The organism is Pseudomonas entomophila, assembly GCF_029478665.1.
Lineage (GTDB): Bacteria > Pseudomonadota > Gammaproteobacteria > Pseudomonadales > Pseudomonadaceae > Aquipseudomonas > Aquipseudomonas entomophila_F.
Window position 1 is genome coordinate 1 of sequence record NZ_JARPQB010000007.1, and the last position, 53,228, is coordinate 53,228.

Genomic DNA, 53,228 nt, shown 5'->3' on the forward strand with positions numbered 1-53,228 from the left:
CTGGCGGCGGTGCCTACGACATTACTTTTCGTACACTGCCTAGGAGTGAGTAAGGGAGAGCTTGCTGATGATGCAGATCGATCCATCACTGGCGGGAGTGGTGTCCGAGTAGTCGACCTGGTTGTAGATGCCCCCGTGGAAATTCAGGCGGGAAGAGCGCCAGGAGCTATCCAGCAACAACCTGCCGGATGATCTGGCCCGGCCGTTACATTCAGCAGTCACCGTCAAGGCGCCCGAGGCAAGGACGCGAATGGTGACCCTAAACTTCGCGCCAAGCGGGACGGACTCGAGCAGGGTGGTGTTAACCGGTTCTCCTTGATTGAACGTCTTGCGGAACCCCATGGTGATGTCGCCCTCGTTCCAGAAGACCTTCACCGGCGGGCTGTCGTCGTCCTCTACATGCAGCTGCGAGACGACAACCTTCTGTGCAGAGTTGACCTTGGTCAGCGTCATTTCTTGCAGGTTGATGTGCTCGGCAGCGCTCGCCAGCGACCAGTACACCGGCTCTTTCCATTCGCATCTTGTGCGGTGCGTGCTCTTGCTCGAGGCTCCCTTGGTGGGCGCCGTGAAGCGAACGGAACCATCGGGCAAGGCCGTGACGATTTTCGGGAACTGCGCGATCGCCTCTGCACCGCTCAGCTCAAGGGCGACAGGGTTGGTCGAGGATGTGGCCACGGGGGTCGTGATCGTTAATCTGCTGATGTTTACGGTCATGGTGTTTCTCCATGTTGGTTTCCCTGATACCCCTCGCGAGAAGGGTATCTAGGAAACCTGCCGCGACCCGCTACTGGCGTCAGTTGCGCGGCAATCTTCTGGTTGTTCCTCCAGCCGCGGGCCTTTCGGCTTGTTCTCCCGCTGGATAACTGAACTCGGCGCTTTACGCTGCACGCCCGGGGCAGTTGCCACCCCTCTGGACTGTTGAGGCCTGTCCATCGCTGCCTTTGAATCTGGGCCGGTGTCGATCCGGCAGGGCGTGTCGCTAAAGAGCGGTGAGGCTTGAGGGCTTCCCGAGGGGCTGTGCAGCGCCTCGGTGAAGTGAAATTTAGCCGCAAGCTAAAAGCCGTCAATAGCTCGGGGCTAAATTATTTTCGCTTGGCGACAAACAGCCGGCTGAGCCGTTTTGACAGCGGCTTCGCCTTTACGCTTCGTTTAGCACTGAGCTATGATTCTAACGCACCTGTACGGATATACAGTAATGGAGGTAGGAAATGGCAGCAGTACTCGAAGACACCTCAATGGCCGCGCGCCCCGAACTGATAGGCCTGGAGCGCCTTGGTTTGCGGGTGTCTGCGATGATCAACTCGCCGCTGGCGCAGTTGGGGAGGAGGGTGCTGATCCACCGACTGGACACAGATTGTGATCAGGACTGGGAGGCAATCATGGAACTGCTGGCCGAGACTGACGGCCTGGATATAACCTTCTGCGATGATGGATCGGTGATCCTGCAGTGGGAAAAGCCGGAAGTTGAAATGCGTCAGGCGCCGGAGCAGGACGAGGAGGGGGGAGGGCTGGGCGAGGAGCCACCTTTCTGACTGGCATGAAAAAGCCCGCGTAGAGCGGGCTTTTGATCTCCGATACCTGCAGCTTTGTGAGCTAATCCTTTTCGCGCCTCTTGACGTAGTGTCCTTCGAGCCAGAACTCAAATTTCACCTCTGTTTCTTTGGCTCGCGATTTGGACTTGGTTGGATTCGGCGCAGAAAGCGACTCTCGCGTCTCATAGGCGCGTTTATCGTTTCTGATCGGTCGCATCAGTGGTCTCCAAGAAATTTCTTGATTTTTGCGGATGTGAGCTTCCCGCATGCATCTGCAATCTTAGACCATCGGCCTTCACCTTTTCTCTTTTGTCCGACGGCCGTACCATCCTCACCGACCTCAAGCAGGAACTCGTGGGTACTGGTTACTTTGGTCCACCGCCGCCTTCCATCAACGACCTCGTATCTCCAATCTATAAGATTGTCGTCAATTTTCGAAAGGTCATTGGATACCTCCAAGACCGATTGATATCTCGTCGCTAGATCCACTTGAAGGCATTTTGCAATGATTTTTCCGAGTCGCGATGGAATATGTTCTAGTGTTATCCTCGCGGGGAAAGTTCCATCGCAAACTGCCACCCCAAGCTCCTCTAGAGAGGTGAAGGTGCTTAGCTGGTCATGGAAATTTTCATCGCCGACTACTAGCCGGTAAAGCGTTAGGCCGAGCTGGTATATGTCATACTGGGATGTGAACTCTTTAACCGTAAACCATTCGGGAGCCATGTGCTTGATATACATGCCTAGCGGAGTGGCAAGGTCATCTTCGCTAATTAGCCTCGCAAGTCCAAAATCAGACACTAAAGCTTCATTTCGATCCGACAACAATATGTTGTCAGGTTTTATATCGAAATGAATAAGTCCTTTGGAGTGGACGTTGTGGAGGCCAGCAGCAATCTGGATGCTGTATCTGATAATTTCTCTTATGCTGAGGTTGTTTTTTTCGGCATGGGATTTCAGTGAGCCATTTTTGTAGAATGGCAGAGCTAGATAAATATTGTCTTCGCAAGCACACGCATATTGAATCTGCACTACATGTGGGTGAGCTGCTCGATAAAGTGAGCGCGACTCATTAAAGAACTCATCTGCATTTGCAGAGTTCGTCTTAGGAATGACCTTGATCACAAGCTCGGCATCAAGGTTTTCGTCGTGAGCTAAGAATGCTTGGGAGTTTTTTCCTTCTTGGCCAATTTCCTTAATGAACCGAAAGCTGACCTCAGCTTTGTTGTAAAGGCTATACATTGCTGGCCCCCATGGCGCACAGCGCCGCCTCGCGCTCTTCCTTAGACAAGTCATCCCATCCTTCAAAACCTTCGAGGCTCTTGCTGCCATCCACTAAAAGCTTGAAGTCCGTTCTTGGGATTCCAGCTTTAGCCGAGATATTAGAGATCTGGCCTACGTAATAGGATTGTATATCGCTACTGGCGAATGCTTCCTGTATCACACCTTCAATTTGTACACGAGAAATCGTGATCGACTGCGCTGTGGCTTCAAGTGTCCGAATGCCAGCGTGTGTTACTTTGTATTCACGCAGAATATCTAGAATGTGAAGCCTTATGTGCTTGAGTTGCTCTGGCGCGGCGAGCGCTTTTGGAACAACAATGGAGGATATATTTTTTACATTATTTTCTTTGGGGTCAAAAATGCAAAATGTCACTTCTGATGGTGATGCCCTGACTCCTAAATTCATCCCTGATACTCCTATGTGTGAGTCGCATTAAAAATTTCTGTACTTCAATTACTTCAAGTTGTTGCGGCAGATTCAAACTAGGTTGGCGTTCCAAACAAGCAGCACCCGCGCCTGAATGTAGGTCTCCTCTCGCCTGATCATCCGGTCCTTGTGCTTGCTGTTGTCCGAGATCATTTCAAAGTGATCCTCGTCGGCGATCTGCAGGCGTTTGATGTAGATGTGATCGCCCCAAGAGAACAGGTAGATCCCATCGCCGACGAACTCGCGGATGCTTACGTCTACGATCAGAGGGTCCCGATGCTTGATCGTGGGCTCCATCGACTGGCCCCAGCCGGTGACCAGCTTCAGGTGGAAGTGCTCGTTGAACTCCACGCCGAGCTCGCGCAGGTGCCGCGGACTGACGCGCACGTCTTGGAGCATTTCCGGGTAGTCCTGTACAGCCTGGCCGCCGCCCATTGCCGCTCGGATGTCGTAGTGGGCGATCCACACTTCATCACCCACTAGGCCCGGGCGGGAGAAGTCGGCGGTGATGACGTTGGTGGCTGCCGGCTCCTCGGCCGCTGCCAGCAACCGCTGCCGCGTCTCTTCCGGGATTCCCTTACCGCTCTTCGCCAGCATCTGCTTGACCAGGTCGGCGGCCGATTTCCCGCCGGCATCTGAGCCCGGAAATGCTGCGGGTTGCTCATCATTCGAAGGGATTGAGTCGAACCATCCGCGGGGCAGGCCTTCGATGCCCTCGATCCGCCGGGCAACATCGTCGCCCAGGTTCTTCGCGGTCTTGTCCGAAAGGATTTGGCTCAGGTGCGCAGGCGCCATCCCCCAGCGCTCGGCGCAGGCCCCCTTTCTTTGCCGGCCAATCAGCTTGACCAGGTTGTGCTTGCGAATCTCGTAGATATCCATGACGCGAAGAATGCCAGTGTTTAGCTGACTGCTAAATGTGCGCAAGGCTAAATTCTCCTTGCTCAAAAATTAGCCGTAAGCTAAATTTCACTCTATGTGTAAGGAGAACCCTCATGAATGATCACCTCCGTGAATGGTTGGGCAGGGCCACGAACGAGCGTCGGCAGCAGGTCGCAGCCGACGCAAAGACCACTGTCGGCCACCTGTGGCAGCTCGCAGGTGGTCACCGGAAGGCCTCTACCGAGCTTGCTGAACGACTGCAGGACGCTTCGAACGGTGAAATCACCATCGCTGGCTTGCGACCTGACCTCATCCCATTTGCCCGAAAGGCGCTGAAAGGAGCTGCGTAGGTGCAGTCCACATTTTCCCCAAAGGGGCATCTGGCCACCACGGAAACAGCGAAGAGGTTTTACGAATGGACGAGTTTCTGAGAGCCACGCAAAGCGCGGTTCTAGACGGGGAGGCCAAAGTCTTGGCTTCGAAAATGGGCGTGCCACACGTAAGTCTCCTTCAGCGCGCCAACCCAGACAACGATGCTCATCGGCTCACGATCGAGCACCTGTTCGGGATTCTGCTTCATACCGGTGACATGCGGCCGCTGGCGGCTCTCGCCAGTGAGTTTGGCTTTGACCTGGTGCCGAAGGTCGCCCCGGAGCCCCAGGGGCTCACTGCATCGTTGATCAACGTCGGTAAAGAGGTCGCGGATTTGACGATCGCCGTGCACAACGCTCTTGAAGACAAACACGTCAGCGCTTTTGAAAAGGGCCAGATCAAGGTCGAGATCGAGCACGTCAGGCAGAGCCTGGATGTGATGGCGTCTTCGGTAAGGGCGGCGTAATTCCGCGAATGCGCGGGTACCGAATAAGTGCCCTTTGGGTTCGCACTATGAAGTACGACCCCAGGAACAAAAAAACCGCCTGGCGGGGCGGTTTCTTCAACTACAGCTTCGAGGAAGATTATGCATATCTCATCTCCCCATGTACAGGCCATGTCCAGGGCCGCGAGGGTGGCGTGATGCAATTCACCGTATCCATCAACCAGGTGAAGGCGTTGGAGTGGGGGCTTAATTCCCAGCAAGCCCTGCTCTTTGCCTTCGTCTATGCGGCGCCAAGCTGGGCGGTCCCAGTCAAGACTGAGGGCGGTATCTATTTTGCCCTGAGCAAGGCCAAGATCATTGAGGAACTGCCGCTGCTGACCGATAAAGCGGACACCGCCTATCGTATGTTGAAGGCGCTGGCAGAAGCCGGACTGATCGATCTGTCGAGCACTTCTAACATCACGTTGTTCCGCCTGACCAAGAAGGCCCAGGAGTGGAACAAGAAAGAAGATGGGTCGGAAAAATATCCGACCCCACCAAAGAGCCAAGGTCGGAAAAAAATCCGATCTACCTCGGAAAAAAATCCGAACAAGGTCGGAAAAATCTCCGAGCCAGGGTCGGAAAAAAATCCGACAAATCAAGATACCAGTAATCACGATACCAATCAGGATACCAGTCACAGTTCGCAGGGCGGTTCGGACAAGCCGAATCCACCTGCCGGGAATGTGGTGGCACTGATCGCTGTTAGCGGCGACGAGCCACGCTGCGAAATCCCCGCTGACATGCCGGGGCCGAAGGACACCTCCTGCAAGACCTACAAGGCCTGGGCTAACTACGCGATGGCCTACCGCAAACGCTACAACGCCTGGCCGGTTTGGAACGCCAAGGCCGGTGGCCAGTTGGGTCAGCTGATCGACCGCCTCGGTATTGACGTTGCTCATCATGTCGCGGCGTTCTTCCTGAAGATCAACGACGCCAAGCTCATCAACGGCTGCCACAACCTGGGCGACCTGCTGGCCAAGTGTGAGGCCTACCACACCCAGTGGGTGACCAACCGCCAGATGAACGCAACGACTGCCCGTCAGCAGGAGCACACCCAGGCGAACTTCAGCGCTGCCGAGCAAGCCCTGGAAGCGCTGCGAGCGAAGAGGGCTGCAACCCATGCTGACTGAAGACCAGCAAGACCAACTGCTGCTGTCCCTGTTCGCCACCGCCGAGGTAATGGGCCAGCAGCTCACCCAGGGCGCCGCGCTGCTGATGGTCGAAGACCTGCGCGAGCACAGCGAGGCCGCTTTGTCAGACGCGCTGCGCGCTTGTCGCCGTGAAGGTGGTCGCCTGACCGTAGCCGCGATCCTCAAGCACGCCCAGGCCGCTGATGGGCACCCAGGCAAGGACGAAGCCTGGGCAATCGCGCTGTCGGCCAGCGACGAAAGCGAAACGGTGGTGATGACCGCCGAGATACGCCAGGCCATGGCCGCCTCCAATCCGATCCTGGAGATCGGCGACAAGGTTGGCGCCCGCATGGCCTTCATGAGTGCCTATGAGCGGCTAGTCGTCGCAGCTCGGGCCGAAGCTCTGCCCGCCAAGTGGGAAGTCTCGCTGGGCTACGACCAAACCAGGCGCGCCACGGCCATTGAGTCGGCTGTGCGTTCCAAACTGATCACCCACGAGGCCGGGGCCAAGTACTTGGCCAGCCTGCGCTTCGAACCAATCACCGAAGACGGTCAGGCCGTAGCCGGCCTGCTTACCGGAGAAGTGCGCGCCAAGGCCAGCCCGAAGGTCCGCGAGAAGCTGGCGGAGGTGCGTTGCATTCTGACGGCCTCGAAGGCCAAGAAGGATCGTGAGCGGGAGAAGGACGCGCAGCGCCGCCGGGTCGACACATACCTCCGCAAGCGGCAGACCCGCGTCGCCATTGCGCAGCTGAAGGAGAAGCACTGATGGACACCAACAAGATGCGCGAGCAGACCGAGAAACAGTTCGATGCCTTCTTCGTCGAATACGAGAGAAAGCGCGAAGCCAATGGCTGGATGCCGCTCGAGACCTATGTCCTGGCGCACATGCGTGCTGCATGGATCGCCTCCCGTGAAGCCGTGGTTGTGGAACTGCCAGAGCCTGATCTGCCGGAAGCCAATCTCGATGAACCCGTAGATCGGGAGTCGGAAGAGTTCCGGTATTTGGAGGCTCGGCATGGCGCCCAGTGCCAGACCTATCGAAAGTGCCGGGCAGCGATCGAGGCCCAGGGCCTGAAGGTGGCGGGATGAGCAATAGGTCTGAAAAAGAAGGTGATCGGCCTCTCACCCGCACTGACACACCTCCGCAAGGTTTATGCGGGCTTGAGGCCGGTGCGCGAGATTTTATAAATCCGAAAAGTGTTGATCAAGGGGTCTGCATGGCTGAGTTAACTGTTCGCTTGGAAGGAGGCCGGCCATGACCACCGACAAGCAAAAGCTCCAGCCCCTGCTGTGGTCGGTAGTAGGCGCATTCGCCCAGGGTGACCACGACCTGCAGAGGCGCATGGATGCCCTGGACGAGTTCCTGGGCGAGGTAACGGTGGAGCAGGTGGCCCTGGACCTGCTTGAGGAAAACCGGCGATTGGCAGCTCGGCTGCGTGCCGCAGAGGCGCGGCAGCAGGAGGTGGCAGCATGACCGAGAAGGTCAGCGTCAACTGCCATGCCAAGTTGTCCGAGGCGGTGACCATGCTCACCAGCATGTTCCGCGAGAAAAAGTTCGTCGTGGTTAGTCTGCGTCCAGGCAAGGACCGCACCCTGGACCAGAACGCTCTGTGGTTCGCGTTCTACAAGCGCATCGCCGAGATGACCCAGATCGGCGACGTCTCCGACGCCCGCAAGTACTGCAAGCTGCACCACGGCGTGCAGATCCTGCTGAACGAGGATCAGGACTTCCAGCAGGCCTGGTACCGGGTCATGCGCCACCTGTCATACGAGGAGAAGCTGGACATGATGGGCGACTGCAAGCTGTTCGGCCCGGATGGCATGCCGGTGACAAGTCTGTTCAATCGTGCCCAAGGCATTACTTACACCGAGCGAGTGGTAGCGGACTTCTCGACCCGGGGCGTGGTGTTCAGCGACCTGCTGGGGGAGGAGGCCGCGTGAAGCCAGTTCTCAAGGAAGTGAAACTCAAGAAGTGCAAGGCCTGCGAGGAGCGATTCAGGCCCTCGATGACAACTCAGAAAGTGTGCAGCGTCGCTTGTGCGCTGGCCATGTCGAAGGATTCGAAGCTGCAGAAGGTGGCGGCCAAAGCCATCACCCAGCAAAGCCGTAAGGACACCCAGGCACGCCGGGAGAAGCTGAAGACCCGCCGCGAGCACATGGCCGAGGCGCAAACCGCGTTCAACGCCTACATCCGCGAGCGCGACGCCGGCCTGCCGTGCATCAGCTGCGACTCGTTGCCGAGCGACCACGACCTCATCACGGGCAGCCGCTGGGACGCTGGGCATTACCGGTCGGTGGGCGCCTGCCCGGAACTCCGGTTCGAGCCGCTCAACGTCCATCGGCAGTGCGTGAAGTGCAACCGGAGCCTGTCGGGCAACGCGGTCGAGTACCGCATCCGGCTGGTGAGGCGTATCGGCGCCGACCAGGTGGAATTCCTCGAAGGGCCTCATAAGCCCCAGCGCCTCACCATCGAAGACCTGCAGGCCATCAAGGCGCTATACAGGCAGAAACTCAAAGACCTACGGAGGGCAGCAGCATGAACTACCACAACGTCATTTCCGCGGTGGTGCGTGCACTCGCCGCCGAGACAATCAACAGCGCCGGGGGCTGCGACTTCGAGCCCAAGGTCCAGATCGCCAAGCAGAAGGGCGAGATCTCCGGCAAGGATGCCGCGCTGCTGGCCGACTGCATTGTCCACAAGCTGCTGCATGCCCAGCTCAGCCCGAGGCACTGGAGCGCCTTGGTGGCCAAGTACAGCACACACCGGGGACGGAAGATCGATTCCATCGGGCGCCTGGTGGCGGTGGTGGAGAGCCCGGCGCCCCGTCGGTTCACCCAGCAGGCAGTGCTGACCTGGGCCGTGCCGCAGCAGTGCAAGGGCATCCAGCGCAAGGTGACCCAGGCAAAGACACCGGACCCGCGCGAGAACGACAGGGAAGGGCAGTGGGACTGGCGCAACAAGGCCGCTGCCGAATCTGTCGCCCGTGCGAACCGGCATGCCCGAGCTGTAGCAGAGACGAAGCCGGGCGAGATGATCGTCCTGGCGGAATCGAACTACGACATGACCACCTGGGATTCGCAGGGCCTCACCGAGCGCACCTACCAGCGCTGGAGTAAGTCGATCCGCGACAACTTGGAGTCGATGGTGGACGAGGCGTTGGTCGAGGCGCAGCACATGCTGGAAGCGGTTGGCGTGCTGTCCGGCGAGGCAGCCTGAATTAGGTCCTCAAAAGGGCTTGCAATATCATGTCGCCATGTCGTAAATTTGCTACATCCTGTCATTCCTGCGCGTGTTGAGGGGTGGCATAAATAACCCGACTATTGCGTCGGGTTTTTTTTGAGTTGTCGCGTACATCAAGGACGTGTTAATGCGGGTTGTACCTTTCCTCCCTCTTTTCGCTTTAGTACTTGCCGGTTGTTCTGGGATACCCTCAGTACCATATGAGGAGCCCGCTCAATCAGAGGGTGTGGCGCGTCTTCGCGTGATCACTAACTCCGACTTCTATGGAGACAGCATCACTGATAATTGTGCGCCTGCTACTCGCCATAAGATGGCTGAGGCCGGACGTTTTACGCGGAGCGGAGACGTCAATATCAACTACCCTCAGTACCCGGTGGCGTCGACGAGCCTTGGTATGCATAAAAGAGTCGCTCCTGCTCTAATAGAATACATCCCCACGACTCGGATGGCCGAAGGCGTCTATAAAGAGGTCGTATCCGAATACCGCATTAGGACGGATGTTCCATTTCAAATCGCAACCCTTGGCGCGACCGTAGGTACCTATGGCAGCACCTACGGGGTTTGCAATGCCCAGGCACTTGTTTACCAGTTTGAGCCGGGGAAAGACTACGAAGCGGTGGTCGGTGTAGGCACAGCAGATGGGCAGGCTCTTGTTTGTATCACTGCGGTTCACGAGCTGAAGCCCATAGGTGGAAGCTCAGTCATTTTTCCTAAGAGACTAACCCCCTCTGAGCCTCCGAAGGTAGCCTGCAAAAACTAGGAAGCGCAACTCTGTAGCGTTTTCTTGGCATTTAAACTAAACGCGCACCTATTCAGGGCCTCGACATAGTTCGAGGCCTTGTCGTTTCTGGCCCCGCAGACCAGATCCACCAGGTCATTCGCGACGAGCTCAAACCTGGCGGCATGCTCCATCGCGGCTGATGCCTGCCGCGCCTGCCAAGAGCGGGGGTTGCAGTAAGCTAATGAAGCCATCAACCGCCTGGAGCATCCTGGCATTCACCAGTTACGCCCTGCGCCGAGACATCAGCGCCGATGTCTTTCTTCACTCCGTCTTCATTATCCAAGGTTTAAAAGGTCACGATGTAAATACTGGTTGCATATACAGTGCTGGAGTGAGACAATCTATTTACTCCATCGTCAGACCCAAACAGTGCGCGCAATGCGCTTGGTGGGTTTTTCTAGAGAAGGCCTTTGAGTCTCGAGTGATCGCAGTTAGGCGCTAATCCTGCCTAATGAAACTTTCAATCATTTTCTAAGGTGAATCTATGACAGTTCGCACGCTGGGTAAGCAATTCAAGTATCAAACCGTAAGTGGCCGGGCACAAGAGGTGCATACCGTTATTGCGCCAGAAGAAAATCTGCATGGTCTAGTTATTAGGTCTTTGCATAATCCTAGCTTGGATTACATTTACGTTTATAGTCCGGTCAAACCACTGGATCGCAAAGATGTTACTTGCGTGAGGTTTCCGCGAGATTGCGTTATTTACAACGACTACTTTGTACCGGCTGGAAATGGTGTCTATTTCCTAGCTCCGTATGAGTACACTAACAATATGAGTATTTCGTGGGACTTCCTCAGCGCAGATGGGGCGGTAGCATAAGTAGTCGTTCCGTTGCTTTGGCTCGTTTAGCGCGAGCATGAGCTCGAATGTTTACACCCATTCCTTAGATAGGCTCGCCATTTGGCGGGCCTTTTTCATTTTAGCTCCCTACAACGGGAGGAACCGAGATGCCAAGCATGCACGAGAAGGACCCTGGCCTATGGGCCGCCGTGCTCACATGGGTGCTGGCTCACCAGCCCCAGTTGTATGCCGCTGGCTTGTCGGTCGCGATCGCTGCCCTTCGGGTGGTGTATGGCGGCGGCAGTAGGCGGCAAATGTTCTTGGAGGGCGCGCTCTGCGGCCTCATTACCCTGGCTCTGGTGCCGCTACTCGAATGGATGGGCTTGCCACAGGGCATGGCAACTTTCGCCGGCGGTGCCGTCGGCTTCATGGGCGTGGAGAAGCTTCGCGGCTACTCCGACCTGTTCCTGTCTCGCAAGGCTCAGGGGTGACTCGATGATCATACGAGCCCTCAGTGCGAGAGCGAGCTGACGACGTCGCACGCCAGATCAACGAGGCGAAGGCATAGCGCCGCGCCACATTTTCGAGAAGCGCCGTTTCGTGGCGCGGAGAACCGCATGACCACCATCGCTTACAAGGACGGCGTGATCTCCTACGACTCAAGAACTGTTCGCGGCACCGTAGTCATGGAAGATGACTGCGAAAAGCTACAGGTGGTCAAAGGCGTCGGCTTTATCTGCACTGGTGCAACCTGTGACTTCGATGCGCTGATTGCTGCCTACTTCGGCGAACCTGCAACGGTACCGGTTGAGGCATCAGGCTATGCAATCACCGACGGTGAGCTATGGCTGGTTGGCCACGATGACAAAACCGGCATCTGGAAATCCAAGATCGACTCGAGTCGGGTCGATGCAATTGGAAGTGGATCGCCATTCGCTCTGGCGGCAATGGACATGGGCGCAAGTGCGTACCAGGCCGTCGAAATGGCCGCCAGGCGAGATACGAATACAGGCGGCAAGATCAGGACGGTTCGGGTAAGCCGCGAGGTAGGGTAGGTGTGCCGCAGTTGAGCGCGGCACGGCAAGACAGAGTTTTAATCCTGTCGGCGGACGTAGATATTTTTGTTTTGTGGAGTCTTGCGTTTCGTGTGCACCACCGTACCGACGAAGCCTTCGCGTACATTTTTGCTGAAGCTGCGGCCTACGGATTTTCGTGTTGCTGGTGTTACTCGCAACCACTCAGCAGGCTCGGCTAGGTCTCGGGTAGTGAACTCGACGTTGACTGGCTTTTTCTTCGCTCGTTCGACGATCGCAGCGAGCAAAGCATCCCCCATTGCAGCGTCCTCGGCATCAGCGGAGAGAGAGGTGGCTCCAAGCGAGAGCAGAGCCAAAGCGACTTCCTCAAATTTATGCCCGGAATGTTGAGCTCTGTTGCTAATGGTGGAAAAAAGCTCTTCTGGGATATCGATGATCACTTGGGTCATTTCGGCGGCCTCAGATATGAGTGGAATAAGAACAATTAGAATCATAAAAGAACATTGTTCTTTTTGTCAAAGAATTCGTTGGGTGTTCGATGAAAAGACCGATGCCTCCGGCTGGCCTGCTCGAATCCATGTGGCTCACGCTGCAACCGGCCACGGGCGTGTGGGATTGGGTACAGAGCGAGATCCTTGCCGACATCGGCAGCATCCATAACCCCGAGCATGCCCACCTAATCGACGCCAACGTCGGCGTGCTGTGGGCATCGAGTGGATTCGCCAAGCAGGGGCGGGTGGTTCTCGGTCAGGCCGAGCAGCTGATGTTCCGCGCTGGCGGATGGCAGAAGGCTCGCCAAGAGCAGCAAATGCGGGAGTGGTTCGGCGACGAGCCTGAGTTCCTCATCACGTTGGCGGCCGACTACTGCGCCCATTGCTCCGACGCTGAGTTCTGCGCATTGGTCGAACACGAACTCTTCCACATCGCCCACAAGCTCGATAAGTACGGCGCGCCTGCCTTCACCCAGGACGGAATGCCCAAGCTGGAGATGCGTGGACACGACGTCGAAGAGTTCGTCGGTGTGGTGAGGCGCTACGGTGCCAGTGAAGACGTTCAGCAGCTGATCGACGCTGCAAGCCGGCCGCCCGAGGTGGCCAAGATCAACATTTCGAGGGCCTGCGGAACCTGTCTGCTCAAGTCGGCCTGATTGTGAGACAGGCATGAGACGGAACCCAACCTATGGCAGCCCTGACAAGCGATGTGAAAGCCTTCATCGTTCAGGCTTTGGCGTGCTTTGACACGCCCACCCAGGTCTCACAAGCCGTAAAGCAAGAGTTCGACATCGATGTGACCCGCCAGCAGGTGGAGCAGCACGACCCAACCAAGCGCGCCGGGGCGAACCTGGCAGCAAAGTGGCGGACGCTGTTTGAGGATACCCGCAGGCGCTTCCGTGAGGAGGTAGCCGAGATCCCCATTGCCAACCGGGCGTTTCGCCTGCGCGGCCTGGGCCGGATGGCCGAGAAGGCCGAGAACATGCGGAACCTGGCGCTGACCGCCCAGCTGTACGAGCAGGCGGCCAAGGAATGCGGCGACATGTACGTCAACCGCAAGCTCGAACCCGACAAGCCCCTGGGCTCCCAGGCGGACCAGCAGCACGCTGTTGCTGAGTACAAGCTGGAGCCAGACGAAGGTGTCCCGACTACCCCGTACCTATGACCTGCCGGTGAAGCTGACGCCGAAGCAGGCGAACATCTACGTCTGGGGCTTTCAGCCTGAGGCGCGTTTCCGTGATGCGGTGTGTGGGCGTCGATTCGGCAAGACTTTCCTCGGCAAGGCAGAGATGCGCCGCGCGGCCCGGTTGGCTGCGGAGTGGGGCGTGAGCGTCGAGGACGAGATCTGGTATGGCGCGCCGACGTTCAAGCAGGCCAAGCGGGTTTTCTGGCGCCGTCTGAAGCAGGCCATCCCTGAAGCGTGGCGCGCGGCCCGGCCGAACGAGACCGAGTGCTCGATTACCCTCAAGTCCGGCCACATCATGCGTGTGGTCGGCCTGGACAATTACGACAACCTGCGGGGCTCCGGCCTGTTCTTCGTCCTGGTGGACGAATGGGCGGACTGCCCGTGGGCAGCCTGGGAAGAAGTGCTCAGGCCAATGCTCTCGACCTGCCAGTACACGATCCCTCAGACCGGGGAGTCGAGAAAGGGCGGGCATGCGCTGCGGATCGGCACGCCGAAAGGCTTCAATCACTGCTATGACACCTACCGTGACGGGCAGCCGGGCGGCGAGCCTGATCACAAGAGCTGGCAGTACACCTCGCTGCAGGGCGGTAACGTCCCCGCCGACGAGCTTGACGCTGCCCGGCGCAAGATGGACCCGCGCACGTTCCGCCAGGAATACGAGGCCGGGTTCGAGAACTACGCCGGGGTGGTGTACTACACCTTCGACCGGACCGAGTGCCGCACCAGCGAGCGCGTCAAGCCGGGCGAGGCCGTGCACATCGGCATGGACTTCAACGTCATGAAGATGGCCGCGGTCGTGTACGTGGTCCGGGACGGCCTGCCGCTGGCGCTGGATGAATTCCACTCGGTGCGGGATACGCCCGAGATGATCGAGAAGATCAAGGTTCGCTTCTCCGGCCACAGCGTCTCCGTGTACCCCGACGCCAGCGGCCAGAACACCAGCAGCAAGAACGCCAGTGAATCGGACCTTTCCCTGCTCAAGAAGGCCGGCTTCACCGTGGTGGTCGACTCACAGAACCCTGGCGTCAAGGATCGCATTAACGCGGTCAACTCTATGTTCCTGAATACCTACGGGGAGCGGCGCCTGAAGGTCAACATCGACCAGTGTCCGCAGCTTACGCAGTGCCTGGAGCGGCAGACCTACACCGACAAGGGTGAGCCGGACAAGGACCCCAAGAAGGGGCACGACCACATGAACGACGCCGCCGGCTACTTCATCGCCAAGCGGTTCCCGATCAAGACTCAGTCCGCCGGCACCCGCCGCATCGGAGGTTTGGCGTAATGCCTGTTCAATCCACCAACCCAGACTACGACGCTCACATCGAAGAGTGGCGGATGATGGACGACGCCCTGGAGGGCGAAGGCGCCATCAAGCGCAGTCCGCGCAACCTGCCCAAGCCCAGCGGCATGGTCGAGGCTGAGAAGCTGGACGGCCAGGGCAATGCGTACCTCTACCGTAACTACACCGAACGGGCACAGTACGAACACTGGGTGCGCGACTCGCTGCGCTCGATGATGGGCTTGGTCTCGCGGCTGATACCCGAGGTTAAGCTGCCTGCGGGGCTGAAGGGCCTGGAGGACAACGCCACGGCTGATGGCTTCGGTCTGACCCAGCTGTTTCTGCGGATCGTGCGCCAGGCCATTTCCCACGGCCGGGTGCCGCTGGTGGTCAACATCGATGACGCCGGCCAGCCGTACTTCGCCACCTATGCAGTGCGCAACGCCATCAACTGGAACACCGCCGACCAAGGTGGTCGCCAGGACCTGGTGCTGTCGGTGTTTCGCGAGTTTCGGCGCAAGGAGCGGGACCGCTACAGCCACGAATGTGAGACGGTGTACCGCGAGTTCTACATGGACGGCGCGGTCTGCCGCACAGGCGTGCGTAACGAGGCCGGCGAGCTGATTGAGGATGATCGCCCGCTGGGCACCGTCGATGGCAGCAACAACTTGGTGCGCGGCCTGGACTACATCCCGGTCATCTACTGCGGCTCCACCGACAACTCGCCCGACGTGGACGAGATCCCGTTGCTGACCATGGCCAGGGCCGCGCTGAAGTCCTACCAGCTGAGCGCCGACTACTTCACCGCCCTGCATCAGACCAGCCACCCGCAGCCGTGGGTATCCGGCTTGGACGAGAGCGTGGAGCTCAGCGTGACCGGCCCCTCTGCGGCATGGGATCTCGGGCCGAAGGGTCAATGCGGCTATCTGGAGTTCCAGGGCGCGGGCATCGAAGCTGTCCGCAAAGCGATGGAAGACCAGAAGAACGCCGCTCTCGAGGCAGTCGCCAAGGTCATGGACGTGTCCGGCACGGAATCGGGCGAGGCCCGCAAGACCCGGCAGAACGACCAGCATGCCACCCTGCACAGCATCGTCATCACTGCGGCTGAGGCCATTGAGCAGGCCTTGCGGTACGCCGCAGAGTGGACTGGCTACGACCCGGACGACGTCGTCTTCACGGTCAAGCCGGAGTTCGTGATTCCAGAGGTAAACGCCCAGGTGCTGGCCGAGCTGCAGAAGAGTGTCATGGCCGGCACCATCAGCGCCGAGACTTACTGGCAGTACCTCACCACTGGGAAGCTTCCCGAGCACCCCTACGACGAAGAGGCCGAACTGATCGGCGACAACCACGGCGCGGGCGGCGTGAACCTGGACAAAGACGATGGCGACGAAACCGGAGCAAACGGCGGACGAGAAGCTGCTGGAGCAGCTCAGCCGCCACTCGGTGCTGCTTGAGCGGCTCAAGGCCGGCGAGGTCAAGAAATTCGAGACCTACCTGCGAAGGGCTGATGCCCATGTCCGCGACCAGCTCAGCCGCAAGGAGCTGACCACCTACGGCCGGAGCCGGCTTGAGGAGTTTCTTGGGCGGGTGGGCGGCAAGCTGCTGGAGATCTACAAGGCCTTCAGCGATCGGATGCAGTCTGACCTCGTGGACATCGCGCAGTACGAGGCTGCATTCGAGGGGCGCAGCCTGGCGCAGGCGCTGCTGATCGATGCGGTCATGCCAACTGACGCCTTGATTCGTGCCGCCATCAATACGCAGCCGCTGCAGGTGACCGGGGCGGATGGTGGAAAGCTGCTCAGGACCTTCCTCCGCGGCTGGACGCGCACCGAGTCTGACAGAGTCGCCAATGCCATCCGCATGGGCGTCGTGCAGGGCCAGACCAACGCCGAGATTACCCAGGCAGTACGCGGCACCGCAGCGCAGAACTTCACGGACGGCTTGCTGGCTGTGACGAACCGAAATGCTCGAGCGGTTGTACAGACCGCAGTTCAGCATGTCGCCACCACGGCGCGCGTCGAAACGCTCAAGGCGAATGCCGAGGCGGTGCCGGGCTATCGCATCGTAGCTACCCTGGACCGAAAGACCAGTACACAGTGCAAGAGCATGGATGGGCGAGAGTTCGAGATGGGCAAGGGGCCTGTGCCCCCATTCCACATCCATTGCCGGACCACCATTACGCCGATCACCAAGTTGTCGGCCCTGTTCGGGCAAAGTGCCACGAGGGCCGCCGTGGGCGCGGATGGCGGCGGACAGGTCTCGGCAAGCCTCAGCTACTACCAGTGGCTCAAAACACAGCCAGCGGCGTTCCAAGACGCTGCACTGGGGCCGGTGCGCGGAAAGCTGTTCCGTGATGGCGGCCTGACGGCCGAGCGCTTCGCCGCGTTGCAACTGGACAAGAACTTCAAGCCGCTGACGTTGGATCAGCTCAAGGAGCTAGAACCGCTCGCGTTCGGGCTTGCTGGGCTGTGAGTCAGCAGCCTTTCCGCTCGGCGTCGAAAGCCATCAGTTCTTCAAAGTAAATGGCATGCCATGGATTCACCTCGCCAGCAAGATCAGCAGCTCGGGCGTTTCTTACTGTCTCGTCATCAGTTGGCTGGGCGGCTGTCATAAATTTTCCCAGCAGATTCATTGTTTTTGTCGCCAGTCTCGGTGGGGAGTTTGCTATGAGGGCCTCCGCGGACGCCACTGCCGTTTCATACCGAAGTGCCAGCTCTTCATGCGAGGGGTTGGGGTGGTATGGATAAGTCATGGTCTTTGAGATCGACACGAGCATGAATTCAGCTTTGGTACGAAGCTTTTCTTCGCGCTCGTCGAGCCTTTTCACGCAGCTCATGCGCAGATCTTTTTTCGTCGACAGGTAAGATCCATATGTCTGCACTCCCAATCCAGCGGCAGTGAGCACTCCAGTAATGAGTGCTACTTGCACCGTCACATCAAGTCTCAGCCAGCTCGATTTCTTGTTCTCGTTGTAGGGTTTAGGACTTCTCATTGGGTACTGCTCGCACAAAGGATCAAAAGGGGTGTCACTCGCGGCGGCATCCTACAACGCACTCAATCAAAACTGACTCGCTTCGGCGGGTTTTTTTATGCCCGCAAGGCGGGCCATCAATCCCCTGGGGATAGCCACATGCCTTTTGATTTCGACCCGGCCGCCCACGGCCTCACTCTCGACGAAACCCAAACCGCCGCGCTGAAGGCAGCGCTGGGCGGCGAGGTGCAGAAGTTCCTGGACGGCGAGGTCTCTGGCCTCAAGTCCAAAAACACCGAGCTGCTCGGCTCCAACAAGGCCATCAAGACCGAGCTGGACAAGCTGAAAGGTCAGTTCGAAGGACTGGACATCGAAGCGGTCAAGGGTCTGCTGGCCAAGGCTGGTCAGGACGAAGAGACCAAGCTGATCGCCGAGGGCAAGCTCGACGAAGTCATCAGCCGCCGCACCGAGCGCCTGCGCACTGACCTGGACAAGCAGGTCAAGGCCGCCAACGAGCGCGCCGACAAGGCCGAAGCCTTCGCTGCCAAGTACAGCGACAAGGTGCTGGCTGACTTCATCCGCGCTGCCGCCATCAAGGCCGGCGCGCTGCCCGAGGCTGCCGAAGACATCATCCTCCGCGCCCGCGGCACCTTCAAACTGAGCGAAGACGGCGAGCCTGTCGCCACTGACCGTGCCGGCGAAGTCTTGTACGGGAAGGACGGTAAGACCCCGCTGTCTCCCCTCGAATGGGCGGAATCGCTGCGCGAAACCGCTACCCACCTGTGGCCAAGGGCTCAGGGTGCCGGGCAGACCGGCGACAACGGTGGCAAGGCCACGAAGAAATGGGGCGAGTACACCGAGGCGGAGCGCGCTGCGATCGCTCGGGACAACCCCGAAGCGTACAAAAAACTTCAAGCCACCCGAGGGACCTAACCCATGGCATCTACCCAACTGTCGGACATCTTCGTTGCCGACTACTACGGCACTCTGGAGCCGGTGAACTCTCCAGAAAAGACCGCCGTCTACGAGTCGGGCATCATCACCCGCTCGGCTACCTTGGACAACATCGCCAAGAACGGTCAGGGCACTTCCGAGATCAGTTACTGGCAAGATCTCGATGCCGACGAGGCGCCGAACATCTCCAACGATGACCCTGACGACATGGGTGCTGTCGGCAAGGCCGAACAGGGCAGCATGCGCGCCCGAACCCTGTACCTCAACAAGGGCTACGGCGTCTCTGACCTGACTGCTGAACTCGCCAACTCCGAGCCGATGCAGCACATCCGCAACCGCTTCGGCACCTACTGGACCCGCCAGTGGCAGCGTTATCTGATGGGCGCAGGACGCGGCATCATAGCGGCCAACATCGCCCAGAACGGCGGCGACATGGTCAAGGATGCGGGCGCATCTATCAGTGCCAACGCCTTCCAAGATGCCGCCTTCACTGCCGGTGACGCCGCCGACATGTTCGGCGCCATCGGCGTGCACTCGGTCGTCATGAATCAGATGGTCAAGCAGGACATGATCGAGTACCTGCGCGACTCGCAGGGCAAGATCATCCTGGCGACCTACCTGGGCAAGCCGGTGTTCATGGATGACGCCCTGACCTACGCGCCGGGCCAGTTCCTCTCGCTGTTCTTCGGCCAAGGCGCATTCGGCTACGGCGAGGGCGACCCGCACATGCCGGTTGAGATGCAGCGCAAGGCCGATGGCGGTAACGGCGGCGGTGCCGAGGTCTTGTGGGAGCGCAAAACCTACATCCTCCAGCCGGCCGGCTTCAGCTGGCAGGGCAGCGAGAACCGCAACCTGAGCCCGACCGCCGCCCAGTACGCCTCGGCGGCCAACTGGAAGCGCGTCTTCGACCGCAAGCAGGTTCCGTTCGCCGCAGTCATCAGCGGCACCGCTACCCCTTGACCCCATGATGCAGGGCGCCGGCCTGGCGCCCTGCGCAGGAGATCAGCATGAAAGTCATCTACACCAACACCCCGGGCAGCGAGCGCGGCACCTGCTATCGCCGCCTGGATCAGTTTTTCGGCGTGATCGACGGCGCGACCTCGGTGTCCGTGCAGGGCGATGCTCCGCATATCGGCGAGGCGTACCAGCGCCAAGGCATCAGCATCAGCGAGATCGAGGAAGGGCTGCGCCTGGATGGTCCCACCGTCGCTCAATGGGTGGCGGAGGGTTACAAGGCATCGGCCTACCCACCTGCAGGCTATGCCGCCATCAGTACTGCGGCAGAGATCGCGATGGCGCTGGAGGAGGAGGGCCACGGCAATCTCGAGACTGACCCTCACAAGATGAACGTGCCCGAACTGAAGGATTGGCTCACCGCCAAGGGCATCGACTTCGATGCAAGCGCGAAGAAGCCCGACCTGCAAGGCCTGATCCCGCAGGAGTAAGCCATGACCGACTACATCACCGTCGCCGACGTCAACGAGAAGCTCGGGTCGGGCTGGGCCGGCGCCAGTGATGCGGAACTTGCCGTGGCCATGGCCAATGCCTGGCTCACGGCCAAGATCAAACGGGCGGTGCCAGATCCGGTGCCGGACGCCATCGTCAATGCCGGTGCGCAGGTGGCCAAGCTGGCTGTGGCTGGCCAGCTCTACAAGGACACCCAGCGCGAGGTGCAGAGCAAGACCGTGTCGGCCCAGGCCGGCACCTCGACCAGCAAGACCTATGTTGCGGGCTCAGTCGATCGCTCTGCTGGCGAGAACTTCGCTCTGGACCTCATCGCTCCCTGGACCCGGCGCGCCGGCACCGTAATGCTCAAGAGAATCTGACCCATGGGCATGCGCGAAGAAATCCAGGCAGACCTGGCGGAAGCGTTCGATGATCCGGATGGCCTGGCCGATGCGGTGAAGCCTGTTGCAGGGAGTCGAATGGTCAAGGGCGGATATGACCCCGAAGCCGGCGGCACCGTGCCGGCCACGACCATCCACTACACCGGGCGCGGCGTGTTCGGCAGCTACCTGGCCAAGGAAATCGATGGCACGCGTATCCAGACCGAGGACGTGAAGCTGCTGGTGCTGCAGAACGAACTGTTCGAGGGCCAGGCTGGCGCTGTTACCGATGTTCCGGCGGCGCCCAAGATCGGCGACCAGGTGAGAGGTTACCGCGTACTCAATGTGTCCGAGGACCCAGCCAGGGCGACTTGGACCGTCCAGCTGAGGAAGTGATATGGCGCGCGGCACACATATGGCACAGCGATACGGTGGCCAGCAGGGCGGCTTCGCTGAAGCTATCCGGGCATTCGCCGAGCAGGCAGAGCAAGCCCTAGACGCCACCTTCCGCGAGATTGTGATCGAGATCGGCAGCAGCGTTATCCGCATGTCGCCGGTCGGCAACCCGGAGCTGTGGGCTGCCAACGTGGCGCACCGCGCCAAAGCCACCAGGGCCGCCGACGACTACGACTTCAAGGTCGCGGTCCGCAATACCCTGATCAACCTGAACCAGGACAACTTCACCAAGGCCGGGAAGCTTCGTAGAGGGGTGAAGTACGCCAAGCCTTTAACCAAGACCGAGCGTGTGCAGAACTTCGCTACCAATGGCCTGGTCGCTGGTCAGGGCTACGTGGGCGGGCGATTCCGGGGCAACTGGCAGTTCTCCATTGATTCGCCAGCGACTGAGGAACTCGACCGCATCGACCCGTCGGGCAGCGAAGCCATTACCGCGCTCATCACCCAGGTGCAGGCGCTGACCATCGGCCAGACCGCATACATCGTGAACAACCTGGCGTACGCGGTGCCGCTGGAATACGGCCACTCAACCCAGGCCCCGGCCGGCATGGTCAGGGTCACCCTGGCGAATTTCCAGCGCATCGTCGAGGAAGCCATAAGGAATCACCGCGTATGAGCCATGCACGAGCCCGTCAGGCCATCGAAATCAAGCTGATGGCCTGGGCCGCGGCGCGCCCGATCCGGGTCGCGAACTTCGAGCAGGCTTTCGAGGCCGGTCCCGACGAAACCTACCTGCGCGCCTTCCTGCTCCCGGCCAGCACCACCTGCCGCTACTTGGGCGGTGAAGCCTATGAGTACACCGGTGTTTACCAGGTCAGCATTAGCTGCCCGGCGGGCCAGGCGCTGGCGGCCGCCGAGACTTTGGTCGGAGAGCTTTCTAGCCTCTTCCGGGTGGATTCGGAGCTCAGCCGAAACGGCTTCGAGGGCATGGTAGTCGAGCCGGTAGAACAGGGCCCCACCATCACCGAGTCGGCGACTTACACAGTCCCGGCCAGCTTCACCTACCGCGGCATCGCGGACCAACCGCCCGCTGGGGCATAACACCGCCGCCCGGCGGGCTACCAAGAGGAAACACACATGGCCGCACGCATCCCGCTGCCGAACGGTTCTGTGCTGGAGATTGCCAGCACCCAGGGCACCGCTGTGCCTTTCACTGCCCTGACCAATGCCAAGCCGCCAGTGGCGAGCGCGGCAGGCCACAGCATCGATGCCGACGACGTTCTGCTGATCAGCTCCGGCTGGGCCCTCATCAACGACCGCACCGCCAAGGCCGCCAACGTCACCACCGACGCGTTCTCACTGGCGGGCCTGGACACCACCAACACCGACCGGTACACCGCCGGTGCCGGCGTTGGCTCGGTTGTCCCGGTGTCGGGCTGGACGCAGATCTCGAAAGTGACCGGCTTCACCGTCTCCGGCGGCGAGCAGCAGTTCCTCACTGTCGGCTACCTCGAGAACGACGACGATCTGCAGTTCCCGACCAACCGCAACCCGATCAGCGTGTCTGTGACGGTCGAGGACCAGCCGACCGCGCTGTACGTGCCTGTGGTAGAGGGCTACGACGACTCCAAGGAACTGACGGTGATCCGCCTCAAGCTTCCGGGGGGCGGTCAGATCTTGCTGCCTGGCTACGTCAGCATCACCAGCACGCCGACCATGGAGCGCAACCAGCTGATGACCCGCACCATCAGCGTTGGCCTGTCCGGCCGCCCAACCCGTTACAGCGCCTAAGGAGAGCCCATGGCGAAGATCAAGATCGCGCAAAACCCGACTTTCACCACGGTTGTGCAGGTCCCACGCATCGGTGGCGAGTCGGTGCCGGTCGAGTTCCAGTTCCGCTACATGGACCGGGTGACACTGGCAAGCATGTTCGACCGCTGGAACAAAGCGCGCGATGCCTGGGCAGAAAAGGCCCAGAAGGATGGCGCGAGCTGGGAGGAGGTCACCGCCGGTGAAATCACCCTGCAGGCCGAGCAGCTGGGCGAGATCATCACCGGCTGGGATCTGGAGGACGAGTTTAGTGCTGAGGCCATCGTCGACCTGGTACGCACCTGCACCGGCGCACCGAAGGCAGTGACCGATGCCTACCAGGCGGCCTACAACCCGGCCCGCCTGGGAAACTGAGGGCGGCGGCCCGGGCGTTGTATGAGCGCGGCCCGTCCGCCGAGCAGTTGGCGGCCATTGGGCTGAGCCAGGCCGACCTCCCCGAGGAAGAGATGGAGGTTTGGCCAGATGCTTGGCCAGCCCTTCTGGTATTCGAGGCATTGGGCACGCAGTGGCGCTTGGGCCAGGGAGGACCTTCGGGGTTGGACTACACAGCCATCCCCGCGGTCGCGTCGATGCTCGGAATAAAGCGCCGAGAACTCACCGAAATTTTCCCCGATCTCCGCATCATGGAGCACGAAGCTCTGGCCGTGATGGCTGAGGCGGGGGCCGATTAGGTCAATTCGGAGTGTTCAGATCGCCGAGCGAGTAGATTAAGATGCCCTGCTTACTTGCGTGCGTAACCTGTACGGTGCCACCGATGTAAACACGGCCATCTGTCTTCTCAAGCTCTTGTCGAATTTGAGTGCGCATTATCTCTGGCGCGCATTTCGGAAAAGTCTGTAGGTCAAGGCCAGAGTAAGAAGTTAGCTCAGGCTTCACTCCCAGTCCGTACTGCAAGCGTTCCGAGCGAAAGTCATTGACAGAGCGATAGGCGAATCCATGAACAGCATCATCAATGAAGCCAAAGTGATAGATCGTTGCCGTCTGGTCCTGGGTGGCCTCGGTCTGAGCATTCAGTTCGCTCCAGAGAACCTGAAGCTCTTGCGGAGCGTGTACATTGATCGCATCCACATCGAGGAAGGTGCCTTGGTGATTCACCAGGCCGATCCAGCGATTGTAGAACAGACCGGATCCTGTGCCGGCAATGATCATTCGCAGGTGCGGGAAAGCAAGGGCCTTGCTCACGAAGCCTGGCGGAGAACCGTCGGGATAATGTAGGAGCGTATCGGTTGCAACGATTATCTCATTGGCGTCTGTATAGAAGAGGAACGATGTCATATGGCCCTCCTGGCCATGCATTACAGCTGTCGGAGGCTAATCCGAACGCTTGCTCCGTGCTACTGGCTTTCCGTCCAGGGTGGATGGGTGGACAGGAACGCGCTAGGATCCGGATTTTGTGTGAGGGATTACGATGATCAAAGCTGTTTCGATCGCGCTCGATCAGGGCCAAATGGAAAGTCTTGCCATTGAGCGGGGAGTGAAAGTACCTTCGACACTGAATGGTAGTGGTGACTGGTATGACGTGGAGTATTTGATTCTCTGCAGTTATCACAGCCCAAGTATGGTGGCTAAGATCAAAGAAATCGTGATACCACAGAAAAAAGGTGTGGGGCGATTTGCTCGATTTCTTGAGCTACGTTCACTGGTCATGAAGAATACTGAGGATGGCTATCATGCAGCATTCAATGACTATAAGTACCGCGGGGTAGGTGCTGAGCTTTTCGAATTCGAGAACGATGACTTCTTCCGGGTCGGTGATCCAGTCCCGCTTACTGTTGTTGAAGGAGAAAGGGGCTCTTTGACTTTGAGCAGAGCCATCCGTGAGCTCGCACGGACCTATAGCGTCGACCGTAGTCAAGTTGAAATCATCATTCGCTCGAAGCTCGATACATCAGCGAGTGACGATTCAAGTCGGTAGCCCTCAGCCCAGCCCCGCGCTGGGCTTTTTGCCTTAAGCCTTGAGAGGATTTCGTCGATCCTTGAGTACGGGATCCAGCTCACGTGCTAATTGGTCGGCGAGAATTCCCAGTATTGTCCATATGGCCATTGAGCGGGTTCGGATGACAATCGCATGGGTCTCCTCGTCCTCTCCCTCAGGCTCGTACGGCGCGAAGTTCTTCTGATAAACAGCGAAGCCGATCGGCTCACTGACTTTGAAAAATTTTGCTAGCAGTGGCTTCAGGCGTGCTGGTTCATTTCGATGTCCTACTGCGTTGCGTAGGTTGTTGAGCGCCTTAATCGAATCCCACAGCTCGGGCCCCATGGCCGAGCCTACAATTGCCCTGCAGAGCTCCGTAGCAGTGCCGAAAGTAAAAATGTCGTTTCGGCTGTAAGGGCGGGAGTATTGGGCGACCCCAGCCGCTATCAAATCATGCATTTGTTCTTCGACAGTCATGTGGCCGCGCAGCACTGCAGACAGCAGATCACTGTCTCGGTCGAATATTCGATGAAACTGCCCAATTTTCTTATCTACGTCCGTTCCGAATAGCTCTCTTTTCATTGTTTTCTTTGCTTGGATGGCATCACAAATATCTCGGCGCTGGGCCGGGTTATGGTTTTGTGTCATTGCAGTTTAGTCATCTTCGGCGGATTCACTCGGCTCTTCTATCCACCGGAAAAGCGCAAGAGCCACTATCCGCAAGACGTTAGCTGTCTTCTGATCACCCTGCTTTTCGGCATCGCGCGACATCTCAAGCATGTTCGCTTTGACGCTGCGGAAGATGTAATCCTCATAGTCGAGCCCTTTTTCTCTCGCTTCTTCCTTCCATCTCTTTTGGATCTCGGGGTCGAGCGAGTGGAGTGCGTCCACCAGGCGATCTTGCATTGTGGGGCTGGCTGCATGGGTACCGTCTGCCGAGGCTTCTATCTGACTAGACAATTCACCGGGGCAGTCCAGCGCCTCCTCCAGTGCCCATAAAGCTTTCTTACGAGGCTTCGATTTTCCCGACTCGTATTTCGATATCTGCGACCACGAAAGGCCAGCCATTGCAGCAAGGTCCCTCTGCGTGAAGCCTTTTTGCGTTCGAAGTCGGATTAGCTTGTCAGCGAAGAGATCGGTCATTTGGGGCTCAAAAGGTGCGTTGCATCCGCACAGCGTACGTGCCTAGAAACGTACAAAGCAACAAATGACACACTATCGTTTGACAAATGAAGCAAAGGAAGCAAGAATCGACCTTGTAAATGAAGCAAAGGAAGCACGGCAATGGGAAGCGATAAAATCACTACAGCAGTACGGATGCTTTGCACGCTTCGGCAAAAGCTGGAGCAGCGTGCCGAGGAGAACGGCCGAAGCCTGAGCGGCGAAATCGTTTTTCGCCTGAGGAAGTCCTTGGAGCAGGAGATACAGGATGAGCAAAAACAGCGGGCATGAAAAAGCCCCAGTGCTGGCGGGCGCTGAGGCTTTGGGTAACGAGATCAACTTCGAGGAAGAAATCGTCATGGCGAATAATAGCACAAACGTGGTCCCGTTCAATTTCGGCAAGCATCAGGTTCGCACGCTGATGATCGATGATCAGCCGTGGTTTGTTGCCACCGACGTAGCTTCCGCGTTGCTTTACGCAGAAGCCAAGGACATGACACGCAATTTGGACGACGACGAGAAGGGTCGGCAGATTGTGCCGACCCCCGGCGGCGACCAAGAATTGCTGGTCATCAATGAGTCCGGCCTGTACTCGGCGATCCTGCGCAGCCGCAAGGCTGAGGCCAAGCGCTTCAAGAAGTGGGTGACTGCTGAGGTCTTGCCAGCTATTCGCAAGCATGGGCGCTACGAGGACAGGCAGGCCAAGATGCCGACCCTCATTGACGAACTGATCGGTATGAGCGAGCTCAGCGTTATCAAGGGCCTCATTCGGGGCAAGAGCAAATCGCTGCCGTCGAGCTTGCGGCACAGTTTCGTACTCACCATGCACAATCGACTGCACACCCGTTTCAACGTGCCGCGCACCGAACTTATCCCTGCTGGCCAGTTCGAAGCGGCTTGTACCTTCATTGCGGCTTACCGGGTGTTGGAGGGCGAGTTCATCGAAAAGGAACAGCCTCAGTTGCAGCTCCCACTGAGCATCCATTACCCAATTGAAGCGCTCGCCGCGCGCCGGGAAGGCATGCTGGTAGAGCGCGGCAGTGAAAAGGCTTGGCTGGACGTGACGCTGTATGATCTCCGCGACATTCACGGAGAGGGTACCCCGCTGGAAAGCCTACTCTGGCAATTGGAGGAGGCAGGCTACGACATCCGTGGAGCATGGTGGGAGCTCAGGACTTACCGCAACAAGCTGGACTCCTTGAGTTCATTCATTTCGGGACTCAACCAAGCGGTTGAGCGTCCTCAGCGCTATGCGGTCGGGCCTTTCAAGGGGAGGGCTGCAGTATGAGCATGGAACTGCTGACCTTGAGCATCAAGGGCACCTCGCCGCTGATGATGCACTCCGACAAGCTGGCTAACCCGCTGCACCCGGCAACGAAGGCGCATCGGGAACTCACCAGCAAGCGCAAAAAAGTTGATGACGATCATGTAGCCATCGCGAGGTCCGAGTTCATTGCAGGCATCTACTTCGACGAGCGAGCCGGCATCCACATTCCGGGGGCAAACTTTGACGCCACTTTCCTAGCCGGCGCCAAGTTGCAAAAACTGGGTACCCACTGGAAGCGCGGCGCTCTCGTGATGACCGACAGAGCCAGCCTGGACTTTGAGGGGCCTGACACGCCGGAGTCGCTTTGGGAGGATCAGCGTTTCGTCGACTGCCGAGGCGTGAAGGTCGGACAGGCCAAGATCATGCGGTACCGGCCGATCTTCCTCGACTGGGCCTGCCAGCTTGAGGTGGCTATCAACACCGATGTGTTGGACCTTCAGGAGGTCAAGAAGGCTATTGAGGACGCCGGAAAGCTGATCGGCGTCTGCGAATATCGGCCGCGCTTCGGGCGCTTCGAGGTGGCTTATGTCTGAGGTCACCAAGTATCCGGCGCACAAGCAGGCGGTCGAAGACTTCCTGGCGCAGTTCAAGTACGGCGATCTTGTCGGCCATGACTGGCTGGAGGCGCGGTTCGGGATGCTTTCGATGAGCGAATCCAGGTCGCTGACGGTCGACCAGTTTCGGGATCGCCAGTTCGAATGGCTGGCCAATGTCGAAGCGTTCAAGGCTGATCTGCTGCGCGACCATCAGGTATGCCTGCAGTCGGTTCGTGGGCGCGGCTACCGATGGGTGCCGCCGCATGAGCAGACAGGCGTGGCGATGGATGAGCTGGGACGCAATGTCCGCAAGGTGTTCCGCAGCACCGGGCAGAAGCTCCGGCACCTGCGGATCACTGAGCTGACGGACGAGCAGCGGCGGGACAACCTGGACCAGGTGGCGAAGTTCTCCGCGCTGCGCGGCATGACTACCAAGGCGTTGAGCTGATTTCACAGCGTACAGCGCATCCAGAGGGTGCGTTGTGCAGTGGCGAAAGCTGCTAGTGGTTAGGTTGGCCAAGGTGAGTTCTGCTAAGGTCGGGCGGGCTGTGGTATGGGCTGAAACCAGCGTAATACCCCTTCAATGAGGGGGTATTACAGTGGCGACAGTCACTCGATGGCACGGCGTGCTCTGGTCTGCTCAGGTCAGGTGGGCTGGGGTCAGGTCTGGCAAGCTGAGATTCGGCTTGGCGGGTCGGGCCATGGTATGGGCCGTAAACGGCATAGACAGGGCACCTTCGGGTGCCTTTTCTTTTGGTGCCGCTGCTTGGTTTTGCACTGACACGACGCGATGGTAGATTGCCCTCATTAACAAGGAGGGCGCGCATGAAGCGTTTGGCACTGGTGACTCTGGCAGCAGCGGTGGTGTACGGCTGTTCTGATGACGGACCCTGGGGCGGCCCAGCAGGAACGAAGATGGGCCTCAAGCTAGAGCAAATAGAGAAGCACGCTGTACTGCAAAAGGAAGGCTCAAACAATGTCGGGGCCACTATCTATTCTTCAAAACAGGCACCGAAGCTGGACGCTCAAGCTGACAGTTACAACTATGTGTTCACCAAGGACGGTGGCCTCTGCTTGGTACAGATGCGCTTTGAGAACGTGAACCGATCGAGCTCGACGTTGATGGTCGAGTTGAAGGCGAAGTATGGGATGCCGGTTAAGGACGAGCGAGTGCCGTGGGGCGTGGTCTGGGCATCGAGCAAGTACAAGTTGAGCGATGAAATCATTGAAATCACGAGTGAGTTCACTGGAAGTGAGCCTCGCGTCTCTGCCTTAGTTAGTTTTTGGTATGAAAACTTCGATCAGTGCCGAACGAAAGATTAGCCTGAACCAAGGCCCGCCTAGCGCGGGCTTTTTTACGCCTGGAGAAAATCATGACCACCATCGCCTCCCTTGGCCTGCAGATCGACTCCGGCGATGCCGTTGAGGCGAAAGATAACCTCGATCAGCTAACGGATGCCGGTAAGCGCAGTGAGGAGTCGGCTGGCCGAACTGGACGCGCCTGGGAGTCCGCCCTGGGCAGCCTGCAGGGCGATACCCGGCAAATCGTGCAGGAACTACAGACGCTCAACGCCAAGCAAACTGAGCTGGCGCAGCAGATGGCCACTGTAGGGCGCGCCGTTACCAGTGCCTCCACGGCGTTCAGTAGCGCCGCAGCGAACATTGGGGCTTTTCGTACTGAGGTCGCGCAGGCAGGCAAGGTGCAGGAGGGGCTTACCAGTGCCACGGATGCTGGCGCCCAGGCCGGCCGGCGCGCAGCCGAATCCGCCGCTGAGCAGCAAGCCAGGATTCTGGCAGTTGCAAAGGCCTCGCTGGAGGCCAGCCAATACGTCCAGTCACTTAACCGGGCGACCGAGCAAAGCGCCGAGGTCACCGCCAAGGCGAATGCTGTGCTGTCGGACAGTGCCAGCCGGCAGGCAGCCATCAACAGTCGGGCCCAGGCCCTCATCGCCACGGAGGAGCGCCAGGCGGAGGCGGCGAAGAAGGCCGCTGGCGCGCACCGGGAAGAAGGCCAGGCGCTTGAGGAACTGCTCGGCAAGATCGACCCGACCGTGGCTGCCATGAGCCGGCTGGACCAGATGGAGCAGAAGTTGAAGGGCTTCCGCACCAGTGGCGCGCTTGATGCGGAGACGTTCGGCGAGTACCAGGCGAAGATCGATCAGGCGCGCACAGCCTTGGGTGGCGCTGATGCTGCACTGAACAGAACCGGCATGACGGCCAAGCAGACCGCTGCAGCACTGCGCATGGTCCCGATGCAGTTCAGCGACATCGTGGTGTCATTGCAGGCCGGCCAGGCGCCCATGCAGGTTATGCTTCAGCAGGGCACTCAATTGCGGGATAGCTTCGGTGGTATCGGACCAGCAGCGAAGGCAATGGGCGGCTATGTGGCTGGGCTAGTAACCCCGCTGACTGCCGTAGGAGCCGCACTTGCCGCTCTGGGTCTAGCGTACTATCAAGGTAGTAAGGAGCAAGATGCGTTTCTTCAGAGCCTGGTGACGACCGGAAATGCAGCGGGCGCCACGACATCTGGCCTGGCTGCAATGGCGAGACAGGTTGGCTCAACCGTTGGCACCACGGGAGCGGCTGCTGCTGTTCTGGCTCAACTCGCAGGGACCGGAAAAATAGTCAGCTCCAGCTTTGAGCAGATCGCGATTGCCGCGCTTTCGTTCGAGAAGGCGACTGGAAGGGCTGCGTCTGAAACTGTGGCTGAATTTGCAAAACTTGCAGATGATCCAGTCAAGGCCGTAGTTGCCCTTAACGAAAAGTATCGCTTCTTGACCGCGGCAGTTTTCAGTCAGATTCATGCACTTCAAGAGCAAGGAGATACCCTTGGAGCTCAGCAAATTGCCGAGGGTGCATATGCGGATGCTTTGACAAAGCGCGCCGGAGAGATACAGCGTAATTTGGGGTATGTAGAGCGTGCCTGGGACTCTGCTAAGGGGGCGGCTAAGGGGGCCTGGGATGCATTTCTCGACATCGGTCGAGAGGAGACCTTTGAGGACAAGCTCCGTCAACTTGAGCAGCGAGCGAACATTGGTGCTGGCGGTCTAGGAGGCGGGCTTCTGTCCGGTTTTGAGGCTGCCCAGGGCAGCACAACAGAGATTGGCAAAGAGTGGACTGGGGTTCTTCAGCAGGAGGTTGATGACCAATCCAAGGCTCGAGCAGCCATGTTCGAGGCGGAGGCCGTAGAGCGCGGCACCAAAGCCTATCAGGCCCTTCAGAAGGCTATCGACAGCACAGCACCGAAGTCTGAAAAACTGAAGAAAGCGCTTGATGAAAATAGGCGGCAAGTCGCAGAGGCTCGCCGCGCTGGCTACACGATTACTGCTGAGCAGGAGACCGCCCTGGAGGCGCAGACCAAGGCTAAATTCAAACCGGCCGCAGCGCGTTCTTCAGCGGTTGATTTATCCAGCTTCAACGACCAAAAGAATGCGTTGAGCGCCATCCTTGCCGAGTACAAAAACCACCAGAAGGAGCTGGATGCGGCGCAGAAGGCCGGGATCATCTCCCAGGAGTCGTACGCCTCCCAGCGCGCCGCGATCATCGAGCAGCAGAAGGCCGAGGTCACCAACGCCTATGAGGCCGAAATCAAGGCCCTGGAGGACGCAAAAGGCCGGAGCAGCACCAACGCCCAGCAGCGCATTCAGCTTGACCAGAAGATTGCCGACGCGCGGGCCGCCATGGTCAAGGCGCAGAAGGATGCTGACTCGGAATTGGCCGTGCTCGCCACCAATGAGCAGGGCCGCCTGGCCAAGCAGGCGAGGGCGGTGCAGACCTACACTGATGCCCTTGATCAGCAGGTCAAGGCCCTGAGGCTTCAGGGGCAGCGAGCTGCCGATGGTCTGGGCCTTGGCGATCGCCAGCGCGCCTTGCAGGACCAGCAGAACGGCATCACCGACCGGATGAACCAGCAGCGGCTGGACCTGGCCAATCAGTACGGCGACGGCTCCCGCGGCATGAGCCTCGACGAGTACAACCAGAAGCTGGCAGCCCTGAAAAAGACTGAGCGGGACCTGCAGGAAACGACCATCGTCAACTACGACGCCATGACGGCGGCGCAGGGTGACTGGCGAAACGGGGCATCGTCTGCGTTCAGCAGTTACCTGGAGCAGGCTCGGGACGTTGCAGGCCAGACCCGCACGCTGTTCAGCAACGCTTTCTCCAGCATGGAGGACGCGATCGCAAACTTCGCCATCACCGGCAAGCTGTCGTTCTCCGACTTCACTAAGTCGGTGCTGGCGGACATGGCCAGGATCGCGACGCGGCAGGCGATCACCGGCATTGCCGGCAGCCTTTTCGGATCGGTCATCGGTGGGTTCTTTGGTGGTGGTGCCTCGGCAGTTGGCGAGGGAACCATGACCGGGTTCAGCGAGGGTTCATTTGTGGCGAACGCCAAGGGCGGGGTGTACGACTCACCGAGCCTCTCGCACTTCAGCAACCAGGTGCACAGCACGCCCCAATTATTCGCCTTCGCGAAGGGGGCGGGCGTGTTCGGTGAGGCGGGTCCGGAGGCAATCATGCCGCTGACCCGGGCGCCGGATGGCAACCTCGGGGTGCGCGCTGTGGGTGGAACCTCGGGAGCGTCGAGTGCCGGCATGGAGCAGAAAATGGAGATCACCATAAATATCAACCGCGACGGGTCGGGCGACGTGGAAGCTGATACCGAGCTTGGGCAGAAACTGGCACCACAGTTCCTCCAGATGGTGCGCGCCGAGATCGCCAGCAACGAGCGGAAGACGCTCGGTCCCAGCGGAGCCACCTGGCGCGCAATCAAAGGGAGAGCCTGATGGCAATCGAAACCTTTCGCTGGCCCACCGAGCGCGGCGAGACACCCGACATCCAATATCGGGTGCGGGAGTCTCGCTTCGGCGGCGGATACCGGCAGGTCGTGGGCGATGGCCCGAACAACAAGGAAGACAGCTACCCGGTGACCATCACCGGGAGGAAGTCCCGGGTGCTGGAGGTCATGGCCTTTTTCGACCGGCACGCCGGCGCGAAGGCCTTCCTCTGGAGCACCCCGCTCGGTGAGCTGGGGCTGTTCACCTGCGTCGACCCCAAGCCGACCCCCATGGGCGGCGAGCAATTCAAGGTCACCGCGACCTTCCGGCGAGCCTTCCACCCGTAAGGAATCACCATGTCACTGATCAAAGACATCCAGCTGCTCCAGCCGGGCAGCGAAGTGCTGCTGTTCGAGCTCGACGGTTCGGACTGGGGCGCCGACATCCTGCGCTTCCACGGGCATGCGATCCCGCACTCGCCCACGGAACTGGCAGCAGCAGGCGCCAATGCCGACCAGCTGCCGGCCAAATCTATCTGGTGGCAGGGCAATGAGTATGGCGCCTGGCCGATGCATATCGAGGGCATTGAAGCGAACTCGGACGGTACCGCCGTACGCCCGACGATTTCGGTTGGCAACGTTGGCGGGCGGATCACTGCTCTGTGCCTGGCCTTTGACAACCTGCTCGAGTTCAAACTGACCATTCGGTACACGCTGAAACGATACTTGGACGCAGCGAATTTTCCAGGCGGGAACCCTGATGCCGACCCGACAGAGGAGAGCACAGAAGTCTGGTACATCGACCAGAAGGTTTCCGAGAACGGGACCACGGTGTCGTGGGAGTTGGCCAGCCCGGGGGATGTTGGCGGCGAGAGCATCGGCCGCCAGATGACCCAGCTGTGTCACTGGGCGATGACCAACGGCTACCGTGGGCCGAGCTGCGGCTACACCGGGCCTTACTTCGACTTCGACGGCAACCCCACGGATGACCCGGCCAAGGATCAGTGCAATGGCTGCCTGGATACGGGCTGTGCTGTTCGCTTCGGCCAGGGCAACCAACTCAATTTCGGCGGCTTCCCGGCTGTCTCCTTGATCGCCAGGAGCTGATCATGTTGAAACACATCCTCGCCGCCGTGCAAGCGCACGCCGCGGCGGAGTACCCGCGCGAATGCTGCGGGCTTATTCTGGCCGTGGGCCGGAAGCAGATCTATTTCCCTTGCGCGAACGTGGCCACCGATCCGACCGAGGAGTTTCGCATCGCGCCCGAGGAGTACGCCGAGGCAGAAGACCAGGGCCAGGTGATCGGCATCGTGCACTCACACCCCGACGCCACCAACAGGCCGTCGCCGCGCGACCTGGCCATGTGTGAGGCGACCTGTCTACCGTGGCACATCCTGTCGTGGCCGGAGGGAGACTTGCGAACCATCACGCCAACGGGTGAAACACCGCTGCTGGGTCGCTCGTTCGTGCACGGCGCCTGGGACTGCTGGCAAGTTTGCGCCGACTGGTTCCGGCGTGAGTGGGGACTGGAGTTTCCAGCCTACGCTCGCGAGGACGGTTGGTGGGAGCATGTCGCTGGGCCGAGCCTGTACGAGCAGGCCTACAAGGCTGCCGGGTTCTACCAGGTGGACCGCCCCGAACGCGGCGACATGATCGTCATGGCAGTGGGCCGGGCGGCGCACCCGAACCACGCGGGTATTTTCCTCGGCGACGATCCAAAGCTGCCGGGCGAGCAGGCCGAGCTGTACGGGCCTGGCCCGTTTCTCCTGCACCACCTGTACGGTCGGCCGTCCGAGGTCATCATCTATGGCGGTCCTTGGCATGACCGTGCCCGCCTGATCCTGCGGCACCGCACAAATCATCCAAGCGCAAAATGATATCATTTCGCTTTTTCAATAGAGTGAGTTATGCGGCTAGCAATGATTGCATTTGGGTTTGTTCTGCTGGGTGGTTGTTCAACGAAGCCGATGAACGACCTGTCTGGCACGTATTATCCGGAGACATACACTACCTCCAAGCAACCCCAAGAATTTGCTGCGTGTGTGCACGATGCTTGGAGCTCTAGAATGACCGCAGTGACTCAACCACTCGAGAGCGGGTATCGAGTTTCTTGTGGAGTGTTTGGAGATCCGCTTGGTCAGGTAGATGTAAGGCCGTTGAACGGTGAGACTGCCGTTTGGTTCTACGACGGAGTGATTCTGCTTGGGAATCAAGCTGGCGAAGAACAGAGAGTGGCAGTGCTGAACTGCCTGTAGGGGTATCGACCCTGACTACATAAGTACCGCCGAAAGGCGGTTTTTTTTGGAGTAATGAAATGGCGTCATCTCCGATTTGCGCTCCCATGACTACCATCAAACTCTCTGGATCCCTTGCCCAGAAGTTCGGTAGGACCCACCACCGCCAGCTTGACAGCGGCGACACCTGGGAGGTGTTCAAGGCCTTGAAGGCCACGCTGGCCGGATTCGAAGAAGAGATCCGGCGCCTCGATGGCCTAGGCCTGCGTTTCGCCGTGTTCCGCAATCGGAAGAACGTCGGTCTCAATGACATGGGGCGCGGCGGCACCCGTGAGCTGCGGATTGTGCCGGTGATCGAGGGCAGCAAGCGTGCAGGTCTGCTTCAGACCATCATCGGCGCGATCATGATTATCGCCAGCCCGTTCACTGGCGGGTACACGTTGGCGCCGGGCATCGCTCTGGTTGCTGGCGGCGTCATCCAGATGCTCAGCCCACAGGCCAAAGGCCTGTCACAGAGTGCCGCTCCTGAGAACCTGCCGTCCTACGCTTTCGGCAGCGCCAAGAACACCACCGCCAGTGGCAATCCGGTGCCCATCTGCATCGGCGATCGCCGATGGGGTGGGGCAATCATCTCGGCCTCGATCTACGCAGAGGACAAGGCTTGAATTCTTGGGCGGCTTTCAGATAAAAATTGTGCTTTTGGGGATGGGGTGGTGATGCAAAAACAGCTTTTGGAAAGCGGCATTTGTGTTTTGCGATCAGATTCTGTGAACGAAGCATTGGATAGATGGACTCTTGTTGGTGAGGTCCTTGACCCAGTAAAGGCACATCAGTGTCGCTATGTAATTCTCTTCCGTGAAGAGAAGGGACGGTTTACCGTTGACTGCATCCTTGAAATCGAAAACTTGGTGGTCGATGACATGCGCCAGTTTTACTGCGATGTCACTAAACGGACGTTAACTCTCGATCAAGGCTTTATTGGTGAGCTGGGGCTAGCCTTTACAGGGCCGACCCCACTCGAAACCCCAATTATCATGCTTCCATTTTCTAAGTATTTCACCGCATTCTTATCACGGCCACAATGAATCGACCTTTCAAGAATAACCCGCTTCGGCGGGTTTTTTATTGCCCGGAGGAAAGCATGGGCTCAGCACTTCCCACAGAGATCACCGGCGCCAAGGGTGGCGAGAAGAAGCCTAAGGCTCCCTACGAGGCTCCCGACAGTCTACGGTCCACCAACGTTGCAAAGGTCCTGCTGGCGGTGGGCGAGGGCGAGTTCGACGGCACGCCGACGGACCGCGAGATCTACCTCGACAACACCCCGATCATGGACGCCAGCGGCAACGTTAACTTCCCCGGCGTGAAGTGGGAGTGGCGCAGCGGCGCCATCGAACAGGACTACATTCAGGGCATCCCGGCCGTTGAGAGCGAAACGTCGGTCGGCGTCGAACTGCGCAACGATGCGCCGTGGACGCGGGCGCTCAGCAACACCCAGCTGTCGGCGGTGCGCCTGCGCTTCAGTTGGCCGCGCCTGCTCAGTCAGGACCCGAACACTGGCGACACCAACGGCTACCGCATCGAGTACGCCGTTGACGTGGCCACCGACGGCGGCGCATTCGTGGAAGCTAATCTGGGCGCCGTGGACGGCAAGACCACCAGTACCTACCAGCGCTCTGTGCGTGTCGACCTGCCGAAAGCGCTGACCGGCTGGACCCTCCGCGTGCGCCGCCTGACGCCGAACCAGAACACCGGCGCCGTCGCCGATACGATGACCATTGCGGGCTACACCGAGATCATCGATCAGAAGCTGCGCTACCCAAACACTGCGCTGCTCTACATTGAGTTCGACGCCGAGCAGTTCCAGAACATCCCGTCGGTGACCGTGAAGTGCAAAGCCCGGCGTTGGCCGGTGCCGACCAACTACGACCCGATCGCCCGCTCCTACAGCGGCACTTGGGACGGGACTTTCAAGCAGGCCTGGACGAACAATCCGGCGTTCGTCACCTACGGCCTCTGCGCTGAAGACCGCTTCGGCCTGGGCAAGCGCATCAAGTCGTGGATGGTCGACAAGTGGGAGATGTACCGCATCGCCCAGTACTGCGACCAGCTGGTGCCGGATGGGGTAGGGGGCCAGGAGCCGCGCTTCCTGTGCGACATGAACCTGCAGGGCAAAGCCGAGGCCTGGACGCTGCTACGCGACCTGTCGGCGATTTACCGGGGCATGGTGTACTGGGCCCAGGGTTCGCTGTTCATGCAGGCCGACATGCCGCGCGCGCAGGACTTCGACTACGTGTTCACCCGGGCCAACGTCATCGACGGCGAGTTCACCTACGGCGGCGCCGAGCGCAGCACGCACTACAGTCGCGCCCTGGTCAGCTACGACAACCCGGGCAACAACTACGACACCGACGTGATCCCGGTCACTGACCTGGCGTTGCAGCGCCGGTATCAGGACCGGCCCATCGAGATCTCGGCCATCGGCTGCACGCGGGCCAGTGAGGCCCAGCGTCGCGGGAAGTGGGCGTTGCTGAGCAACAACCAGGACCGCACCGTCACCTTCAAGACCGGCATGGAAGGGCGCATTCCGCTGCCTGGCCACGTCATCCCGGTGGCGGATGAGCTGCTGTCGGGGCGCCCGAACGGTGGCCGCATCGCCACCGCAGCCGGCAAGATCGTGACCCTGGACCGCGACACCCAGATCAAGACTGGCGACCGACTGATCATCAACCTGCCCAACGGCAGCGCCCAGGGCCGAACTGTAGCGTCGGTCGCCGGGCGTGCCGTGACCGTGACCACGGCCTACAGCGCGCCGCCCGAGCCTGAGCTGCAGTGGGCCATCGACGCCGACGACCTGGCGGTCCAGCTGTTCCGCGTACTGAAGACCTCGCGCACCGCCGAGGGCGAGTACGAAATCACGGCGTTGGAGTTCAACCCGAGCAAGTTCGCCGCAATCGACACCGGCGCAAAGCTCGAAGAGCGGCCGATCAGCATCATCCCGGTAACGACCGTGCCGCCGCCGGCGAGAGTGACCCTGACGTCCGGCTACGCGATTGCCCAGGGCCTGGCCGTCAGCACGATGACCATCGCCTGGCCCGCCGTGGAAGGAGCCGTGGCCTACGACGTGGAATGGCGCAAGGACAGTGGCAACTGGATCCGCCTGCAGCGCACCGGCACCGCTTCGGTGGATGTTGTTGGCATCTACGCCGGCCAGTACCTCGCGCGCGTCCGTGCCGTCAGCGCCTTCGACATCATGTCTACCTGGCGCAGCTCCGCGCTCACCGAGTTGAAAGGCAAGGAGGGTGCACCGCCAGCGGTGTCGTTCCTCACTACCACCCCGTTGGTCTACGGCACTCGCCTGAAATGGGGCTTCCCCGCTGGTGCCGAAGACACCCAGCGGACAGAGCTCTGGCAGAGCAAGACGACCGATCGCGCTGACGCCGTCAAGCTCGGTGACTTCGCCTACCCGCAAGCCGAACATGAGATCCACGGCCTAATGGCCGGGGTGGAGTTCTTCTACTGGGCTCGCCTGGTGGATCGAACCGGGAACATCGGTCCGTGGTATCCCGCGGGTGTGGGTGTTCAAGGGCGTTCGAGCTCGGACCAGTCCGAGTATGAGGAGTACTTCCGCGACAAGATCGGCAACGGCGCTCTGTATCCCGAGCTGCGGAAAGAGATCGAGCTGATCTCGGGCGATGGTCCCGGGTCGGTCAATGACCGCGTGGAGCAGGCGAAGGACGAACTCTATGAGCGCATCGACCAGCTGACCGACGCTCTGGCATACGACCCGGCCAAGGCCTACGCCAAGGGTGAGGTTGTGCGACAGGGGCAGCGTCTGTTCCAAGCGATAGTCCCCGTACCAGTCGGCGCTGCGCCGCCTGACGTCAACTACTGGGCCGATATCGGCACAATTCTCGAAACTGCGAATGCTCTCGCGCTCCAGGTGCAGCAAAACACTGCTGATATCGAGACCATTGACGGCAAGGTCACGGCCTCGGCCAGCCAGATGAACGCCCTGCAGGCCGCCTGGCGCGAGGACGATGGCGAAGGGGATCTTGCTGACGCTCTGCGCGGCTGGGACAGCGCTGCAAAGTTCGCGCAGGAGGTACGTGTACGGGCCAACGAAAACGAGGCCACAGTTACAAGGCTGACGTCGCTTGACGCACAGGTGGCCGACAATAAGGCGAACATCACAACGCTAGAGCAGGTGGTGGCAACGAATGATCGGACCACCGCAACGCGGATGACGCAGCTCGGTACTGAGGTCGATGACAATAGGGCGAGACTCACCACTGTCGAAGAGGCTCAGACCACAACTGACGAGGCGATTGCAGGGCTCAGGACCACCGTTGATTCCGTGTACACAGCTGGCCGTGAGGATTCGGGGGAAGGTGACCTGCTGGGCGCGCTCGATGCTTGGAAGTCGAAAGCCAGCTTTGCGTCGGAAGTTCGCACACTGGCCAATGCCGACCAGGCGCTGGCTCGAAAGTCGGAGACTCTCGAGGCATCGATAGGAGAGACCAGGGCATCCGTTCAGCAGGTAAGCGAAGCGGTAGTTGGTGTCGATGGCCGGGTGCGTGCGCAGACGACCATCAAGGCACAGACCATCACAGGCGGCCGCAAGGTCATGGCGGGCTTATCGGTCGGCGTCGATGGTGACACATCGGAAATCCTCGCGTTCGCGCAACGGTTCGCCGTGGTCGATGAAGTGAGCGGCAACTTGATTGTTCCCTTCGTGGTTCAGAGCGGTCAGGTGTTCATCAACCAGGCGGTGATCAACACCGCGTTCATTCAACAGATTGTTCTGGGCATGACCTTGCGCTCTCAGGCTGTAAACGCTCAGGGTCTGCCGCTGATCGAGATCAATCTGGTCAATGGTTCGTTCATCGTCCGAGGTCAGGATGCAAGCGGATCAACGCTGCTGAACAACGGCGGCCTGTACGTCTACGACGCCAACGGTGTCGAGCGGACTGCTGTGGGGAGGCTTTACTAATGGCTGCTCAGTACGGGCTTAGGACGCGCGATGCGTCCGGGGCGGTGACCCTTGATACGACAGTTACGCCGATTCGGTCGCTGAAGATGATGCAAGTGGTCGGTAACGGAGCGTTCGATCAGTACATTTCGATACCTGAAATCAAGGCTGAGTCGTTTGTGGTTGTCGATACGCTTGAAGACGCGGGGTTGTTCACATTCTCACCAGCAGCCTGGTGGACCACGGGACAGCTGCAACTTAAACAGCCCCAGAGCAAAACCTGGCAGGTAATGATCCTTTCGAAAGGCAGCGAGCCATTCAGCGCGCCTGGCACCTATGGCATACGCACGAAGAACAACGGCATTGCAACGCAGATCGATGCAGTGAACAAGGCACTTACTATTAGGTATTCGGGGAGGTTTTCATTCATTTACGGAGGTGGTGATTTAAATATTGAAGGAGACGACTACCGAGCTTTCTCGTCACCGATTACTACATACGAGCGGCCCCTGATTTTCATCAATGCAAACGATTACTTTATGGTCGGACAGTTCAGCGTTATTGGTTCGCCGGGTAACTGGACAGGGTTCCGTTTGCGGGACTATCGGAACGAAGCGCACGGCGCAGGGTGGAAGCTGCCCATTCGCATATCTTGGTTCTGTGCCAGTTATATGACCGATACGTCAGCTGTAGGGCAATACGGAGCGTCGGTCAAAGGGCCGTCCGGGGAGCGCTTGTTTGCCTCGACAATGAACCTTGCGGTGCTCAACAGCCAGCCCACAGCCAACTCATTTGTGACGGCTGGAGACCCTATAGCGAGGCCTGGCTACTACGCAACAAGCCAACAGATGGCATGGACCGGAAACAACGCGGATTTCATTCTTGCCAATGCCCTTTTCTCGCAGACCAACATCGCTCAGACGACTCAGCCTTTCAGGGTCAACTTTGGTGGATTTTTGCCGGGAAACCGGAGTGTTCTGCAGATGTACTGCGAGAACAATGACGGTGTGAACCCTGTACTTGCGAACGGCAGAACTCTATTCGCCGCTCGTCCAATGAAAACAATCTGAAGGAGTAACGCATGCCATGGTATAGACAGGGCACTGTGTCGATCACTGCTGGCCAGACCACGGTGACTGGCGCGGGCACGAACTTTCCCGCCAACGCGAGGGTTGGCGATGCTTTCCAGGGTCCGGACGGGCGCTGGTATGAGGTAACCAACATTGCCAGCAGCACGGTGCTCAGCATCCTCCCAGCGTATCAAGGCGCCACAGTAAGCGCAGGCGCCTATGGTCTGGCTCCGATGCAGGGCTACGTTAAAGAGTCAGCCGATCGCCTCCGCCAGGTGGTCGAGCAGTACGGCACCACGTTGGCGCTCTTCGGCAATGCCGCTGACGTTGTAACGCTCCGGACGAACATCGGGGCTGCAAAGTCCGGCGCAAACAACGACATCACATCGCTGACCGGCATGACAACGGCTTTGAGCATCGCCCAGGGTGGTACCGGCTCGGCAACTTCCGCCGCTGCAAAGACTGCGCTCGGAATCGGCGATGTGGGGGTCGGTCAATCCTGGCAGAACATGCTGTCACAGCGCTCGCTAGGCACACTCTACACAAACACGACCGGCCGCCCCATTCAAGTAATCGTCCATGCCGGCCCAGCGTCGTCAGTGAACACCGCGCTCAACATCACAATTGGGGGAGCCGTTGTGTATGCAGGTTATGCGGGGGCAGCGGGGGTCTACATTGCGACCGCAACAGCAATTGTGCCGCCCAGCGCCACGTACTCGGTTGGCGCCTCCAACGGTTCCGTAAGCGCCCTCACTGCATGGAATGAACTCAGATGATGCGATATTTCCGCAATGCCGCCGGCGGTCCCGTGATGGCGTTCGATCAAGGCGACCCGGTCGATGAGTACTTGCCGGCCGGTTACGTCGAAATGAGCGCGGGCGAAGTCAGCGCATACCTGGATCCGACTCCCGCTTACTGGACCGATGGTGTAGTACTCGTGCTGAGTAGTCATGAGATTCAAGGCTGGCGCAGAGCGTCTCAGATCGAGATAGATGTACTGCTTCCTGCGCTGCAACTGCGCGAGGCGATGGCCGAAACTGCACACCGCCGCGCCGGTGCCGACTCTGCAATTGCACCGCTGCAGGATGCTGTCGATCTTGACGACGCAACCGACGCGGAAGCGGCGTTGCTCAAGGAATGGAAGCGGTACCGTATCGCGCTGAACCGCCTACCCGATCAGCTTGGTTACCCGAACACCATCGACTGGCCCGCGCCGCCGGCCTGATCCACACCAATCCCACCGACCGCCATGAGGCGGTATTTTTTTGCCTGGAGAAACCCCATGAATCAACTGCTTCCCCGTGGCGTGCGCAATTGCAACCCGGGCAACATCGACTACAACCCCGCGAACAACTGGGTGGGCCAGATCGGAAAAGAGCCCGGCGGTCGATTCTGCATCTTCGACACGCCGGAGAACGGCATCCGTGCACTCGGCAAGCTGCTGCAGACCTACTACCACAAGCACGGCCTGAGAACCGTGGCCGCGATCATCAAGCGCTGGGCGCCGGAGGTAGAGAACGACACAGATGCCTATGTTCGTACCGTAGCCCAGCGTTGCGGCCTGGGGGCGAGCGACCCGATCACGAACATCAAGGACCAGCAGGTGCTGCGTGGCCTGGTGCACGCGATCATCAAGCACGAGAACGCGAACTACGAGTACCCGCCGGGCGTCTTTGCCGAGGGCGTGCGGAGGGCGTTGGCGTGAAGGCCTGGGCACTGCGCCTCACCGGCACCGGCCTGCTGATCTTGCTCGGCATGGCCGTTGGCACCTGGGCCACAACTCATCACTTCAGACCTCTGCTGGACGGCCAGCAGGACCTGGCCACGCAATGCGCCGCGGTCCGGGACAACCTGGCCGGCCTGGCGCAGGAGCAGGGCAAGGCCCTGGGTGAACTGACCCTGGCCGAGAGCGTTCGCCAGGCCAGGGCGAAGCAGGCCGTGGACGAGGCTGCGGCCAGCGCCCAGAGCGACTTCGCCGCGGCGAACCGACTGCAGCAGGAGCGAACCGGCGGCGACCAGTGCGCGGCCGCCACCTCGATCATCGACCAGGAGCTTGGCCTATGAAGCTGGCGGGCAACGTATGTTTCTGTAGGAGCGAAATGGGCCTATTCCAGGCAGCAGGCCTCGTAATCCGTGGCTTCACCTGTGGGGGTGGGGTGGCGGTTATCCTGGCCATTTCCGGGTGCACTGGGCGCGCGGAGTCACAGGTCCAGTACGTGCGCGTCGAGGTGCCGGTGCAGGTGCCGTGCCAGACGCCGGGTGTGTCGGCACCTGCCTGGGCGGCTGCCGATCTACGCAAGACCGACAGCCTGGAAGTGAAGGTGAGGGTACTGCTGGCCGAGCGCCGGCAGCGGATAGGATACGAGAAACAGCTGGAAGCTGGGGGCCGGGTATGTCAATAATTTAGTTTTTTGCGGAGATGGACCTTGCATCTATTTACAGTTGATCGCGCAGGCAGCTTACAAGAGGGGTATGTCTGTGAGTTGTCTCAGGTTTCAAAACTTGATCCTGAATTTCTGACAGGTTTTGCAAGAGATCTATGTCCGGAGGGGGTTTCGAAGCATGGTAGCTACTACCTTCTTTCCAGTGATCTCGATAGCGAAAGCTCACTGAACTCGCAAACTGAAATCTTGTTTGAATGGGTGAGGCGTGCCAGATTCCCTAATAGGCCGTCTAGGTATCAGAGTATTTACGCAGTGGACAATCTTGATTCGGCGGTTCGGTTTATGTCTGACTATGGATCTGCTGGCCACGCAATTTATGAGCTTTCAAGTCCCGATGCCTTTCGGGGGGACATGAGGCTCATTACTGCTCCAAAACAGACGCCGATAGTCAGCTCCTATTTTGCCGAGCTGTATTGGCAGGGCTTGCCCTGGCATGAGGGCGAGCCAATATGGGAGTGGATAGTTCCGTGCCCCGTCACTATAGGTAGACGTGTCATGTAAAAGTGGTGCTTTCCTTCATATCTCATGGGTGGATGCACGGGCCGAATAGAGGGCCCGTCCTGTGATACCGCCCTATAATGCTCCGATCAAGTCGCCAGGACAGGGCCGTGAAGCGAACCATAGCGGGAATGATCGAAGCGGGTGAGCCGTTGATACGGGAAGCGATTGCCGCTTTGCATCGATATCACGAGGCCCAGGAAGCTGGCGCTCCGCCAGAGGAAGTCGAGCGGCTGAGCCTGATCGCTGAGTCGGCGTATAAGGCCGTGACGGATTACCAGCTGTATGCGCTTGGTCACCAACCCTCATACGGCATTGACGTTGCTGGCCAAGCCGCTGGGCGGTAGTGGTGCGGTAAAAGAATGGATGATCAAATGCTGTATCTATATACAGTATTGGTGTGCCATGTACTTCCTCCTCGTTCGCCGTCGAGAGCGCGGCATCGCGATCTCGAGCGATCAACTCAAGAAGATCCAGCCGATGCGTGCCGACGTGCACATCGAGTACGGGCACAGCAAAGTGCTTGGCCGGTACTGCATCGAGGCCTGGGTCTTCAACCCAACCCCGGGCCCGGACATCATCCCGCGACTGCACGATGCCTGTGTAACCGGCATGGCTCAGCTCGGAATGAACATCATCGGCCTGGAGGAAGTCGACGGGGTGCTGTACGCGCAATCCTGGTGGTGCCGTGCGCAGTAGTGCCGCAGGCATCCCGCAGCCATGGATGGATGAGCTCGCCGAGGCGGCCAGGTCGTGGGCGTTGGTCGATAACGAGTCTGATGAGGTTGTGGAGTTACGCTAGCCAGGACGGCTGGTGTTTCGGCTGGAAGCCGGGAAGGGGCGGCTGTCTAAAACTGCGCTGCAGCTTCTCGGTTTTACTGGGCGAAACTCGCCAATGCATATTAGACAGCGTCGACGCATAGGTCACGAACGACGCGGCATAAGGTCTGCTTTTTCCACTACTGTTGCAGTACTGGAAGGTAGCTATTTCGCGTCCTCATTGACTGCAGGTGCAGCTTTTACCCGGGGGGGAGTTTTCATCTTTAGAACGGCAGCGGATTTCGCAAGGGCGTGCTTCTGTAGCAAATTCTCAACAATGTCCATGACATGATTCACATCCGCGCTGCTGGGAAGATGCCCGCGATGCGACGATGCGTGCCCGGCCTCCAGCGCCGCTTCTAGGATCTCTTTGTCAAGCTTTCCAAGGTGCCCAGCCTTGACGAGCTGGTTCAGCTTCTGAATAAACCCGCCGATGTCTCCGACGACATGATTCATATACATGTCGACGATCGCCCTAGCTCCCATCATAGCGAGCCTCCTGCTGTTTGCATGAAGCGCTGAATAAATCTCCACCATCATGCTCTGCCATTCATCAGGTAGATAGCGCTTCCACCTCGGCGGCTGCCTCGACACCCTCGGCGGATAAAAGTCTGTGTCGTCGCTGGCGTCGTATTCGGAATGCCACCAGTCGACTCTTAGGGATATTTCCTCGCAGCCCCGGCACTGTACTAATTTGTTGACCTTGCCCCACTGGTATTCATATTCATCATTCCATGAATCTTCAAAACTCTGAGCTACCTCCTTGAGGCAGTCGTGTTTGGTGTCCCTCGCGCAGCGGTTGCAGTGCGACCAGATTAGAGTTGCTTTTGCCATAAAGATTTCCTCCGTTTTCTCAATCCTATCAACAGAGTTGCCGCTTCGCGATAGCCTAAAAATCGATTCCAAAACCGAAGCGGCGACCCTTGCAGCATGCGGCCTGTAGCCGTGCCGTTTCGTCTTTGTTTTGGAATCGATTTTGCCTTACAATGCGCGCCGCATAAGGTATTATGTAACGGTCTTGAAAACCGTCGATGGGCAACTATCCTAGAGTTCGAATCTCTACGCTTCCGCCATCTAAGCGCCTGATTTCATTGATGTTTACCTTAGGCGACCCCTCAAAAGGGAACGTTTTGGGAACATTTTGGGAATCGAAGGCAAAAAGAAGGGGCCTCCATGGCCCTTTTTTTATGCGCTCAGCTCAACCTGAGCGCCTGGTTCAACAACCCCACCACATCCGGCCCGTCCTGGCTGATCCACTTAGCGTAGTGCCTGAAGATCATGGCCGTCGAGGTGTGCCCCATCTGATCCGCAATCCACTCTGGCGTGGCCAGGCCGCTGCTCAGCACCTGGCTGGCGAACGTATGCCGGCAGGTGTTCGGCCCGCGCTGGCGAACGCCTGCCTTCTCCAGGTGGCCGATCCACCACACATGCCGTAGTACGTCCGAGGACCGGTACGCTTCACTCGTGGCAGTGTTGTGAAAGACAAACCGAACGCGCTGCTCACGAACCGTCCGGTTATCACGCTCGACGACCTGGATCAGTTCCGCCGGCAGTTGCCTGGTGAACCTCTCCTGCGCCTGCAGCGCACGCAGGGCAAGTGCGAGCAGCGCGTTCAGCAGGTCTAGCGGGTTGTTTTGTCAGCCTCACCGCCAGCGAAGCGAATGTGCTGGCTTATTTTTCGGCAACTATTGCCAGATGATAAGAGTGTGCACCAGCGCACCGCCTGGCCTTGGCTGATATTACGTTTGCCGAGAGTATTAACCCGGCTGACTCGCGCTGTTGAAGGCACTGACCGGGTATGATGGCTATTTTTCTACAGGAGTTACTCAGTAATGGATGGAGTTGTTGGAGTTCTGGCCATAGCGGTCTTGGTCTTCGCTTGGTGGTGGCTGGCCAGAAAGTTGCGAAGTAACGGCCGAGGTTGGCTCTTGCGAAATTTCGTCGGCAGCACGGTTGGTAGCTTGGCCGGGCTGATGGTGGTGGTGTTGGCCCTTGCCGTGGGGATCATTGAGGCGAAACCGAAATCAGAAACGAAACCTGCCGAGTCACTGGTTGAGGCTCACGTCCCCGAGCCTGTTGTCACCCAGGCAGAAGTGGTTTCTCCAGCCGTGCCCGTGTCGAAAGATAAATCGGCCAAGACCTTGGGTCTAACCCCACAACAGTACGCAACTCGCCTGAACGCTTTGCTGAAGAAGCTCGACCTCAAGTATCGGGTTGATGGCAGCCGTGTCGTTCCAGGGGAGTTCAATGACGTACTGAACGCTGAGATTGGCCAGTACACCGCGCTGGTTGCGACTATTTCAAAGGGCAATGGCGAAGTGCTCGACGTCATCCTCATGGCGGGAGGCGATGGTACTCCCGAATCCGGGCTTGAAATTATGATGATCGGCAGTGCGGTACTGACGGCTGCAACTAATGACGTGGAGTTCCGGGAAGTGTTCCAAGGGCTGCCCTCGATGATCAAGGGGCAGGAGCGAACCTATGGGGCTGTGAAGCTCAGTGCCAAGAACATGGATCAGCTTGGAACCTGGTTCCTGGCCTCTCCAGGTGGGCAGGCTGGTAGCAAGCGCGACAAAGGCTGAAGTTGGATGATCGGCAGCGGCATGACTTGACGCGGATTCTGGAGGTGTTCAGAAAGTCGCAGTGTAAGGGTGAGAGAAAAGGACCCCGGCTGCGTGTCGGGGCTCCATGTGAAAAGGCCCCACCGATTGGTGGGGCCATTGTTTTTCGACGCTCCACACTCGCGCTGTCTGGTCAGCCGATCGGTCCGATAACTCAATGGTCAACAGCCGGCGCCGGCATATAGACAACTTGGTCACGCCCCCCCTGTTTGGCTGCGTAGAGTCCGCTGTCGGCGCGCCGCAGTGCGTCATCGATCTGTTCGCTATCGCTGAGTAGAGTACATCCAATACTGACGCTCACCCTCAACGGACCGCTGGAGAGTTGTACCGGTCTACTGCCGATGAGTAGCCGCACGCGCTCCGCGATCAGCATCAGTTCTTCACGGTCATTTACCCGCAGCAGGGCGACGAATTCCTCACCGCCCTGGCGCACCAGCAGGTCATCGGGACGAAGTGCAGCGCGCAGGCGACGCGCACACTCGCAGAGCACCAGGTCGCCCTCGGCGTGACCATGCTTGTCGTTGACAGACTTGAAATGGTCAAGGTCCGCATAAACAGCGCCCAACTGTAGACCTTTTTCCTCTGCCAAACGCCGTTCACGATCCTGGAAGGCTGCCAATGCGCCGCGGTTCCATAGCTGTGTAAGTGGATCAAGTAAAGCCTTGCGTTGCTCACGGTCCATTTCCAACCGAAGGTCGCGGTTGGCCTGTATCAAACTGCGTAGTTGTAGATAACCCTCTGCGAGTGTCGCGAGATCCCTGAAGTTGGATTGTTGGGCCTCGCTCAGAAGGCGCGGGTGAGGGCCGAACATGCATAGGGTGCCGATGGCTTTGCCGTTTCCAGCACGCAAGGGGTGCCCGGCATAGAAGCGGATATAAGGTGCGCCCAATACCAGCGGATTATCGGCGAATCGCGGATCGTTCTCGGCGTCCGGTACCAGCAAGGTGTCTTCGCCCAGAATGGCATAACCACAGAAGGATACATCGCGTGGGGTCTCACTCACGTCTAGCCCAATCCTGGCCTTGAACCACTGTCGATCTTGATCGATCAAGCTAATAAGCACAGTGTCCACGTGTGCAACTTCCTGGGTGAGCCGCACCAGGGTATCGAGGTAATGCTCAGCCGGCGTATCCAGCACATTCATCTCATCGAGGGTACGCTGCCGAAGCGTTTCGTCAGTCGGTATGGGACAGGCCGGCATGTCTTTTCTCCAGTCCATGGGTAGGTAGCATCTGCGAAAGGCAAGCTTTTGACGCCGAGACATGAAGTACTTTAGACAGATGAGAGCATTAGATCGAAGTCAGTTTGGGGAAATGAAGGCCTGGTTTAACAACCCCACGGCAGTTGCCCCGTCCTGGCTAATCCACTTCGCGTAATGGGTGTTGCGCCCTGGCACATGGCCAATGGGGCTTGACCCAACACGGCCATTTGCTGTTGAATGCGCGCCCTAAGTCCCCGCAACCTTTCCCCAAGTGGTGAAGCCAGTGCCCTACGCCAGCCAACACGCCTGATACCGACGACGGTCCATCGTGCCTGATGGCTGCCCGCGCCTGTGCGCGGCGGCGCTTCATCGCTGTGCCTGCCTGATCCTGTCGTCGGTTTTTCCCTTTTTGAATGGAGAAACCCATGAACATGGATTTTCGTGCCGACGCGCACACCCTCGAACTGCTCAAGTACCCCCGCACGCCCCACCTGGAAGGTTCGCGTCTGCAGGACGGTGACACCGACGCAGGCCAGGTCCGCTATGCCACCCTGGCCGGCCAATGGCTGGTGGTGGAAGAAAAACTCGACGGCGCCAACGCCGGCATCAGCTTCACCGAAGGCGGTGAGTTGCGCCTGCAGTCGCGCGGTCACTACCTCACCGGCGGTGGCCGCGAGCGCCAGTTCAACCTGTTCAAGCAGTGGGCCGTGGCCCATGAGCGCTGGTTGCTGGAACGCCTCGAAGACCGCTTCGTGCTGTATGGCGAGTGGCTGCACAAGAAGCACTCGGTGTTTTACGACCACTTGCCGCATTACTTCTGCGAGTTCGACATCTGGGACCGCGCCACAGGGCTGTTCCTGTCTACCGCGGCGCGCCGACGCTTGCTCGAGGGCGGGCCGGTGCTTTCGGTGCCGGTGTTGTACGAGGGCCCGGCGCCGCGCCGTCATGCGGACCTGATGGCGCTGGTCGGTGATTCGCTGGCCAAGACCCTACGGTGGCGAGAGGTGTTCGAGCAGGTAGTGAGCCGCGAAGGCCTCGACCGGGCCCGCGCCTGGCGCCAGTGCGACCGCTCCAGCCGCATGGAGGGGCTGTACCTGAAGCTCGAGGACGAGCGGCAGACCCTGGGTCGGCTCAAATGGGTTCGCCAGGACTTCGTCCAGGCCATCCTCGATGCCGACCAGCACCATGCCAACCAACCGTTCATCCCCAATCAACTGGCCGACGGCGTCGACCTGTACGCGCCTTGCCTGTCCATGGACTGGCAGGGCCCGCGCCGCGGCTACTGAAGGAGCATCCCGAAATGGATATTCGACAACTGCAACACCTGGTGCCCGAGCCTGGGCGCGACATGGACGCCACGGCCTGCCTGGCGGCAATTCCGGCCTTGGCGCGCCTGGCCGACACACCGCAGGACCCGACCTACCACGCTGAGGGCGATGTGTGGACCCACACCCGCCTGGTGGTCGAGGCGCTGCTGGCACAACCCGCTTATCAGCAGGCCGCTGCCGAGCAACGCCTGGTGCTGTTCTTTGCGGCGCTGTTGCATGACATCGCCAAACCCGACACCACGGTGATCGACCCGGAAACCGGACGCATCGGCCAACCCGGCCACTCGCGCCGGGGCGCGGTGGATGCGCGGCTGCTGCTATGGCGCGCTGGCGTGCCGTTCGACCTGCGCGAGCAGATCTGCCGCATCATCGCGGTACATCAGTTGCCGTTCTTTGCATTGCAGGGCGATCGCAGTGGGCGCAGCGCGGAATTCCTGCTGCACAAGCTGTCATGGGAGCTACCGGTGTGGATGCTCTGCGCGGTGGCTGAAGCCGACATGCAAGGCCGCCACTACGTTGGCAAGGCCGATGTACTGGCCGCCATCGAGCTGTGGAAAGAGCTGGCGGCCGAGGAAGGCTGCCTGCACGGGCCGCGGGCGTTCGCCGACGACTACACGCGCATCCAGTACCTGCGTGGCGCGCGGGTGCACCCCGATTACTCGCTTCACGCGCCGAAAGGCTCGCAGGTGGTGATGCTCTCGGGCCTGCCGGCCAGCGGCAAGGATACCTGGACCGCGCGGCATCATCCGGATCTGCCGGTGGTATCGTTCGACGATGCGCGCCAGGCTCTGGGCTTGCGCCATGGGCAGAACGAGGGGGCCGCCGCGCATTATGCCATCGACCGGGCCAAGGCCTTGCTGCGTGAGCAGCGGCCGTTCGTGTGGAACTCGACGCACCTGTCGGCGCAGATGCGCAGCCGTACTCTGGACTTGCTCTACGGTTACGGCGCGCAGGTGGAGATCGTCTACCTGGAGCGCCCCGAGGCCGAGATCATGCGGCGCAACCAGCGGCGTGACACGTCACTGCGCAACGACGATATCCGCCGCATGCTGTTCAAGTGGGAGGTGCCATTGCCAACCGAGGCGCACCGGGTCACGTATCAGGCGGTGACGGCTTGATCGGGCCCGTATCGCGAAATCGGGCTTTTGCGACACCATGTGCCCGTGGCCATGCGCCTTCAGTCCAGCACGTTGTGCAAGACTTCATAGATCACGCCGGTGGCAATCGTCACCAACAGCAGGTCTGCCCCGGCCTGTCGCCATTCATAGCCGTCATAATGCGGAAGTCTCCCCAACAGCCGGCTATCCAGCTTCTTGGCAATCCCTGGCGGAAGCGGCTTGCCCCGTTCAAGGTTCTTCTGTACTCCAGGCGGTAATGACGAGCCGCGACTCCAGTACTCGCGGTTGTCATCGAGTACGACTCGCACCCCACCCAGGTCCACGGATGGGCCGCCATGCCAGTCACTACCGTGCTGTGAGTGGCCCTGGCTACCCTGCGGGTTGCCCTTGTCATGGCCCTTTCCCTTGCCTGGATCCGCCAGCAAGGTAGGGCTCGCGCAGACAAGGGCCAGGCTCAATGCTGCCGTGAACAGCGATTCAAGCTTCATTGGCGGTTACCTCTGGACGGCTTCCTTTGAGCAAAGAGCGTAGTCAGTCTATTGCGACGTGCAGACATTTCACTGCCTGTGGCCTACAGTCCAGCGGTCAATCTCTCCAGAGTCTCTACCATGCTGACGGGCTTCAATCACCTCACCCTCGCCGTAAGCCAATTGCCTCGAAGCATCGCGTTCTATCAGCAAACACTGGGCTTCAGGTTGCACGCGAGCTGGAAGGCAGGGGCCTACCTCAGCCTGGGTGACCTGTGGCTCTGCCTGTCAGTGGACGAAGTGCGTGCGGCGGACTTGCCGCGCAGCTACACGCACTACGCATTCTCCATCGAGCAGGGGCATTTCAGTGCTTTCGCGCAACATTTGCGTGAACGGGATGTTGCGCTTTGGAAGCAGGACAAGAGCGAAGGAGATTCGCTCTACTTCCTTGATCCCGACGGTCATCAACTGGAAGCGCATGTCGGCGACCTGGCGTCGCGTTTGGCGGCGTGCCGTGCCAGCCCCTACAGGGAGATGATGTTTTACGACTGACCCGTGTCGGATCACTGCAAGGTGGTCGGCTTGAAGGCTTGCGAGGTCTTGAGCAACCCCTGTTCCAGCCTGGCAATGATGCGCGCCAACTCGTCCGCGCGCTTCAGGTCCCCGGTTGCTTTCAGTCGTGCGTGGTCCTTGCGCATGTTCAGCAGGCATTTCTGTAGCCCCAGTGCGGAAGCATCGTAGTTTTCCATGGTGTTCTCACTTGGTGTGGCATCCGTGCCGTTGTAGGAATGTGGCGACGGTATCAGCTCGATTCAGCATTCAATACTGATTATTCATACACGGACGAGGGGCTAGAGTGAAACGTCCTACTTCACGACAAGATCGCTCCTACAGGGTGTTCGTCGAGAATGTTTCCACATGCTTCCAGCCGATTAGCTGCAGGCCCTGAACCTTGCGGCCTTGCGCCGAAAAGGGGATGCGAGCATGGACTTTCGGGTTGGCGGTGCTTGCAGGTCCCTGCTGAAAAGTTATGTTGCAAATCAGCGCCACAGGACAACTTCCGCTAGCATGTCTCGCTCTGTTTCCAGCTATCCGGACACCCCATGAGTTCCCTGACCTTCCGCCAGGCCACGCCACACGATGTGGACCGTTGTTATCAGATCGAGGCCACCGCCTACGAGGGCGATGAGGCCGCCACTCGGGAGAAGATCGCCACGCGCATCGCCCAGTATCCGGAAGGTTTCCTGATTCTGGAGCTGGACGACCAGGTGATCGGTTTCATCAATAGTGGTTGCGCCCACGAAGTCGTGATGTCCGATGAGGCCTTCAAGGAGTTGGTCGGGCATGAGCCGGCGGCCCCCAACGTGGTGATCATGTCGGTGGTGCTGGACCCGGCACATCAGGGCCAGGGCCACGCCGGGCGCTTGATGGCACGCTTCGTCGAGCAGATGCGCGAGCGCGGCAAGGCGAGCATCCACCTGATGTGCAAGGACCGGCATGTCGGCCTCTACGAGAAGCTGGGCTACCGCTATGTCCGCCCATCGGCCTCCGACCACGGTGGCATGGCCTGGCACGAGATGGTCATGGTGCTCTGAGACAGGTCTGTTAGCATCGACGCTTTTCGCAGCCAGGGAGAGGCTTGTGAAGTACGTCGTGATAGCACCCCACCGCAGTGAATACCCGGCACCCATTACCTTCGCCAGGGATACCCTGCTGGAAATAGGCCAGCGCTACGAGGGCAACGAGCACTGGGAGGACTGGTATCTGTGCAGTTGTGCGGGGCAGACACCGGGCTGGGTGCCGGCCCAGGTCATCGAGCGGCTCGGTGTTGGACGGGGCAGGGCACTGGAAGCCTACAGTGCCCA

General features: G+C 59.4%; 70 protein-coding genes (1 of these 70 running past the window's edge). 56 read left to right on the plus strand and 14 right to left on the minus strand.

What is annotated here, in order from left to right:
- Nucleotides 1–39: 39 nt before the first annotated feature.
- Complete coding sequence (locus P5705_RS04960) at nt 40–714, minus strand: polysaccharide lyase family 7 protein (RefSeq protein WP_277459794.1); 675 nt, start codon at nt 712–714, stop codon at nt 40–42.
- Between the two features lie 494 nt (nt 715–1,208).
- Between P5705_RS04960 and P5705_RS04965 the strand changes: the two genes are divergently transcribed.
- On the plus strand, nt 1,209–1,532 hold the full coding sequence (locus P5705_RS04965; RefSeq protein WP_277459795.1) for a DUF1654 domain-containing protein: 324 nt from the start codon (nt 1,209–1,211) through the stop codon (nt 1,530–1,532).
- 216 nt (nt 1,533–1,748) lie between these two features.
- Here the strand turns inward: P5705_RS04965 and P5705_RS04970 are convergent, their stop codons facing one another.
- The 3 genes from P5705_RS04970 to P5705_RS04980 all read right to left on the minus strand — a co-directional run bounded on the left by P5705_RS04970 (nt 1,749) and on the right by P5705_RS04980 (nt 4,119).
- Nucleotides 1,749–2,771: a serine/threonine-protein kinase gene (locus P5705_RS04970; RefSeq protein WP_277459796.1), complete on the minus strand. Its 1,023-nt coding sequence runs from the start codon at nt 2,769–2,771 to the stop codon at nt 1,749–1,751.
- A complete protein-coding gene (locus P5705_RS04975; RefSeq protein ID WP_277459797.1) occupies nt 2,764–3,219 on the minus strand; it encodes a hypothetical protein in 456 nt (151 codons plus the stop codon). The genes P5705_RS04970 and P5705_RS04975 overlap by 8 nt, the downstream gene beginning before the upstream one ends.
- A gap of 72 nt (nt 3,220–3,291) precedes the next feature.
- A complete protein-coding gene (locus P5705_RS04980) occupies nt 3,292–4,119 on the minus strand; it encodes a S24 family peptidase (RefSeq protein ID WP_277459798.1) in 828 nt (275 codons plus the stop codon).
- Nucleotides 4,120–4,232: 113 nt separating this feature from the next.
- Here P5705_RS04980 and P5705_RS04985 point away from each other — a divergent pair, with 113 nt between their 5' ends.
- From P5705_RS04985 to P5705_RS05035, 11 genes are all read left to right on the plus strand, one after another.
- Entirely contained in the window at nt 4,233–4,469 is a 237-nt protein-coding gene (locus tag P5705_RS04985; protein ID WP_277459799.1) for a hypothetical protein, read from the plus strand.
- A 65-nt stretch (nt 4,470–4,534) separates the two neighbouring features.
- Nucleotides 4,535–4,957 carry a phage regulatory CII family protein gene (locus P5705_RS04990; RefSeq protein ID WP_240063446.1) on the plus strand — a complete coding sequence of 141 codons (423 nt, stop codon included), beginning with the start codon at nt 4,535–4,537 and terminating at the stop codon, nt 4,955–4,957.
- Nucleotides 4,958–5,133: 176 nt separating this feature from the next.
- Nucleotides 5,134–6,108, plus strand: a complete 975-nt coding sequence (locus P5705_RS04995) for a phage replication protein (protein WP_277459913.1) — start codon at nt 5,134–5,136, stop codon at nt 6,106–6,108.
- Nucleotides 6,098–6,874, plus strand: coding sequence for a hypothetical protein (locus P5705_RS05000; RefSeq protein WP_277459800.1), 777 nt, complete (start codon nt 6,098–6,100; stop codon nt 6,872–6,874). The genes P5705_RS04995 and P5705_RS05000 overlap by 11 nt, the downstream gene beginning before the upstream one ends.
- The gene (locus P5705_RS05005) at nt 6,874–7,197 is read left to right on the plus strand and encodes a hypothetical protein (RefSeq protein WP_277459801.1); all 324 of its coding nucleotides are present in this window, start codon (nt 6,874–6,876) and stop codon (nt 7,195–7,197) included. The genes P5705_RS05000 and P5705_RS05005 overlap by 1 nt, the downstream gene beginning before the upstream one ends.
- Nucleotides 7,198–7,363: 166 nt before the next feature.
- Entirely contained in the window at nt 7,364–7,582 is a 219-nt protein-coding gene (locus tag P5705_RS05010; RefSeq protein ID WP_277459802.1) for a hypothetical protein, read from the plus strand.
- Nucleotides 7,579–8,049 (plus strand): hypothetical protein, encoded by a 471-nt coding sequence (locus tag P5705_RS05015; RefSeq protein ID WP_277459803.1) that lies wholly within the window; start codon nt 7,579–7,581, stop codon nt 8,047–8,049. Before P5705_RS05010 ends, P5705_RS05015 begins: the two co-directional genes overlap by 4 nt.
- Nucleotides 8,046–8,648, plus strand: a complete 603-nt coding sequence (locus P5705_RS05020; protein WP_277459805.1) for a recombination protein NinG — start codon at nt 8,046–8,048, stop codon at nt 8,646–8,648. Before P5705_RS05015 ends, P5705_RS05020 begins: the two co-directional genes overlap by 4 nt.
- Nucleotides 8,645–9,325: a hypothetical protein gene (locus P5705_RS05025; RefSeq protein ID WP_277459806.1), complete on the plus strand. Its 681-nt coding sequence runs from the start codon at nt 8,645–8,647 to the stop codon at nt 9,323–9,325. The genes P5705_RS05020 and P5705_RS05025 overlap by 4 nt, the downstream gene beginning before the upstream one ends.
- Nucleotides 9,326–11,078: 1,753 nt before the next feature.
- Complete coding sequence (locus tag P5705_RS05030) at nt 11,079–11,402, plus strand: phage holin, lambda family (protein WP_277459807.1); 324 nt, start codon at nt 11,079–11,081, stop codon at nt 11,400–11,402.
- A 126-nt stretch (nt 11,403–11,528) separates the two neighbouring features.
- Complete coding sequence (locus P5705_RS05035; protein ID WP_277459808.1) at nt 11,529–11,966, plus strand: proteasome subunit beta; 438 nt, start codon at nt 11,529–11,531, stop codon at nt 11,964–11,966.
- Between the two features lie 38 nt (nt 11,967–12,004).
- Here P5705_RS05035 and P5705_RS05040 read toward each other — a convergent pair whose 3' ends face one another.
- On the minus strand, nt 12,005–12,394 hold the full coding sequence (locus tag P5705_RS05040; protein ID WP_277459810.1) for a DUF1413 domain-containing protein: 390 nt from the start codon (nt 12,392–12,394) through the stop codon (nt 12,005–12,007).
- Between the two features lie 89 nt (nt 12,395–12,483).
- Between P5705_RS05040 and P5705_RS05045 the strand changes: the two genes are divergently transcribed.
- From P5705_RS05045 to P5705_RS05065, 5 genes are read left to right on the plus strand one after another with little or no spacing between them, the layout of a single operon-like run.
- Entirely contained in the window at nt 12,484–13,092 is a 609-nt protein-coding gene (locus tag P5705_RS05045; RefSeq protein ID WP_277459811.1) for a putative metallopeptidase, read from the plus strand.
- A 32-nt stretch (nt 13,093–13,124) separates the two neighbouring features.
- A complete protein-coding gene (locus P5705_RS05050; RefSeq protein ID WP_277459812.1) occupies nt 13,125–13,601 on the plus strand; it encodes a DUF2280 domain-containing protein in 477 nt (158 codons plus the stop codon).
- A complete protein-coding gene (locus P5705_RS05055; protein ID WP_277459813.1) occupies nt 13,576–14,904 on the plus strand; it encodes a terminase in 1,329 nt (442 codons plus the stop codon). Before P5705_RS05050 ends, P5705_RS05055 begins: the two co-directional genes overlap by 26 nt.
- A complete protein-coding gene (locus P5705_RS05060; protein WP_277459814.1) occupies nt 14,904–16,355 on the plus strand; it encodes a DUF4055 domain-containing protein in 1,452 nt (483 codons plus the stop codon). Before P5705_RS05055 ends, P5705_RS05060 begins: the two co-directional genes overlap by 1 nt.
- Nucleotides 16,282–17,373 (plus strand): minor capsid protein, encoded by a 1,092-nt coding sequence (locus P5705_RS05065; protein ID WP_277459815.1) that lies wholly within the window; start codon nt 16,282–16,284, stop codon nt 17,371–17,373. Before P5705_RS05060 ends, P5705_RS05065 begins: the two co-directional genes overlap by 74 nt.
- Before the next feature lies 1 nt (nt 17,374).
- Here the strand turns inward: P5705_RS05065 and P5705_RS05070 are convergent, their stop codons facing one another.
- Entirely contained in the window at nt 17,375–17,893 is a 519-nt protein-coding gene (locus P5705_RS05070; protein WP_277459816.1) for a hypothetical protein, read from the minus strand.
- 138 nt (nt 17,894–18,031) lie between these two features.
- Here P5705_RS05070 and P5705_RS05075 point away from each other — a divergent pair, with 138 nt between their 5' ends.
- From P5705_RS05075 to P5705_RS05120, 10 genes are read left to right on the plus strand one after another with little or no spacing between them, the layout of a single operon-like run.
- Nucleotides 18,032–18,805 carry a hypothetical protein gene (locus P5705_RS05075; protein WP_277459817.1) on the plus strand — a complete coding sequence of 258 codons (774 nt, stop codon included), beginning with the start codon at nt 18,032–18,034 and terminating at the stop codon, nt 18,803–18,805.
- A gap of 3 nt (nt 18,806–18,808) precedes the next feature.
- Nucleotides 18,809–19,786: a major capsid protein gene (locus tag P5705_RS05080; protein WP_277459818.1), complete on the plus strand. Its 978-nt coding sequence runs from the start codon at nt 18,809–18,811 to the stop codon at nt 19,784–19,786.
- A gap of 47 nt (nt 19,787–19,833) precedes the next feature.
- The gene (locus tag P5705_RS05085; RefSeq protein ID WP_277459819.1) at nt 19,834–20,271 is read left to right on the plus strand and encodes a HeH/LEM domain-containing protein; all 438 of its coding nucleotides are present in this window, start codon (nt 19,834–19,836) and stop codon (nt 20,269–20,271) included.
- Between the two features lie 3 nt (nt 20,272–20,274).
- A complete protein-coding gene (locus P5705_RS05090) occupies nt 20,275–20,652 on the plus strand; it encodes a hypothetical protein (RefSeq protein WP_277459820.1) in 378 nt (125 codons plus the stop codon).
- Nucleotides 20,653–20,655: 3 nt separating this feature from the next.
- A complete protein-coding gene (locus P5705_RS05095; RefSeq protein WP_277459822.1) occupies nt 20,656–21,048 on the plus strand; it encodes a hypothetical protein in 393 nt (130 codons plus the stop codon).
- A gap of 1 nt (nt 21,049) precedes the next feature.
- The gene (locus P5705_RS05100) at nt 21,050–21,724 is read left to right on the plus strand and encodes a hypothetical protein (RefSeq protein ID WP_277459823.1); all 675 of its coding nucleotides are present in this window, start codon (nt 21,050–21,052) and stop codon (nt 21,722–21,724) included.
- Entirely contained in the window at nt 21,721–22,149 is a 429-nt protein-coding gene (locus tag P5705_RS05105) for a phage tail terminator-like protein (RefSeq protein ID WP_277459824.1), read from the plus strand. Before P5705_RS05100 ends, P5705_RS05105 begins: the two co-directional genes overlap by 4 nt.
- 36 nt (nt 22,150–22,185) lie before the next feature.
- The gene (locus tag P5705_RS05110; protein WP_277459825.1) at nt 22,186–22,839 is read left to right on the plus strand and encodes a phage tail protein; all 654 of its coding nucleotides are present in this window, start codon (nt 22,186–22,188) and stop codon (nt 22,837–22,839) included.
- Between the two features lie 9 nt (nt 22,840–22,848).
- Entirely contained in the window at nt 22,849–23,232 is a 384-nt protein-coding gene (locus P5705_RS05115) for a phage tail assembly chaperone (RefSeq protein ID WP_277459826.1), read from the plus strand.
- Nucleotides 23,233–23,279: 47 nt separating this feature from the next.
- Nucleotides 23,280–23,549: a DUF1799 domain-containing protein gene (locus P5705_RS05120; RefSeq protein ID WP_277459914.1), complete on the plus strand. Its 270-nt coding sequence runs from the start codon at nt 23,280–23,282 to the stop codon at nt 23,547–23,549.
- 1 nt (nt 23,550) lies between these two features.
- On the opposite strand, the gene P5705_RS05125 is transcribed toward P5705_RS05120, so the two are convergent.
- The gene (locus P5705_RS05125) at nt 23,551–24,153 is read right to left on the minus strand and encodes a hypothetical protein (RefSeq protein ID WP_277459827.1); all 603 of its coding nucleotides are present in this window, start codon (nt 24,151–24,153) and stop codon (nt 23,551–23,553) included.
- 133 nt (nt 24,154–24,286) lie between these two features.
- On the opposite strand from P5705_RS05125, the gene P5705_RS05130 reads away from it, so the two are divergent.
- Nucleotides 24,287–24,793, plus strand: a complete 507-nt coding sequence (locus tag P5705_RS05130; protein WP_277459828.1) for a hypothetical protein — start codon at nt 24,287–24,289, stop codon at nt 24,791–24,793.
- Nucleotides 24,794–24,826: 33 nt separating this feature from the next.
- Here the strand turns inward: P5705_RS05130 and P5705_RS05135 are convergent, their stop codons facing one another.
- A complete protein-coding gene (locus tag P5705_RS05135) occupies nt 24,827–25,441 on the minus strand; it encodes a hypothetical protein (RefSeq protein WP_277459829.1) in 615 nt (204 codons plus the stop codon).
- A 6-nt stretch (nt 25,442–25,447) separates the two neighbouring features.
- On the minus strand, nt 25,448–25,936 hold the full coding sequence (locus P5705_RS05140) for a helix-turn-helix domain-containing protein (RefSeq protein WP_277459830.1): 489 nt from the start codon (nt 25,934–25,936) through the stop codon (nt 25,448–25,450).
- Nucleotides 25,937–26,077: 141 nt separating this feature from the next.
- Between P5705_RS05140 and P5705_RS05145 the strand changes: the two genes are divergently transcribed.
- The 21 genes from P5705_RS05145 (at nt 26,078) to P5705_RS05240 (ending at nt 44,508) form a co-directional block, all read left to right on the plus strand.
- The gene (locus P5705_RS05145) at nt 26,078–26,245 is read left to right on the plus strand and encodes an Arc family DNA-binding protein (protein WP_277459831.1); all 168 of its coding nucleotides are present in this window, start codon (nt 26,078–26,080) and stop codon (nt 26,243–26,245) included.
- On the plus strand, nt 26,223–27,242 hold the full coding sequence (locus P5705_RS05150; RefSeq protein ID WP_277459832.1) for a BRO-N domain-containing protein: 1,020 nt from the start codon (nt 26,223–26,225) through the stop codon (nt 27,240–27,242). The genes P5705_RS05145 and P5705_RS05150 overlap by 23 nt, the downstream gene beginning before the upstream one ends.
- On the plus strand, nt 27,239–27,814 hold the full coding sequence (locus tag P5705_RS05155; protein WP_277459833.1) for a hypothetical protein: 576 nt from the start codon (nt 27,239–27,241) through the stop codon (nt 27,812–27,814). Before P5705_RS05150 ends, P5705_RS05155 begins: the two co-directional genes overlap by 4 nt.
- The gene (locus tag P5705_RS05160) at nt 27,807–28,265 is read left to right on the plus strand and encodes a hypothetical protein (protein WP_277459834.1); all 459 of its coding nucleotides are present in this window, start codon (nt 27,807–27,809) and stop codon (nt 28,263–28,265) included. The genes P5705_RS05155 and P5705_RS05160 overlap by 8 nt, the downstream gene beginning before the upstream one ends.
- Before the next feature lie 377 nt (nt 28,266–28,642).
- Entirely contained in the window at nt 28,643–29,140 is a 498-nt protein-coding gene (locus P5705_RS05165) for a hypothetical protein (RefSeq protein WP_277459835.1), read from the plus strand.
- A gap of 50 nt (nt 29,141–29,190) precedes the next feature.
- Nucleotides 29,191–32,604: a phage tail tape measure protein gene (locus P5705_RS05170; protein WP_277459836.1), complete on the plus strand. Its 3,414-nt coding sequence runs from the start codon at nt 29,191–29,193 to the stop codon at nt 32,602–32,604.
- Nucleotides 32,604–32,942: a phage tail protein gene (locus P5705_RS05175; RefSeq protein WP_277459837.1), complete on the plus strand. Its 339-nt coding sequence runs from the start codon at nt 32,604–32,606 to the stop codon at nt 32,940–32,942. The genes P5705_RS05170 and P5705_RS05175 overlap by 1 nt, the downstream gene beginning before the upstream one ends.
- A 9-nt stretch (nt 32,943–32,951) precedes the next feature.
- Nucleotides 32,952–33,701 (plus strand): phage minor tail protein L, encoded by a 750-nt coding sequence (locus tag P5705_RS05180; protein WP_277459839.1) that lies wholly within the window; start codon nt 32,952–32,954, stop codon nt 33,699–33,701.
- A gap of 2 nt (nt 33,702–33,703) precedes the next feature.
- Entirely contained in the window at nt 33,704–34,471 is a 768-nt protein-coding gene (locus P5705_RS05185; RefSeq protein WP_277459840.1) for a C40 family peptidase, read from the plus strand.
- 464 nt (nt 34,472–34,935) lie between these two features.
- The gene (locus tag P5705_RS05190; RefSeq protein ID WP_431196923.1) at nt 34,936–35,493 is read left to right on the plus strand and encodes a tail assembly protein; all 558 of its coding nucleotides are present in this window, start codon (nt 34,936–34,938) and stop codon (nt 35,491–35,493) included.
- Between the two features lie 51 nt (nt 35,494–35,544).
- Complete coding sequence (locus P5705_RS05195) at nt 35,545–35,913, plus strand: hypothetical protein (RefSeq protein WP_277459842.1); 369 nt, start codon at nt 35,545–35,547, stop codon at nt 35,911–35,913.
- 56 nt (nt 35,914–35,969) lie between these two features.
- Nucleotides 35,970–39,818 carry a phage tail protein gene (locus P5705_RS05200; RefSeq protein ID WP_277459843.1) on the plus strand — a complete coding sequence of 1,283 codons (3,849 nt, stop codon included), beginning with the start codon at nt 35,970–35,972 and terminating at the stop codon, nt 39,816–39,818.
- A complete protein-coding gene (locus tag P5705_RS05205; protein WP_277459844.1) occupies nt 39,818–40,867 on the plus strand; it encodes a hypothetical protein in 1,050 nt (349 codons plus the stop codon). Before P5705_RS05200 ends, P5705_RS05205 begins: the two co-directional genes overlap by 1 nt.
- Before the next feature lie 11 nt (nt 40,868–40,878).
- Entirely contained in the window at nt 40,879–41,643 is a 765-nt protein-coding gene (locus tag P5705_RS05210) for a hypothetical protein (RefSeq protein ID WP_277459845.1), read from the plus strand.
- Entirely contained in the window at nt 41,640–42,092 is a 453-nt protein-coding gene (locus P5705_RS05215; RefSeq protein ID WP_277459846.1) for a tail fiber assembly protein, read from the plus strand. The genes P5705_RS05210 and P5705_RS05215 overlap by 4 nt, the downstream gene beginning before the upstream one ends.
- Before the next feature lie 57 nt (nt 42,093–42,149).
- Complete coding sequence (locus P5705_RS05220; RefSeq protein ID WP_277459847.1) at nt 42,150–42,572, plus strand: structural protein P5; 423 nt, start codon at nt 42,150–42,152, stop codon at nt 42,570–42,572.
- Complete coding sequence (locus P5705_RS05225; RefSeq protein WP_277459848.1) at nt 42,569–42,931, plus strand: hypothetical protein; 363 nt, start codon at nt 42,569–42,571, stop codon at nt 42,929–42,931. Before P5705_RS05220 ends, P5705_RS05225 begins: the two co-directional genes overlap by 4 nt.
- 35 nt (nt 42,932–42,966) lie before the next feature.
- The gene (locus P5705_RS05230; RefSeq protein ID WP_277459849.1) at nt 42,967–43,269 is read left to right on the plus strand and encodes a hypothetical protein; all 303 of its coding nucleotides are present in this window, start codon (nt 42,967–42,969) and stop codon (nt 43,267–43,269) included.
- Nucleotides 43,270–43,497: 228 nt separating this feature from the next.
- On the plus strand, nt 43,498–43,812 hold the full coding sequence (locus P5705_RS26320; protein ID WP_431196925.1) for a hypothetical protein: 315 nt from the start codon (nt 43,498–43,500) through the stop codon (nt 43,810–43,812).
- A gap of 77 nt (nt 43,813–43,889) precedes the next feature.
- On the plus strand, nt 43,890–44,156 hold the full coding sequence (locus tag P5705_RS05235; RefSeq protein ID WP_277459850.1) for a hypothetical protein: 267 nt from the start codon (nt 43,890–43,892) through the stop codon (nt 44,154–44,156).
- A gap of 58 nt (nt 44,157–44,214) precedes the next feature.
- Complete coding sequence (locus P5705_RS05240) at nt 44,215–44,508, plus strand: hypothetical protein (protein WP_277459916.1); 294 nt, start codon at nt 44,215–44,217, stop codon at nt 44,506–44,508.
- 285 nt (nt 44,509–44,793) lie between these two features.
- Here P5705_RS05240 and P5705_RS05245 read toward each other — a convergent pair whose 3' ends face one another.
- Both P5705_RS05245 and P5705_RS05250 read right to left on the minus strand, forming a co-directional pair.
- Entirely contained in the window at nt 44,794–45,462 is a 669-nt protein-coding gene (locus tag P5705_RS05245) for a DUF4145 domain-containing protein (protein ID WP_277459851.1), read from the minus strand.
- A 359-nt stretch (nt 45,463–45,821) separates the two neighbouring features.
- Nucleotides 45,822–46,055, minus strand: coding sequence for a hypothetical protein (locus tag P5705_RS05250; protein WP_346780502.1), 234 nt, complete (start codon nt 46,053–46,055; stop codon nt 45,822–45,824).
- Between the two features lie 48 nt (nt 46,056–46,103).
- Here P5705_RS05250 and P5705_RS05255 point away from each other — a divergent pair, with 48 nt between their 5' ends.
- Together P5705_RS05255 and P5705_RS05260 are read left to right on the plus strand one after the other, a co-directional pair.
- Nucleotides 46,104–46,253, plus strand: coding sequence for a hypothetical protein (locus P5705_RS05255; protein ID WP_277459852.1), 150 nt, complete (start codon nt 46,104–46,106; stop codon nt 46,251–46,253).
- Between the two features lie 207 nt (nt 46,254–46,460).
- Complete coding sequence (locus P5705_RS05260) at nt 46,461–47,210, plus strand: hypothetical protein (RefSeq protein WP_277459853.1); 750 nt, start codon at nt 46,461–46,463, stop codon at nt 47,208–47,210.
- Nucleotides 47,211–47,403: 193 nt separating this feature from the next.
- Here the strand turns inward: P5705_RS05260 and P5705_RS05265 are convergent, their stop codons facing one another.
- On the minus strand, nt 47,404–48,450 hold the full coding sequence (locus P5705_RS05265) for a sensor domain-containing diguanylate cyclase (RefSeq protein WP_277459854.1): 1,047 nt from the start codon (nt 48,448–48,450) through the stop codon (nt 47,404–47,406).
- Between the two features lie 425 nt (nt 48,451–48,875).
- Between P5705_RS05265 and P5705_RS05270 the strand changes: the two genes are divergently transcribed.
- Together P5705_RS05270 and P5705_RS05275 are read left to right on the plus strand one after the other, a co-directional pair.
- Complete coding sequence (locus P5705_RS05270; RefSeq protein WP_277459855.1) at nt 48,876–49,736, plus strand: RNA ligase family protein; 861 nt, start codon at nt 48,876–48,878, stop codon at nt 49,734–49,736.
- 14 nt (nt 49,737–49,750) lie between these two features.
- Nucleotides 49,751–50,896 carry an AAA family ATPase gene (locus tag P5705_RS05275; RefSeq protein WP_277459856.1) on the plus strand — a complete coding sequence of 382 codons (1,146 nt, stop codon included), beginning with the start codon at nt 49,751–49,753 and terminating at the stop codon, nt 50,894–50,896.
- Between the two features lie 59 nt (nt 50,897–50,955).
- Here P5705_RS05275 and P5705_RS05280 read toward each other — a convergent pair whose 3' ends face one another.
- Nucleotides 50,956–51,384, minus strand: a complete 429-nt coding sequence (locus tag P5705_RS05280; RefSeq protein ID WP_277459857.1) for an anti-virulence regulator CigR family protein — start codon at nt 51,382–51,384, stop codon at nt 50,956–50,958.
- Nucleotides 51,385–51,504: 120 nt separating this feature from the next.
- Between P5705_RS05280 and fos the strand changes: the two genes are divergently transcribed.
- Nucleotides 51,505–51,915, plus strand: a complete 411-nt coding sequence (fos, locus tag P5705_RS05285) for a fosfomycin resistance glutathione transferase (RefSeq protein ID WP_277459859.1) — start codon at nt 51,505–51,507, stop codon at nt 51,913–51,915.
- Nucleotides 51,916–51,926: 11 nt separating this feature from the next.
- On the opposite strand, the gene P5705_RS05290 is transcribed toward fos, so the two are convergent.
- Nucleotides 51,927–52,112 carry a hypothetical protein gene (locus tag P5705_RS05290; RefSeq protein WP_277459860.1) on the minus strand — a complete coding sequence of 62 codons (186 nt, stop codon included), beginning with the start codon at nt 52,110–52,112 and terminating at the stop codon, nt 51,927–51,929.
- A gap of 354 nt (nt 52,113–52,466) precedes the next feature.
- Between P5705_RS05290 and P5705_RS05295 the strand changes: the two genes are divergently transcribed.
- Complete coding sequence (locus tag P5705_RS05295) at nt 52,467–52,958, plus strand: GNAT family N-acetyltransferase (protein WP_277459861.1); 492 nt, start codon at nt 52,467–52,469, stop codon at nt 52,956–52,958.
- 46 nt (nt 52,959–53,004) lie between these two features.
- Nucleotides 53,005–53,228, plus strand: partial view of an SH3 domain-containing protein gene (locus P5705_RS05300; RefSeq protein ID WP_011533470.1) — the 5' portion only. The gene runs 130 nt beyond the window's last position; the window shows 224 of its 354 coding nt (coding positions 1–224); it begins with the start codon at nt 53,005–53,007; the stop codon falls past the right edge of the window.

Bases quoted from the DNA above. Each gene is read 5' to 3' on its own strand.
- P5705_RS04960 (WP_277459794.1), bottom strand. From the start codon at position 714: ATGACCGTAAACATCAGCAGATTAACGATCACGACCCCCGTGGCCACA.
- P5705_RS04965 (WP_277459795.1), top strand. From the start codon at position 1,209: ATGGCAGCAGTACTCGAAGACACCTCAATGGCCGCGCGCCCCGAACTG.
- P5705_RS04970 (WP_277459796.1), bottom strand. From the start codon at position 2,771: ATGTATAGCCTTTACAACAAAGCTGAGGTCAGCTTTCGGTTCATTAAG.
- P5705_RS04975 (WP_277459797.1), bottom strand. From the start codon at position 3,219: ATGAATTTAGGAGTCAGGGCATCACCATCAGAAGTGACATTTTGCATT.
- P5705_RS04980 (WP_277459798.1), bottom strand. From the start codon at position 4,119: ATGGATATCTACGAGATTCGCAAGCACAACCTGGTCAAGCTGATTGGC.
- P5705_RS04985 (WP_277459799.1), top strand. From the start codon at position 4,233: ATGAATGATCACCTCCGTGAATGGTTGGGCAGGGCCACGAACGAGCGT.
- P5705_RS04990 (WP_240063446.1), top strand. From the start codon at position 4,535: ATGGACGAGTTTCTGAGAGCCACGCAAAGCGCGGTTCTAGACGGGGAG.
- P5705_RS04995 (WP_277459913.1), top strand. From the start codon at position 5,134: ATGCAATTCACCGTATCCATCAACCAGGTGAAGGCGTTGGAGTGGGGG.
- P5705_RS05000 (WP_277459800.1), top strand. From the start codon at position 6,098: ATGCTGACTGAAGACCAGCAAGACCAACTGCTGCTGTCCCTGTTCGCC.
- P5705_RS05005 (WP_277459801.1), top strand. From the start codon at position 6,874: ATGGACACCAACAAGATGCGCGAGCAGACCGAGAAACAGTTCGATGCC.
- P5705_RS05010 (WP_277459802.1), top strand. From the start codon at position 7,364: ATGACCACCGACAAGCAAAAGCTCCAGCCCCTGCTGTGGTCGGTAGTA.
- P5705_RS05015 (WP_277459803.1), top strand. From the start codon at position 7,579: ATGACCGAGAAGGTCAGCGTCAACTGCCATGCCAAGTTGTCCGAGGCG.
- P5705_RS05025 (WP_277459806.1), top strand. From the start codon at position 8,645: ATGAACTACCACAACGTCATTTCCGCGGTGGTGCGTGCACTCGCCGCC.
- P5705_RS05030 (WP_277459807.1), top strand. From the start codon at position 11,079: ATGCCAAGCATGCACGAGAAGGACCCTGGCCTATGGGCCGCCGTGCTC.
- P5705_RS05035 (WP_277459808.1), top strand. From the start codon at position 11,529: ATGACCACCATCGCTTACAAGGACGGCGTGATCTCCTACGACTCAAGA.
- P5705_RS05040 (WP_277459810.1), bottom strand. From the start codon at position 12,394: ATGACCCAAGTGATCATCGATATCCCAGAAGAGCTTTTTTCCACCATT.
- P5705_RS05045 (WP_277459811.1), top strand. From the start codon at position 12,484: ATGAAAAGACCGATGCCTCCGGCTGGCCTGCTCGAATCCATGTGGCTC.
- P5705_RS05050 (WP_277459812.1), top strand. From the start codon at position 13,125: ATGGCAGCCCTGACAAGCGATGTGAAAGCCTTCATCGTTCAGGCTTTG.
- P5705_RS05060 (WP_277459814.1), top strand. From the start codon at position 14,904: ATGCCTGTTCAATCCACCAACCCAGACTACGACGCTCACATCGAAGAG.
- P5705_RS05065 (WP_277459815.1), top strand. From the start codon at position 16,282: ATGGCGACGAAACCGGAGCAAACGGCGGACGAGAAGCTGCTGGAGCAG.
- P5705_RS05070 (WP_277459816.1), bottom strand. From the start codon at position 17,893: ATGAGAAGTCCTAAACCCTACAACGAGAACAAGAAATCGAGCTGGCTG.
- P5705_RS05075 (WP_277459817.1), top strand. From the start codon at position 18,032: ATGCCTTTTGATTTCGACCCGGCCGCCCACGGCCTCACTCTCGACGAA.
- P5705_RS05080 (WP_277459818.1), top strand. From the start codon at position 18,809: ATGGCATCTACCCAACTGTCGGACATCTTCGTTGCCGACTACTACGGC.
- P5705_RS05085 (WP_277459819.1), top strand. From the start codon at position 19,834: ATGAAAGTCATCTACACCAACACCCCGGGCAGCGAGCGCGGCACCTGC.
- P5705_RS05090 (WP_277459820.1), top strand. From the start codon at position 20,275: ATGACCGACTACATCACCGTCGCCGACGTCAACGAGAAGCTCGGGTCG.
- P5705_RS05095 (WP_277459822.1), top strand. From the start codon at position 20,656: ATGGGCATGCGCGAAGAAATCCAGGCAGACCTGGCGGAAGCGTTCGAT.
- P5705_RS05100 (WP_277459823.1), top strand. From the start codon at position 21,050: ATGGCGCGCGGCACACATATGGCACAGCGATACGGTGGCCAGCAGGGC.
- P5705_RS05105 (WP_277459824.1), top strand. From the start codon at position 21,721: ATGAGCCATGCACGAGCCCGTCAGGCCATCGAAATCAAGCTGATGGCC.
- P5705_RS05110 (WP_277459825.1), top strand. From the start codon at position 22,186: ATGGCCGCACGCATCCCGCTGCCGAACGGTTCTGTGCTGGAGATTGCC.
- P5705_RS05115 (WP_277459826.1), top strand. From the start codon at position 22,849: ATGGCGAAGATCAAGATCGCGCAAAACCCGACTTTCACCACGGTTGTG.
- P5705_RS05125 (WP_277459827.1), bottom strand. From the start codon at position 24,153: ATGACATCGTTCCTCTTCTATACAGACGCCAATGAGATAATCGTTGCA.
- P5705_RS05130 (WP_277459828.1), top strand. From the start codon at position 24,287: ATGATCAAAGCTGTTTCGATCGCGCTCGATCAGGGCCAAATGGAAAGT.
- P5705_RS05135 (WP_277459829.1), bottom strand. From the start codon at position 25,441: ATGACACAAAACCATAACCCGGCCCAGCGCCGAGATATTTGTGATGCC.
- P5705_RS05140 (WP_277459830.1), bottom strand. From the start codon at position 25,936: ATGACCGATCTCTTCGCTGACAAGCTAATCCGACTTCGAACGCAAAAA.
- P5705_RS05145 (WP_277459831.1), top strand. From the start codon at position 26,078: ATGGGAAGCGATAAAATCACTACAGCAGTACGGATGCTTTGCACGCTT.
- P5705_RS05150 (WP_277459832.1), top strand. From the start codon at position 26,223: ATGAGCAAAAACAGCGGGCATGAAAAAGCCCCAGTGCTGGCGGGCGCT.
- P5705_RS05155 (WP_277459833.1), top strand. From the start codon at position 27,239: ATGAGCATGGAACTGCTGACCTTGAGCATCAAGGGCACCTCGCCGCTG.
- P5705_RS05160 (WP_277459834.1), top strand. From the start codon at position 27,807: ATGTCTGAGGTCACCAAGTATCCGGCGCACAAGCAGGCGGTCGAAGAC.
- P5705_RS05165 (WP_277459835.1), top strand. From the start codon at position 28,643: ATGAAGCGTTTGGCACTGGTGACTCTGGCAGCAGCGGTGGTGTACGGC.
- P5705_RS05170 (WP_277459836.1), top strand. From the start codon at position 29,191: ATGACCACCATCGCCTCCCTTGGCCTGCAGATCGACTCCGGCGATGCC.
- P5705_RS05175 (WP_277459837.1), top strand. From the start codon at position 32,604: ATGGCAATCGAAACCTTTCGCTGGCCCACCGAGCGCGGCGAGACACCC.
- P5705_RS05180 (WP_277459839.1), top strand. From the start codon at position 32,952: ATGTCACTGATCAAAGACATCCAGCTGCTCCAGCCGGGCAGCGAAGTG.
- P5705_RS05185 (WP_277459840.1), top strand. From the start codon at position 33,704: ATGTTGAAACACATCCTCGCCGCCGTGCAAGCGCACGCCGCGGCGGAG.
- P5705_RS05190 (WP_431196923.1), top strand. From the start codon at position 34,936: ATGACTACCATCAAACTCTCTGGATCCCTTGCCCAGAAGTTCGGTAGG.
- P5705_RS05195 (WP_277459842.1), top strand. From the start codon at position 35,545: ATGCAAAAACAGCTTTTGGAAAGCGGCATTTGTGTTTTGCGATCAGAT.
- P5705_RS05200 (WP_277459843.1), top strand. From the start codon at position 35,970: ATGGGCTCAGCACTTCCCACAGAGATCACCGGCGCCAAGGGTGGCGAG.
- P5705_RS05205 (WP_277459844.1), top strand. From the start codon at position 39,818: ATGGCTGCTCAGTACGGGCTTAGGACGCGCGATGCGTCCGGGGCGGTG.
- P5705_RS05210 (WP_277459845.1), top strand. From the start codon at position 40,879: ATGCCATGGTATAGACAGGGCACTGTGTCGATCACTGCTGGCCAGACC.
- P5705_RS05215 (WP_277459846.1), top strand. From the start codon at position 41,640: ATGATGCGATATTTCCGCAATGCCGCCGGCGGTCCCGTGATGGCGTTC.
- P5705_RS05220 (WP_277459847.1), top strand. From the start codon at position 42,150: ATGAATCAACTGCTTCCCCGTGGCGTGCGCAATTGCAACCCGGGCAAC.
- P5705_RS05230 (WP_277459849.1), top strand. From the start codon at position 42,967: ATGGGCCTATTCCAGGCAGCAGGCCTCGTAATCCGTGGCTTCACCTGT.
- P5705_RS05235 (WP_277459850.1), top strand. From the start codon at position 43,890: ATGCTCCGATCAAGTCGCCAGGACAGGGCCGTGAAGCGAACCATAGCG.
- P5705_RS05240 (WP_277459916.1), top strand. From the start codon at position 44,215: ATGTACTTCCTCCTCGTTCGCCGTCGAGAGCGCGGCATCGCGATCTCG.
- P5705_RS05245 (WP_277459851.1), bottom strand. From the start codon at position 45,462: ATGGCAAAAGCAACTCTAATCTGGTCGCACTGCAACCGCTGCGCGAGG.
- P5705_RS05260 (WP_277459853.1), top strand. From the start codon at position 46,461: ATGGATGGAGTTGTTGGAGTTCTGGCCATAGCGGTCTTGGTCTTCGCT.
- P5705_RS05265 (WP_277459854.1), bottom strand. From the start codon at position 48,450: ATGCCGGCCTGTCCCATACCGACTGACGAAACGCTTCGGCAGCGTACC.
- P5705_RS05270 (WP_277459855.1), top strand. From the start codon at position 48,876: ATGAACATGGATTTTCGTGCCGACGCGCACACCCTCGAACTGCTCAAG.
- P5705_RS05275 (WP_277459856.1), top strand. From the start codon at position 49,751: ATGGATATTCGACAACTGCAACACCTGGTGCCCGAGCCTGGGCGCGAC.
- P5705_RS05280 (WP_277459857.1), bottom strand. From the start codon at position 51,384: ATGAAGCTTGAATCGCTGTTCACGGCAGCATTGAGCCTGGCCCTTGTC.
- fos (WP_277459859.1), top strand. From the start codon at position 51,505: ATGCTGACGGGCTTCAATCACCTCACCCTCGCCGTAAGCCAATTGCCT.
- P5705_RS05290 (WP_277459860.1), bottom strand. From the start codon at position 52,112: ATGGAAAACTACGATGCTTCCGCACTGGGGCTACAGAAATGCCTGCTG.
- P5705_RS05295 (WP_277459861.1), top strand. From the start codon at position 52,467: ATGAGTTCCCTGACCTTCCGCCAGGCCACGCCACACGATGTGGACCGT.